The sequence below is a fragment of the Treponema sp. OMZ 840 genome, assembly GCF_050937815.1.
Taxonomy (GTDB): Bacteria; Spirochaetota; Spirochaetia; order Treponematales; family Treponemataceae; genus Treponema_C.
Genome location: NZ_JACDIJ010000005.1, coordinates 1 through 57,671, shown reverse-complemented (window position 1 = coordinate 57,671; position 57,671 = coordinate 1). Strand labels below are relative to the sequence as shown.

Annotated in this window: 51 protein-coding genes and 1 tRNA gene (1 of these 52 running past the window's edge); 34 read left to right on the top strand and 18 right to left on the bottom strand. The window is 43.7% G+C overall.

Annotation, left to right across the window (positions count from 1 at the left end):
• The 8 genes from asnA to H0R92_RS08470 form a co-directional block, all read left to right on the top strand.
• A protein-coding gene (asnA, locus tag H0R92_RS08505) for an aspartate--ammonia ligase (protein ID WP_432963181.1) crosses the window boundary here: on the top strand, positions 1 to 385 show its 3' end. It extends 653 nt beyond the left edge of the window; only the last 385 of its 1,038 coding nucleotides appear in the window; its start codon lies beyond the left edge, outside the window; its stop codon occupies positions 383 to 385.
• A 108-nt stretch (positions 386 to 493) separates the two neighbouring features.
• Complete coding sequence (locus H0R92_RS08500) at positions 494 to 1,240, top strand: nucleotide exchange factor GrpE (protein WP_432963178.1); 747 nt, start codon at positions 494 to 496, stop codon at positions 1,238 to 1,240.
• A gap of 184 nt (positions 1,241 to 1,424) precedes the next feature.
• The gene (gene dnaK / locus H0R92_RS08495) at positions 1,425 to 3,374 is read left to right on the top strand and encodes a molecular chaperone DnaK (RefSeq protein WP_432963175.1); all 1,950 of its coding nucleotides are present in this window, start codon (positions 1,425 to 1,427) and stop codon (positions 3,372 to 3,374) included.
• A complete protein-coding gene (gene dnaJ / locus H0R92_RS08490; RefSeq protein WP_432963172.1) occupies positions 3,374 to 4,495 on the top strand; it encodes a molecular chaperone DnaJ in 1,122 nt (373 codons plus the stop codon). The genes dnaK and dnaJ overlap by 1 nt, the downstream gene beginning before the upstream one ends.
• A gap of 238 nt (positions 4,496 to 4,733) precedes the next feature.
• The gene (locus tag H0R92_RS08485) at positions 4,734 to 6,122 is read left to right on the top strand and encodes a PP2C family protein-serine/threonine phosphatase (RefSeq protein WP_432963169.1); all 1,389 of its coding nucleotides are present in this window, start codon (positions 4,734 to 4,736) and stop codon (positions 6,120 to 6,122) included.
• A complete protein-coding gene (locus H0R92_RS08480; RefSeq protein ID WP_432963166.1) occupies positions 6,119 to 8,260 on the top strand; it encodes a PP2C family protein-serine/threonine phosphatase in 2,142 nt (713 codons plus the stop codon). Before H0R92_RS08485 ends, H0R92_RS08480 begins: the two co-directional genes overlap by 4 nt.
• A gap of 27 nt (positions 8,261 to 8,287) precedes the next feature.
• Positions 8,288 to 8,614, top strand: a complete 327-nt coding sequence (locus H0R92_RS08475) for an STAS domain-containing protein (protein WP_432963163.1) — start codon at positions 8,288 to 8,290, stop codon at positions 8,612 to 8,614.
• Positions 8,614 to 9,579 (top strand): M15 family metallopeptidase, encoded by a 966-nt coding sequence (locus H0R92_RS08470; protein ID WP_432963160.1) that lies wholly within the window; start codon positions 8,614 to 8,616, stop codon positions 9,577 to 9,579. The genes H0R92_RS08475 and H0R92_RS08470 overlap by 1 nt, the downstream gene beginning before the upstream one ends.
• On the opposite strand, the gene ltaE is transcribed toward H0R92_RS08470, so the two are convergent.
• Together ltaE and leuS are read right to left on the bottom strand one after the other, a co-directional pair.
• Complete coding sequence (gene ltaE, locus H0R92_RS08465) at positions 9,576 to 10,631, bottom strand: low-specificity L-threonine aldolase (RefSeq protein WP_432963157.1); 1,056 nt, start codon at positions 10,629 to 10,631, stop codon at positions 9,576 to 9,578. The two genes, H0R92_RS08470 and ltaE, sit on opposite strands and share 4 nt — an antisense overlap.
• A gap of 76 nt (positions 10,632 to 10,707) precedes the next feature.
• Entirely contained in the window at positions 10,708 to 13,407 is a 2,700-nt protein-coding gene (gene leuS / locus H0R92_RS08460) for a leucine--tRNA ligase (protein ID WP_432963154.1), read from the bottom strand.
• A gap of 240 nt (positions 13,408 to 13,647) precedes the next feature.
• On the opposite strand from leuS, the gene H0R92_RS08455 reads away from it, so the two are divergent.
• From H0R92_RS08455 to rpmE, 7 genes are all read left to right on the top strand, one after another.
• Complete coding sequence (locus tag H0R92_RS08455) at positions 13,648 to 14,865, top strand: hypothetical protein (protein WP_432963151.1); 1,218 nt, start codon at positions 13,648 to 13,650, stop codon at positions 14,863 to 14,865.
• Between the two features lie 156 nt (positions 14,866 to 15,021).
• Positions 15,022 to 15,303, top strand: a complete 282-nt coding sequence (rpsT, locus tag H0R92_RS08450) for a 30S ribosomal protein S20 (protein WP_432963148.1) — start codon at positions 15,022 to 15,024, stop codon at positions 15,301 to 15,303.
• A gap of 199 nt (positions 15,304 to 15,502) precedes the next feature.
• Positions 15,503 to 15,820: an HU family DNA-binding protein gene (locus H0R92_RS08445; protein WP_432963145.1), complete on the top strand. Its 318-nt coding sequence runs from the start codon at positions 15,503 to 15,505 to the stop codon at positions 15,818 to 15,820.
• Complete coding sequence (gene lnt / locus H0R92_RS08440) at positions 15,817 to 17,421, top strand: apolipoprotein N-acyltransferase (protein ID WP_432963142.1); 1,605 nt, start codon at positions 15,817 to 15,819, stop codon at positions 17,419 to 17,421. Before H0R92_RS08445 ends, lnt begins: the two co-directional genes overlap by 4 nt.
• Positions 17,422 to 17,429: 8 nt before the next feature.
• Positions 17,430 to 17,867, top strand: coding sequence for a bactofilin family protein (locus H0R92_RS08435; RefSeq protein WP_432963139.1), 438 nt, complete (start codon positions 17,430 to 17,432; stop codon positions 17,865 to 17,867).
• 120 nt (positions 17,868 to 17,987) lie between these two features.
• Positions 17,988 to 19,664 carry a transcription termination factor Rho gene (gene rho, locus H0R92_RS08430; protein ID WP_432963136.1) on the top strand — a complete coding sequence of 559 codons (1,677 nt, stop codon included), beginning with the start codon at positions 17,988 to 17,990 and terminating at the stop codon, positions 19,662 to 19,664.
• A gap of 26 nt (positions 19,665 to 19,690) precedes the next feature.
• A complete protein-coding gene (gene rpmE, locus H0R92_RS08425; RefSeq protein WP_428770826.1) occupies positions 19,691 to 19,906 on the top strand; it encodes a 50S ribosomal protein L31 in 216 nt (71 codons plus the stop codon).
• Positions 19,907 to 20,030: 124 nt separating this feature from the next.
• Here the strand turns inward: rpmE and H0R92_RS08420 are convergent, their stop codons facing one another.
• Entirely contained in the window at positions 20,031 to 21,137 is a 1,107-nt protein-coding gene (locus H0R92_RS08420; protein WP_432963133.1) for an amino acid--tRNA ligase-related protein, read from the bottom strand.
• A 43-nt stretch (positions 21,138 to 21,180) separates the two neighbouring features.
• Here H0R92_RS08420 and H0R92_RS08415 point away from each other — a divergent pair, with 43 nt between their 5' ends.
• Positions 21,181 to 21,888 (top strand): tRNA 2-thiocytidine biosynthesis TtcA family protein, encoded by a 708-nt coding sequence (locus H0R92_RS08415; protein ID WP_432963130.1) that lies wholly within the window; start codon positions 21,181 to 21,183, stop codon positions 21,886 to 21,888.
• Between the two features lie 11 nt (positions 21,889 to 21,899).
• Here the strand turns inward: H0R92_RS08415 and H0R92_RS08410 are convergent, their stop codons facing one another.
• From H0R92_RS08410 to H0R92_RS08400, 3 genes are all read right to left on the bottom strand, one after another.
• Entirely contained in the window at positions 21,900 to 23,369 is a 1,470-nt protein-coding gene (locus H0R92_RS08410; protein ID WP_432963127.1) for a nicotinate phosphoribosyltransferase, read from the bottom strand.
• Positions 23,370 to 23,502: 133 nt separating this feature from the next.
• A complete protein-coding gene (locus tag H0R92_RS08405) occupies positions 23,503 to 25,575 on the bottom strand; it encodes an adenylate/guanylate cyclase domain-containing protein (RefSeq protein WP_432963124.1) in 2,073 nt (690 codons plus the stop codon).
• Entirely contained in the window at positions 25,572 to 27,419 is a 1,848-nt protein-coding gene (locus H0R92_RS08400) for an adenylate/guanylate cyclase domain-containing protein (protein WP_432963121.1), read from the bottom strand. The genes H0R92_RS08405 and H0R92_RS08400 overlap by 4 nt, the downstream gene beginning before the upstream one ends.
• A gap of 218 nt (positions 27,420 to 27,637) precedes the next feature.
• On the opposite strand from H0R92_RS08400, the gene H0R92_RS08395 reads away from it, so the two are divergent.
• The 3 genes from H0R92_RS08395 to H0R92_RS08385 all read left to right on the top strand — a co-directional run bounded on the left by H0R92_RS08395 (position 27,638) and on the right by H0R92_RS08385 (position 31,848).
• A complete protein-coding gene (locus tag H0R92_RS08395; RefSeq protein WP_432963118.1) occupies positions 27,638 to 29,149 on the top strand; it encodes a leucine-rich repeat domain-containing protein in 1,512 nt (503 codons plus the stop codon).
• Between the two features lie 216 nt (positions 29,150 to 29,365).
• Positions 29,366 to 30,346: a hypothetical protein gene (locus H0R92_RS08390; RefSeq protein ID WP_432963115.1), complete on the top strand. Its 981-nt coding sequence runs from the start codon at positions 29,366 to 29,368 to the stop codon at positions 30,344 to 30,346.
• 164 nt (positions 30,347 to 30,510) lie between these two features.
• Positions 30,511 to 31,848, top strand: coding sequence for a hypothetical protein (locus H0R92_RS08385; RefSeq protein ID WP_432963112.1), 1,338 nt, complete (start codon positions 30,511 to 30,513; stop codon positions 31,846 to 31,848).
• A 240-nt stretch (positions 31,849 to 32,088) separates the two neighbouring features.
• On the opposite strand, the gene murD is transcribed toward H0R92_RS08385, so the two are convergent.
• The 4 genes from murD to H0R92_RS08365 all read right to left on the bottom strand — a co-directional run bounded on the left by murD (position 32,089) and on the right by H0R92_RS08365 (position 38,644).
• The gene (gene murD, locus H0R92_RS08380; protein WP_432963109.1) at positions 32,089 to 33,471 is read right to left on the bottom strand and encodes a UDP-N-acetylmuramoyl-L-alanine--D-glutamate ligase; all 1,383 of its coding nucleotides are present in this window, start codon (positions 33,469 to 33,471) and stop codon (positions 32,089 to 32,091) included.
• Positions 33,472 to 33,548: 77 nt separating this feature from the next.
• Positions 33,549 to 34,262 carry a DUF2715 domain-containing protein gene (locus H0R92_RS08375; protein ID WP_432963106.1) on the bottom strand — a complete coding sequence of 238 codons (714 nt, stop codon included), beginning with the start codon at positions 34,260 to 34,262 and terminating at the stop codon, positions 33,549 to 33,551.
• Positions 34,263 to 34,350: 88 nt separating this feature from the next.
• Complete coding sequence (locus H0R92_RS08370; protein ID WP_432963103.1) at positions 34,351 to 37,392, bottom strand: AAA family ATPase; 3,042 nt, start codon at positions 37,390 to 37,392, stop codon at positions 34,351 to 34,353.
• Positions 37,379 to 38,644, bottom strand: coding sequence for an exonuclease SbcCD subunit D (locus H0R92_RS08365; protein ID WP_432963100.1), 1,266 nt, complete (start codon positions 38,642 to 38,644; stop codon positions 37,379 to 37,381). Before H0R92_RS08365 ends, H0R92_RS08370 begins: the two co-directional genes overlap by 14 nt.
• 46 nt (positions 38,645 to 38,690) lie before the next feature.
• Here H0R92_RS08365 and ispH point away from each other — a divergent pair, with 46 nt between their 5' ends.
• Genes ispH through H0R92_RS08320 form a run of 9 tightly spaced genes read left to right on the top strand, consistent with a single transcriptional unit; the run spans position 38,691 to position 47,096 of the window.
• Positions 38,691 to 39,602 carry a 4-hydroxy-3-methylbut-2-enyl diphosphate reductase gene (gene ispH / locus H0R92_RS08360; RefSeq protein ID WP_432963097.1) on the top strand — a complete coding sequence of 304 codons (912 nt, stop codon included), beginning with the start codon at positions 38,691 to 38,693 and terminating at the stop codon, positions 39,600 to 39,602.
• A gap of 1 nt (position 39,603) precedes the next feature.
• Positions 39,604 to 40,713: a hypothetical protein gene (locus H0R92_RS08355; protein WP_432963094.1), complete on the top strand. Its 1,110-nt coding sequence runs from the start codon at positions 39,604 to 39,606 to the stop codon at positions 40,711 to 40,713.
• The gene (locus H0R92_RS08350) at positions 40,710 to 40,985 is read left to right on the top strand and encodes an EscU/YscU/HrcU family type III secretion system export apparatus switch protein (protein ID WP_432963091.1); all 276 of its coding nucleotides are present in this window, start codon (positions 40,710 to 40,712) and stop codon (positions 40,983 to 40,985) included. Before H0R92_RS08355 ends, H0R92_RS08350 begins: the two co-directional genes overlap by 4 nt.
• On the top strand, positions 40,972 to 42,162 hold the full coding sequence (locus H0R92_RS08345) for an HD-GYP domain-containing protein (RefSeq protein ID WP_432963088.1): 1,191 nt from the start codon (positions 40,972 to 40,974) through the stop codon (positions 42,160 to 42,162). The genes H0R92_RS08350 and H0R92_RS08345 overlap by 14 nt, the downstream gene beginning before the upstream one ends.
• Positions 42,155 to 42,532, top strand: a complete 378-nt coding sequence (locus H0R92_RS08340) for a YraN family protein (RefSeq protein ID WP_432963085.1) — start codon at positions 42,155 to 42,157, stop codon at positions 42,530 to 42,532. Before H0R92_RS08345 ends, H0R92_RS08340 begins: the two co-directional genes overlap by 8 nt.
• Positions 42,529 to 42,702: a hypothetical protein gene (locus tag H0R92_RS08335; RefSeq protein ID WP_432963082.1), complete on the top strand. Its 174-nt coding sequence runs from the start codon at positions 42,529 to 42,531 to the stop codon at positions 42,700 to 42,702. The genes H0R92_RS08340 and H0R92_RS08335 overlap by 4 nt, the downstream gene beginning before the upstream one ends.
• Positions 42,699 to 43,151: a hypothetical protein gene (locus tag H0R92_RS08330; protein WP_432963079.1), complete on the top strand. Its 453-nt coding sequence runs from the start codon at positions 42,699 to 42,701 to the stop codon at positions 43,149 to 43,151. The genes H0R92_RS08335 and H0R92_RS08330 overlap by 4 nt, the downstream gene beginning before the upstream one ends.
• A 5-nt stretch (positions 43,152 to 43,156) precedes the next feature.
• Complete coding sequence (locus H0R92_RS08325) at positions 43,157 to 45,124, top strand: adenylate/guanylate cyclase domain-containing protein (protein ID WP_432963076.1); 1,968 nt, start codon at positions 43,157 to 43,159, stop codon at positions 45,122 to 45,124.
• The gene (locus tag H0R92_RS08320) at positions 45,111 to 47,096 is read left to right on the top strand and encodes an adenylate/guanylate cyclase domain-containing protein (RefSeq protein ID WP_432963073.1); all 1,986 of its coding nucleotides are present in this window, start codon (positions 45,111 to 45,113) and stop codon (positions 47,094 to 47,096) included. Before H0R92_RS08325 ends, H0R92_RS08320 begins: the two co-directional genes overlap by 14 nt.
• A gap of 79 nt (positions 47,097 to 47,175) precedes the next feature.
• Here H0R92_RS08320 and H0R92_RS08315 read toward each other — a convergent pair.
• Positions 47,176 to 47,261, bottom strand: a tRNA-Leu gene (locus tag H0R92_RS08315).
• A 114-nt stretch (positions 47,262 to 47,375) separates the two neighbouring features.
• On the opposite strand from H0R92_RS08315, the gene H0R92_RS08310 reads away from it, so the two are divergent.
• From H0R92_RS08310 to H0R92_RS08300, 3 genes are read left to right on the top strand one after another with little or no spacing between them, the layout of a single operon-like run.
• Positions 47,376 to 48,692, top strand: coding sequence for an MnmA/TRMU family protein (locus H0R92_RS08310; protein WP_432963070.1), 1,317 nt, complete (start codon positions 47,376 to 47,378; stop codon positions 48,690 to 48,692).
• Positions 48,693 to 49,853, top strand: a complete 1,161-nt coding sequence (locus tag H0R92_RS08305) for a cysteine desulfurase family protein (RefSeq protein ID WP_432963067.1) — start codon at positions 48,693 to 48,695, stop codon at positions 49,851 to 49,853.
• A gap of 22 nt (positions 49,854 to 49,875) precedes the next feature.
• Entirely contained in the window at positions 49,876 to 50,472 is a 597-nt protein-coding gene (locus tag H0R92_RS08300) for an iron-sulfur cluster assembly scaffold protein (protein ID WP_432963064.1), read from the top strand.
• A 33-nt stretch (positions 50,473 to 50,505) separates the two neighbouring features.
• Here the strand turns inward: H0R92_RS08300 and H0R92_RS08295 are convergent, their stop codons facing one another.
• Together H0R92_RS08295 and H0R92_RS08290 are read right to left on the bottom strand one after the other, a co-directional pair.
• Positions 50,506 to 51,375, bottom strand: coding sequence for a peptidoglycan DD-metalloendopeptidase family protein (locus tag H0R92_RS08295; RefSeq protein ID WP_432963061.1), 870 nt, complete (start codon positions 51,373 to 51,375; stop codon positions 50,506 to 50,508).
• An 18-nt stretch (positions 51,376 to 51,393) separates the two neighbouring features.
• Positions 51,394 to 52,461 (bottom strand): hypothetical protein, encoded by a 1,068-nt coding sequence (locus H0R92_RS08290; protein WP_432963058.1) that lies wholly within the window; start codon positions 52,459 to 52,461, stop codon positions 51,394 to 51,396.
• A 159-nt stretch (positions 52,462 to 52,620) separates the two neighbouring features.
• On the opposite strand from H0R92_RS08290, the gene H0R92_RS08285 reads away from it, so the two are divergent.
• A complete protein-coding gene (locus H0R92_RS08285) occupies positions 52,621 to 53,274 on the top strand; it encodes a PTS sugar transporter subunit IIA (protein WP_432963055.1) in 654 nt (217 codons plus the stop codon).
• A gap of 182 nt (positions 53,275 to 53,456) precedes the next feature.
• On the opposite strand, the gene H0R92_RS08280 is transcribed toward H0R92_RS08285, so the two are convergent.
• The 5 genes from H0R92_RS08280 to H0R92_RS08260 form a co-directional block, all read right to left on the bottom strand.
• Complete coding sequence (locus tag H0R92_RS08280; RefSeq protein ID WP_432963052.1) at positions 53,457 to 53,717, bottom strand: Txe/YoeB family addiction module toxin; 261 nt, start codon at positions 53,715 to 53,717, stop codon at positions 53,457 to 53,459.
• Positions 53,717 to 53,959: a type II toxin-antitoxin system Phd/YefM family antitoxin gene (locus tag H0R92_RS08275; protein WP_432963049.1), complete on the bottom strand. Its 243-nt coding sequence runs from the start codon at positions 53,957 to 53,959 to the stop codon at positions 53,717 to 53,719. The genes H0R92_RS08280 and H0R92_RS08275 overlap by 1 nt, the downstream gene beginning before the upstream one ends.
• A gap of 72 nt (positions 53,960 to 54,031) precedes the next feature.
• Positions 54,032 to 54,307, bottom strand: coding sequence for a hypothetical protein (locus H0R92_RS08270; RefSeq protein ID WP_432963046.1), 276 nt, complete (start codon positions 54,305 to 54,307; stop codon positions 54,032 to 54,034).
• Positions 54,308 to 54,345: 38 nt separating this feature from the next.
• Positions 54,346 to 55,377, bottom strand: coding sequence for a hypothetical protein (locus H0R92_RS08265; RefSeq protein ID WP_432963043.1), 1,032 nt, complete (start codon positions 55,375 to 55,377; stop codon positions 54,346 to 54,348).
• A 41-nt stretch (positions 55,378 to 55,418) separates the two neighbouring features.
• Positions 55,419 to 55,754 carry a hypothetical protein gene (locus tag H0R92_RS08260; protein ID WP_432963040.1) on the bottom strand — a complete coding sequence of 112 codons (336 nt, stop codon included), beginning with the start codon at positions 55,752 to 55,754 and terminating at the stop codon, positions 55,419 to 55,421.
• 332 nt (positions 55,755 to 56,086) lie between these two features.
• Between H0R92_RS08260 and H0R92_RS08255 the strand changes: the two genes are divergently transcribed.
• Together H0R92_RS08255 and H0R92_RS08250 are read left to right on the top strand one after the other, a co-directional pair.
• Positions 56,087 to 56,245, top strand: coding sequence for a hypothetical protein (locus tag H0R92_RS08255; protein ID WP_432963037.1), 159 nt, complete (start codon positions 56,087 to 56,089; stop codon positions 56,243 to 56,245).
• Between the two features lie 482 nt (positions 56,246 to 56,727).
• Positions 56,728 to 57,453 (top strand): SH3 domain-containing protein, encoded by a 726-nt coding sequence (locus tag H0R92_RS08250; RefSeq protein WP_432963034.1) that lies wholly within the window; start codon positions 56,728 to 56,730, stop codon positions 57,451 to 57,453.
• Positions 57,454 to 57,671 lie beyond the last annotated feature (218 nt).

The window sequence follows — 57,671 nt, the reverse complement described above, 5'->3', positions numbered from 1 at the left end:
CGGTAAGCCTCACGACGGACGCGCTCCGGACTATGACGATTGGATTACCGAAACGGGAGAGGGAAGGCACGGTCTTAACGGCGACCTTTTGGTGTGGAACCCCGTTTTACACACCGCTTTGGAGCTTTCTTCGATGGGAATCCGCGTGTCGCCTGAAACCCTACTTTTGCAGCTTCAACAGCGCGGCTGTACGGAGCGCAAAAACCTGTATTTTCATTCGCGGCTTTTGAAAGGCGAGCTTCCCCTGTCCTGCGGCGGCGGTATCGGTCAATCGCGCCTTTGTATGTACTTTTTGCGCAAAGCGCACATCGGCGAAGTGCAGGTAAGCTCATGGCCCGAAGCGGTTATAAGGGACTGTAAAGCGCGCGGCATTACGCTGTTGTAGATACTGCATAATTAAGCGTATAAATTTTCTTTTTTCTGTTGACGATATATGCACGCTCTTAGTATTTTTAGATTATTACCATAGATTAATAAATTTTCAGGGAATGTAATGAGTACAGCACAAAAGACGGAAAACGAAGACATTAAAAAAGAAGCGGGACAAGAGGCTGCTTTTCAAACCGGTTCGAAAACCGGCGACACCGCAGAGTGTACAGCCGGCGAATGCGGAACATGCGGCTGCGCTGATAAAACAGCCGCGGGGAAAGCTTCGGATGCAGACTCGGGTAATTCTGCCGATTCTGCGGAACAATCGGCCGAAAAAAGCGCCGAAGAGCGCATTGCCGAACTTGAAGCCGAAAAAAACGATTTTCAGGACAAATATTTGCGCAAATCGGCGGATTTGGAAAATTACCGCAAACGTATGGTAAAAGAAAAGCAGGAAATCTTCGATTATGCGAATGCAAATCTGCTTACCGATTTAATCGGCGTACTTGACGATTTTGACCGTGCCCTCGATGCCGGTTTCGACGCGCAGGGAAAACCCGTTGCCGACTTAAAGCCGGTTATTGACGGCGTAAAAATGATTAACAAACAAATGCGCAGTATGCTTGAAAATAAATACGACTTAACCGTTTACGGCGAAAAGGGCGATTTATTCGACCACGATAAGCATGAAGCCATCGCTACCGATAAGGGAGCGGTTGCCGAAGCGGTGTGTTCGGAAGTATATTTAAAGGGCTATATGTTAAAAGACAGGGTTATCCGTCATGCAAAGGTGAAGGTAACCACACCCGACGGCTCGGAACAAGCCGCAGGGGAAGCTGCCGAGGATTCAGGCGAATCTTCCGGCAATTAATAGGGCATCTCTAAAAACTCGGTTAGATTTTTAGAGATGCCCGACGAGTTTCAATTTAAGTCTTTATATCATAATGACTTAAATTGAAACATCGCAAATTAAATCTAAGGACAACCTCTAAAAACTGATGTTTTTAGAGGTTCCCAATAATTAAACGGAATACTTTTTACTTGAGGAGAAAAATATGGGAAAAATTATCGGTATTGACTTGGGAACTACAAACTCCTGCGTTTCCGTAATGGAAGGCGGAGAACCTATCGTTATTCAAAACGCCGAAGGCGGACGCACAACTCCGTCCATTGTCGGCTTTACGTCCAAGGGTGAGCGCATTGTCGGTCAGCCTGCGAAAAACCAAATGATTACAAACCCGGAAAACACGGTATATTCAATCAAGCGCTTTATCGGACACCGCTACAATGAATTGTCCGGCGAGGCCAAACTCGTTCCGTATAAGGTTGTCGATCACGGAGAAGACGTGAGAATCGACATAGAAGGCAAAGCGTATTCGCCGCAGGAAATCAGCGCCTTTATTTTGCAAAAAATGAAAAAAACCGCCGAAGATTATTTGGGCGAAACCGTAACCGAAGCGGTTATCACCGTTCCGGCATATTTTAACGACGCCCAGCGCCAGGCAACCAAGGATGCCGGAAAAATCGCAGGCTTGGACGTTAAGCGCATTATCAACGAACCGACCGCCGCTTCTTTGGCTTACGGATTCAGCAAAGAGCAAAAAAGCGAAAAGATGATTGCCGTTTACGACTTGGGAGGCGGTACCTTCGATATTTCCATCCTTGAACTCGGCGACGGCGTTTTTGAAGTTAAGTCCACAAACGGCGACACCCACTTGGGCGGCGACGACTTTGACCGCAAGATAATCAATTGGCTTACCGACGAGTTTAAAGCCGATACGGGTATCGATTTGTCCAAAGACCGCATGGCCTTACAGCGTTTGCGCGAAGCGGCCGAAAAGGCGAAAATCGAACTTTCCGCCCAATCGTCCACGGAAATAAATCTGCCCTTTATTACCGCCGACGCTTCAGGCCCCAAGCACTTGCAAAAGTCGCTTACACGCGCCAAATTCGAGCAGATGACCGAGGACTTACTTGAGCGCACTAAAGAGCCCTGCCGCAAAGCTTTGGCGGATGCGGGAATCGACGCTTCCAAAATCGACGAAGTACTTTTGGTCGGCGGTTCAACCCGTATGCCCAAGGTTATGCAAACCGTAAAAGAAATTTTCGGCAAAGAAGGTTCAAAGGGTGTAAACCCCGACGAAGCCGTTGCCGTAGGTGCTGCCATTCAGGGCGGTATTTTAGGCGGCGACGTTAAAGACATTTTGCTTCTCGACGTTACGCCGCTTTCGCTCGGTATCGAAACGATGGGCGCCGTCTTTACAAAACTGATTCCGCGCAATACCACGATTCCTACGCGCAAAAGTCAAATCTTTTCGACTGCCGCCGACGGACAAACCGCGGTATCGATTCACGTATTGCAGGGTGAGCGCGAAATGGCGGCTCAAAACCGCACGCTCGGACGCTTCGATTTGGTCGGCATTCCCGCCGCCCCGCGCGGTGTTCCGCAAATCGAAGTTACCTTCGACATCGACGCAAACGGTATCGTTCACGTATCCGCTAAGGACTTGGGCACCGGTAAAGAGCAAAGCGTACGCATCGAATCTTCAAGCGGTTTAAGCGAAAGCGAAATAGATCGCATGGTAAAAGAAGCCGAAGCAAACGCCGAAGCCGATAAAAAAGAGCGCGAAAAGGTCGATGTGCGCAACGACGCCGATTCGATGGTATACGCAACCGAAAAATCGCTTAAAGAGTTGGGCGATAAGGTAAGCGGCGCCGACAAACAAAAAATCGAAGATGCGGTTGCGGCCCTTAAACAGGCGTTGAGCACCGATAACGTTGAAGACATAAAGGCTAAAACCGAAGCTTTAAAGCAGGCTTCATATAAGATTGCCGAAGAAGTGTACAAGCAGCAGGCGGCTCAGGGTGCGCAGGGAAGCGACGCTCAGGGAGCTTCCGGCGGCGATGCAAACGCTTCAAGTGCCGGCCCCGATATGAGTAACAGCGGTCCGGCTTCGGGTAAAGCCGATGATGTTGATTATGAAGTGGTAGACGACGACAAATAATGGCAAAGCGCGATTACTATGAAGTTTTGGGCGTCCAAAAGGGCGCCTCAAAAGATGAAATAAAAAAGGGCTACCGAAAATTAGCCGTCAAATACCACCCCGATAAAAATCCCGGCAATAAAGAAGCCGAGGATAAGTTTAAAGAAGCCACCGAAGCTTACGAAGTGCTTTCGGACGAGCAAAAACGCAGTATTTACGACCAATACGGTTTTGCCGGTCTTGAAGGCATGGGCGCAGGCGGCGCACAGGGCTTTTCAAACGCCTTTCACGACTTTGAAGACCTGTTCGGCGGCTTCGGCGATGTATTTGAAAACCTCTTCGGCGGCGGCACAAGCCGCAGAAGGGGAGGCGGCCCCAATCAGGGCGCTTCGTTACGGTACGACCTTGAAATATCTTTTAAAGATGCCGTATACGGTACCAAGGCCGAAATATCCTTTCAGCATAACGAAGCTTGTACCGACTGCCGCGGAACCGGGGGCGCCGACGGTGCTCAGCGCAAAACCTGTCCGACCTGCGGCGGAGCGGGGCAAATACGGCGCAGCGCGGGTTTTTTCAGCGTAGCGCAAACCTGTCCTTCCTGTCAGGGCGAAGGAAGCGTTATCGACAATCCCTGCAAAAGCTGCGGCGGTTCGGGCTTGCAAAAAAAACGCAAAAAAATTGCCGTTACAATTCCGCCCGGAGTGGATAACGGCAAGCGCATAACCGTTCCGAATCAAGGCGATGCGGGACGCAACGGCGGAAGCGCGGGCGATTTGGTTATCATTCTTCACGTTGCGCCGCACAAGTTTTTTGAGCGAAACGGTCAGGATTTATACTGTGCTATCCCCATCTCCATAATGCAGGCGGCATTGGGAGCCGAAATTACCGTCAGCTCTTTAGACGATAAAAAAATAAAGCTAAAAGTGCCCGCGGGAACCCAGCACGGAAAACTGCTTCGTTTACGCGACGAGGGCGTTCCCTACGGAAACAGCGGCCGAAAAGGCGATATGTATATTAAGATTCTCGTTACGGTGCCGACCAAGCTTTCGTCAAAGGCAAAGCAGCTTTTGGAAGAAGTATCGGCAATTGAAGGCGAAGAAAACAATCCCAAACCCGTCGCGCTTTCCGAATTGCGTTCTTGATTTGTTTTGTATAAAAATTGTGCAAAGCGCACGGTTTTTATACAAATCCGCATTAAAGCAATGTAAAATACATCTTAAGCATTCTCACCGTTTTAATATTGTTTTTTACCGACAACCTGTGATATAATATCGGAAACTATGCGGGTTGTTTTAAAAAGACCGTTCTTTTCAGCAGCCCGGTTTTGCTTTTTTAATAAAGTACGGTTTGATTATTATTGTGTTCAAAGCGGGAGATTCTATGCTTAAAACAAAGCAATCTTTTATAAGCGTCGGTTTATTTATAAGCGCATGTATTTTTTTTGCCGTATTAAGTTTTTTTTTAACACGTAATACCGGTTTTCTTTTTTCGTTTATCACCGCTTCTCTTATCGTATGTATAGTATTTACCTTACAAAGTTTTATAAATCGGCTTTTGCGTGATTTTGCCGAAAAAAAAACCTTGTACCGCGGTGAAACGGGACTGTTGTCCGCTTTTATAGAGCGATTGCGTTTTTCATATACCCTTGATGATTTTATACATGCCGTTTGCGATGTTTGTGAAGACAGGGGAGGTATTGCGGTTTTATACGTCGATAAATCGGAAAACCGGATTTTATACAGCAGTCCTTCTCATCTTGCATCCGGAGCGCATACCTTTGAAAAACTTAGTTTGAATTTTAATCCCGAATGGAAAGACGGCTATTATTTTTTTGACGGTAATTTGGGGCTTGTTTCGGACACCGGGCAAGCACGGGGATTTTTTCTTGTTTCCAACCGTCAGCACGTATTTTTCTTTTGCCGATATACCCGATTGTTTGATCCTGTGATTTTTCCCCGATTGTTGGAAGAGTTCCAACGCTTTCAATTGTGCGAAAAAACCATCGTTAAAATGTCTGAAATAAGCTCTTTATCAAAGGAATGGTCGCTTTTGGCCGATACTCAAAAATCTTTTTTGCCGCAAACGATGCCTAAAATAAAAAAACTCGATATCGCCGCTTATTACCGCCCGCTGGTAAACGTATCCGGCGACTATTATACGGTATTACCCATTACCCCTGAAAAAACACTCATTATGCTCGGCGACGTGTCCGGTAAGGGCTTGGCTGCAGCTCTTATTATGGGCTTGGTTATGAATACGGTTAAGATTTTACGCGAAAAAGAAAATTTAAGCGCTCTTATCAGTTCCGTCGATAAAGCAATAAAAAGTATGAACCTGGAAGATAAGTATACGGTTATGTTTATCGGATTGATAGATACTCAAAAAATGACGGTTGAGTATATAAACGCCTCAATGGCGGATCCGGTTATTATTTCACGTTCCCCAGACGGAGGCAGACTGCGTTTCCTTAAATCCAATGCAAGCCTTGTCGGAATTATCGAGATGGACGAAATTGAACCTGCGGTACAAAAATTATATACCGGCGATGTTTTATTGGTTGTTTCGGACGGGGTTTCCGAAGTAATGAATGAAAAGGGAATCGAACTTGGAAATACGGAACAATATGAACGCCTTTTGAAAAAAAGTTTTGTAAAATCGGCGCGAAGTTTTATAACCGATATATCGAATTTGGTTTTTTCATACAGCGGAACGACTCAAATACGCGATGATATTACAATGCTTGCGGTAAAAATAGGGGAGGCCGTATGATTTTTCTTATTTTGAATATACTTTGTGCCGGTGCGGTTTTCGGACTTTCATTTAGAATCGACTTCGGCACTACAGATAATAAAACAAAAAATTTTATAAACATGCTTTTAATGCAAACCCTGTCCGGTCTTATATCCGCTTTATGTATTGTGTTTATATTCTTTAATCAACACGGCCTTGCATCCAGTTTTGCACGCCTTTTTTTATGGCTTTCGGCCGTACAGTCCGCTGCGCTTTGCATGTGGTGCTGGCGTTTTCCGCTGTTTAAAAATTTTACACTGTGGCGTATTTTAATGGTAGCGGCCATTGCGCTTTCTTTTTATCTTGTTTTCTTTTTATTGGATTCGGTTTACTTCGATTCGGAACTTCAATTACATGTTTTAAGTAAATTCATAGGTGAAACATCGATACAGTGGTTTTCCGTTTATAAACTTGCGGTCATTTATATCATTCCGTCGATTACGGTACTGGTGCTGTTTTTTAAATATGAATTGTGTACAGGAAGGCTTTTACGTCAGCAAATGCTTTTTTTTGCCGCAGTTCTGTGTACCGGGCAAATATTGTTTTTTTTAATACGGGTTGCTTCGAACGTTTCCGGTCAATACTTATTTATAATGCTGCTGCCGCTTGTATATGCCGTAATGTTTTTTTTGTTTTATAGGATTCAGCAAAACCTTGTTTTATTTAACATAAGCGGCTTTGTGCGCTCTGCAGGACTTTTCGGTTTAACATATATTTTCCCGTCTTTGTGTACCGGTTTGATATTCGCTTTTTTAGTTCCGCGTGCGCAAGAACATACAATTACGTTTTTTTTGCTTATTATAGTCTGTGCCGCATTCCTGTTTTTTGTTTCGTTTTTTTTACGGAACCGTATATTCCGATCGGCGCGTTATAACGATACCCTGTATGCGGAACAAATGGAAAAAGAATTTTCCGCCTTGGATTTCGGCGATATCGATTTGGAAATCGATATGCGCTTTGCCCATATTTTGCAAAGAAATCTGAATACGGTTAATGTGATGATTTTAACCGAAACAGACGATCACAAATTGACAACCCGCTATTCTCTGAACGCAAACCGCGTCGAGTTTGATATGGACGATCCCGTTTTTTCATCTTTACTGAATATTCGACGCAGAGTGATATTTAAAACCCATTGCGATACCGTACACGAACTATCGCCCATTGCATCAAAGTTAAATGCACTTTTTGAGCAAACCGACAGTGCCGTTATGATTTTATTAAATGAAGGCGCACACTTATTCGGTATTGTTTTGCTCGGCGAGCGGAAAATGGAACAGCCGTATACGGATTACGATTACAAAACGCTTAATGCACTGTATTCGCGCTTTTTTTTAACCGGATATTATCTTAAAAACATTGCGAATGAAGAATTGATCGGTCTTGTCGGACGGGAAATCAGGTTTTCTTCGCAAGTTATTCAATCTTTGCAGAAAAAAACGGACAAACTTTTACATCCGGCTTGTGACGGCGATTCCTTTTCTTTAAGCGCGCGTTCTTTGGGCAGCGGATTTACCGATTTTATAAAGCTCGATACGCATCGGTATATAACCGTAATAGGCGATTTAAGCGGTAAGGGGCTTAACGCCAGTATGCTTATGGCGATTTTAAAGTCGATGATTCCCATATTTTTAGCGGAAACAAAGGACTTTAAAAGTTTAATACAAAAAGTTAACTTGTTTATAAGAGAGAATTTACCGCGGGGAACTTATTTTGCCGGAATGTTTTGCCTTATAGATATGCAGTCGAAAATCGTATATTATGCAAACTGTGCTTTGCCTGCAATGTTTATGTACAGTAAAACGTATAATAACATGATAGAGATTCAGGGTGAAGGTAAGGTTTTGGGTTTTGTAGAAGATGTTTCTTCTTTAATAAAAGTGAAAAAAATTCAATTATCTTCCGGAGATATGCTCGTCGGAGTTACAAGCGGATTGATTGAAATAAAATCGTTGCACGGCGAACACTTCGGTAAATCGCGCATACAGCATATTGTTTTGGATAATATTAAACAGCCTTCCGAAAAAATATGCGCTCTTTTGCGTTCTGCGGTAAAAGAATTTGCCGATAAAAACTTTGAAAATGACGTAAGTGCTATAGTTATAAAAATGCTGTAGCAATATAACAAGGATATAGGTATTATTATGGAACAGCTTCTTATTCAAGAAAAACGGGCACCCAACTATATATTGCTTGAATTAACCGGCCCCGTCAATTCGTACACTTTTGCCGAATTCGAAAAAAGAGCTTACGAAGTTATTCAAAAAACCCATTTGGTTTTGGACATGTCGCAGGTTGATGCGGTGGATTCGTGCGGTTTAAGCGTATTGTTCGGTTGTTTTAACGACGGTAAAGAACAGGGCTTTACCGTTTTTTTGCTGCGTCCTTCAACAGCCGTTATGGATGCATTGACTTCGACCGGTTTTGAATCTATGTTCCGCCGCATTTATTCGGTAACGGAGATTGCCTGATGTCTTTTATTCTTTTTAAAAAATCCCACTATCGCCTTTTATGCCGTAATTTTTTTTCCGTTTGTGCCGGTATGTATGCGCTTTTTTGTACGGGGCTGCTTATGAGTTCCTGTTCGCCTTCCAAAACCGAAATTAAAAACACGGGCGGCGATTTGATGCAGACGCAAACCGTTTCCGTTTCCGCAAAAACGGCCGCTCCCCGCGACGAATCATTGAACCCGTCCGTAAGTGTAAGTCCGCAGGAAGCAAAATTGACAACACTTTTAGAAAGCGGCGCCTTTTCTTTTTCGGATGAAAAGGGAGAAGCTCAGAGTCTTGCACAAAACATACTTGAAAATAAAAAAGCGTTTTTAGCCGATTTGGAAGAAGTGCTTGCTTCCGACACGGAAGACTTGTTAATCCGCGTCGATAAAAACGTCTATTTGGATGAAAACTATGTCCCCGCCTCCCTCGTAGCGCTTACGCCCGAAACTGCACAGGCCGGCTCTTACGTAATACACCGCGCAGACCTTTCACTTCGCGCTCCGGTTGAAAAAGAGCTTTCACGTATGGCAAAGGCCGCGCGGGAAGAAGGCATAACGCTTGTGGTAAGCTCGACCTACCGTTCCTATGCGTATCAAAAAAAAGTGTACGAGCGCAATGTTACCCAAATGGGAAAAGAAGCGGCCGACCGCGAATCGGCACGGCCCGGGGCGAGTCAGCACCAATTGGGAACGGTTATCGACTTCGGTTCGATTACCGACGAATATGCGAAAACGCCTGCCGGTAAGTGGCTGTATGAAAATGCGGGAAAATACGGCTGGTCGCTGTCTTTTCCCGACGGTTACGAGTACATTACCGGCTACCGCTGGGAATGCTGGCATTACCGCTATGTCGGCCCCTTAGCCGTGCGCTTTCAGGAAAAATGGTTTAACAACGTCCAGCAGCATATGATTGAATTTATCCATGCGTGGAAAAACGCTTAGGCAAGGAATTCTTTAACTGCACCGACGATTTTTTCTATATGTTTGCGCTTTATCCAATAGTGCGTAAGCATACGGATAGTGCCGTCGCTTGCCGGGTGTCCGGTTAAAATATGTTTTTCCGCCATAAATTCGGTAAACGCGTCGGGATTTATTTTATTTCCGGCAAACTTAAAAAATACCATATTGATTTCCGTTTTGCCCGGATCTATTTCGATTTCCTCAAGCTTGGCTAATTCTTCGGCTAAAAAACGGGCGTTTTCGTGGTCTTCGGCCAAGCGAAGGCGCATTTCCTTTAATGCAATTAAACCCGCCGCGGCAAGCATCCCCGATTGACGCATTGCGCCGCCCATGATTTTACGGTTATAACGCGCGCGTTCTATAAATTCGGAACTCCCGGCAAGAAGAGAACCGCAGGGCGCACATAAGCCCTTTGAAAGGCAAAACATAAGCGAATCGGTATATGCGCTTATTTGGGCGGCTTCCGTATGCAGGGCTGCCGCCGCATTGAAAATGCGCGCTCCGTCCATATGGACGGGAACGTGGTGGCGGTTTGAAATATATTTTATGCTTTGCATAAACGAAAGCGGCAGCACCCGTCCGCTTGAAGTTGCGTTTTCAAGACAAATAAGGGCTGTCTGCGGTTCGTGAAGGTCCTGTGCGGTTCTGACTTTAGCTTCAAAATCCTTAGGATCGGCGATAAGCGTTTTTTTATTTTTTTCGACGGTACGCAGCTGAACGCCCGCTATAACGGCCGACGCTCCGGCTTCATAACGGACTATGTGGCAGCCGTCGTCCAACACAACTTCGCTCCCGCGCGGACAATGTGTAAACAGTGCCAACTGGTTTGCAAAGGTTCCCGAAGGAACGAACAGCGCCGCTTCTTTTCCGGCAAGGGAAGCGCCGTACTGCTCCAATTCTTTTACTGTCGGGTCTTCACCGTATACGTCGTCGCCGACACGCGCTTCGCTTACGGCTTTACGCATGGCGCTCGTCGGCCATGTTACCGTATCGCTCCTGACGTCTATGCAGGGCATTTCATAAGATGTACTCATACTTTTTTCCTTTGGGTGTGTCGCGGCTGCCGAAAAAACTCCTGTTTTTCGGCAGCCGCGGAGATTTTAACCGCAATCAGCGGACAACGATATTTACCAGTTTATTCGGTACCGTAATTACTTTTACAATTTCTTTGCCGTCCGTAAAGCGTTTGGCGCCTTCGGTTTGCAGGGCCAGTTTTTCCAAAGTTTCTTTCCCTTCGTTTAAGGCGGCTTCGAATTTATCGCGGATTTTGCCGTTTACCTGTACGACAATCGTACAATTGTCGTCTTTGCATAATTGTTCGTCCCAAGAAGGCCAGACGGCGCGGGAAACGGTTTCGGTTTTGCCGAGTTTTTGCCATAACTCTTCGCCCAAGTGGGGCGCATACACGGAAAGCATAATCACAAAGTTTTCCCATACTTCTTTTGCCAATTTTTCGGCCTTTGACGTTTCGTTGATAAAAATCATCATTTGGCTTATCGCCGTATTGAAATTAAGGCTTGCCGTATCGGTGCTTACCTTTTTGATTGTTTTGTGCAAAAGCTTGGTCAATTCGCCCGACGCTTTTTCATCGCTTAAGGGCTTTTCGCTTACCGTCCATACCTTTTCCAAAAAGCGGTGTATGCCGACCAAGCCCTGGGTACTCCACGGCTTCGACACTTCAAGCGGACCCATAAACATTTCGTACATGCGCACCGAATCCGCTCCGTATTCGCGTATTACGTCGTCCGGATTGATAACGTTTTTAAGCGACTTGGACATTTTGGCGATAACGCGCTCAAGCACTTCGCCCGTGGCAATTTCTTCAAATACGCCCGGCTTACCCTGAACTTCGCGTACTTCGTCCGTCGGAACGAGGGTTTTGTTTTTGCGCTGGAATGCAAAAGATGTTATCATACCCTGATTGACGAGGCGCTGAAAGGGTTCTTTTGTGTTAACCAAATTCAAATCGTAGAGTACCTTGTGCCAAAAGCGCGCGTACAGCAAGTGCAGTACCGCGTGTTCCGCACCTCCTACATAGAGGTCTACGGGCATCCAATACTCGATTTTTTCTTTTGAAGCAAACTCTTTATCGTTATGCGGATCCAAATAGCGTAAATAGTACCAGCAGGAACCTGCCCATTGGGGCATGGTGTTCGTTTCGCGCTTAGCTTTTCCGCCGCATTTGGGACAGGTACAGTGTACCCAGCTTTCCACATGGGCGAGGGGGCTTTCTCCCGTTCCCGTCGGCTGGTACGACTGTACCTCAGGCGGCATAAGGGGTAAATCCTTTTCGTCTAAAGGAACGCAGCCGCACTTTTCGCAGTGTACGAGGGGAATCGGCTCTCCCCAGTACCGTTGGCGGCTGAATATCCAGTCGCGCAGTTTATAGTTGACGGCTTTTTTACCGATTCCCTTGTTGTTAAGGTCTTCGGTCATTGCCTTTTTGCTTTTTTCGGTGCTTAAGCCGATGCACAAGCCACTGTTTATACTGTAGCCGTCGGCTGCCGTGCAGTTTTCGGCCTTTGTAAAAATGTCGGGAAAGCGGCGCACGAGTTCATCATAGGCTGAAGAATCGCCTGCTAAGGCTTTTTGTCCGGCTTCGCGTAAAAGCGCCGCGCCTTTTGCTTCGTCCCCGTCTCCTAAAGCTGCAATTTCTTCTTTTGAGGCAACCGTTTTAATAACGGGTAAATCGAAGGCTTTTGCAAAGTCCCAGTCGCGCTCGTCGTGGGCGGGAACGGCCATAATCGCTCCGGTTCCGTAGGAAATCAAAATATAGTCGGAAATCCATACGGGGATTTTCGCTCCGTTTACGGGATTTACGGCATAGGAGCCGGTAAAAACGCCGGTTTTGGTTTTTGCCAAGTCCGTGCGCTCCAAATCGCTTTTTTTTGCGGCCTGTTCAACGTAAGCGTCGACGGCTTCTTTTTGTTCGGCGGTTGTAAGACGGTTCACCAGCTTGTGCTCGGGCGCTATAACCATGTAAGTGGCTCCGAAGAGGGTATCCGGCCGGGTTGTATACACGGTAATCCCTTCTTCGCTTGCGGCTGCCCCGTCAGCGGTGCCTTGAGCGGCGGCGCCTTTGCCGTCCGTATCGGCGATTTTAAAGGTAACTTCGGCGCCCTCGCTTTTTCCTATCCAGTTTTTTTGCATAGCCTTAACCGATTCCGGCCAATCCAGTTCGTCCAAATCCTGCAAAAGCCGCTCGGCATAGGCGGTAATTTTAAGAATCCATTGGCGGATTGTTTTGCGCGTAACGGGGGTACCGCAGCGCTCGCATTTTCCGTCCTTTACTTCTTCGTTGGCAAGACCGGTTAAACAGGCCGGGCACCAGTTTATCGGCGCTTCGGCTTCGTATGCAAGGCCTTGTTTGTACAGCTGTAAAAATATCCACTGCGTCCATTTATAGTAGTCGGGCGTGCAGGTGGTAATACAGCGCTCCCAATCGTAGCAAAAGCCGAAGGACTTTATTTGCCGCGTAAAATGCTCGATATTGGCGTTTGTTGTAATGCTCGGGTGAGTACCCGTTTTTATCGCATAGTTTTCGGCAGGAAGCCCGAAAGCGTCGAAGCCCATCGGGTGAAGCACATTGTAACCGTTCATGCGTAAATAGCGGCAGTAAATATCGGTTGCCGTATAGCCTTCCGGGTGCCCCACATGCAGCCCTTGAGCCGACGGGTAGGGGAACATGTCGAGGACGTAGACCCTTTTATCTGCGGGAAAAGAGGGGTCTTCGGTTATGCGGAATGTTTTATGTTCTTCCCAATAGCGCTGCCATTTGGGTTCAATCGTTTCAAAAGGATAGTTTGCCATATTAACCTCGGATACATCTTTATTGAAGAATTATAACGTATTTTAATCGTATGCGGGAATTATAGCGCAATAACACAATGTGGGCAAGGCGTAAAAAAAGGCGGATAAATAAGTTTTATCTAACTTGATAGTAAAATTAAAGTTTTGTATAATAATCCTGTTCTAAAACGGAAGTTATAGAACAGGTATAATAAAAATCGGAATGTGCCGCTTTTTTTCACTTTTTAATGGAGGTGTAAAATGAAAAAAAACACTGTAACGGTTGTTGTGTTGTTTGCGGTTTTTCTCCTGTTTTCATGTACTGCAACGGAATCGGCAAGCCGGGACGAAAATCCTCTTGTGTATGAAGCTTATACCTATCTTCAAAACAATTATATAAGCCCCGAAGATTATATAATTGAAAAATTCAAAGATTATGATGTCGTTATACTCGGCGAAATGCACAGAATTAAGCACGACCCACTTTTGGTGCAAAACCTTATGCCGCTTTTACATAAAAACGGTATTTACACGGTTGCAATAGAGTTTGCCCTCTACGAAGACCAAGACCGTATCGATACGTTGGTTACAGCCGAAGAATACGATGAAACGTTAGCCCGCTCCGTTCATTTAAACAGTTTTTGTATAGGATTGGGCGGCTATCACGAATACTGCGATATTTTTAAAGCCGCATGGCAAGTGAATAAAAATCTTCCTTCAGGAGTGCAAAAAATGCGCGTACTCGGTGTAAACGACAGGCTGTATTGGTCCGAAGCAAAAAGCCGGGAAGATACCGTTAAACCGGAAATCAGAAAAAAGATTTTTAGAGATTTTTCCGAAAAAAACTGGGCGGACAGGGTAAAAAAAGAGGTATTGGATAAGGGCGAAAAAGTGCTTTGCTACTGCGGAATGCATCACGCTTTCAGCAAGTACCGGCAGCCGGCAGTTTCCGGCGGGCGCTTTATCCGTTTCGGGGATGTCAGGTTCGGCAATTATTTATACGAAGAAAAAAAAGATAAGGTTTTTACGATTTCGCTTCATTATCCCTGGTTTCCCGTCGAAGGCTATGACAAAGATTCCGTATTGCCGGCCGACGGTATGATAGATACCTTATTGGTTTCGCTGCCGAAAAACAAACGCCGTTTCGGTTTTGATACGGCGGGTACTCCTATGGGAGATTTTACCGGCAGTACAAGCTTGTATAAGTTCGGTTATGACAATTTTACTTTAAAAGATTTTTGCGACGGCTATATTTGTCAGGGTACATTCGGCGATTACGAAGGCGTAACGGCTATAAAAGATTTTATAAACGAAACGAATATCGATAGGATAAAAGCCGAAGGATATCCGACCGTCAGAAATTTCAGCCTAAAACAGCACGATGAAACTTTGGAGCGGGAATCGGCGGCTGTCAAAACATATCACTTAAAAAAGGCGATAGCCGAAACGAAAAAATTAAAACCGGTGAAGTCCGAGTGAACACGGAAGTTTTGCCGCCGTTTTTTTCCGACGGAAAGTTGTGCCTCCCGTGCACTAAGATTTTTACGTGATTCAATACGAGTACGGACAGAGTACTTGACTATTCCCCTGCGGTTTGATAACATTAAGTTTAGTTTTTGTTTGGAGGGTTTTCCTTTGGCAGTAAAAAAATCATCTGCGGAAAAAAGATTTAGACAGAGTGAAGAAAGGCGTTTACGCAATAAAGCGGCAAAAAGTGCTGCACGTACTTGTGCAAAGAAATTTACAGCGGCTGTGCAGGCAAAAGATCAAAAGCTTGCCGATGAAACGTTACGTCTTTTATGTAAAGAGCTGGATACCGCCGGCCGTAAGGGGATTTTATCCCGCAATTCCGTTTCACGGAAAAAATCACGCATGATGAAATTGTACAATGTTTCATTTTCAACTAAAAGTGTCTGAAAAAGTCGGCTTTGAAATTAAGTTTGCATAAAACACGGACTTAATTTCGAGCGCGGCGGACCGTTAAAAATGCCCGGCTTTAGACAGTTCCGTTTTTATGCAGGCGTTTGTCCATAGTCTTTTTTATGTTTGGTAAACGGAAAAAAGGTATGCTTATTTTCGTTTATGTAGGATACCGGACAGTACGGAGAAGATTTTGATGAAATCAAAAAAAATAACAAAATTCGATTTAGTTGACTCTGTATATCTTAAAACAAAGTACGAAAAAAAGATTGTGCAGACTGTTCTTGAATCATTACTTGAAAATATCAAATCCTCTTTAAAAGACGGTTCGACTATTGAACTCAGAGGATTCGGTACCTTTGAGCTGCGGCTCCGTAAAGGCCGTTCCCGTGCACGTAATCCTAAAACGGGCGAACAACTTTCGGTTGCGCCTCATTATATAGCCGCTTTCAGATCGGGACAGGAACTTAAAAACGCTTTGTGGGAACTGCCCGTTCCTGCACAAAAATCATGAAAAAAATTATTATCGATACGGCACTTCTTTTTTCAGGCATACTTCTTTTTGCATTGCCCCAGCCCAGTTTTATATATGCGCAAGGTTTGCCGTTTATATCTTATTTTTCTTTTATACCTGTTTTTATACTTACCCGCCGTTTAAGTTGGAAAACCGTACCGCTGTACGGATTAATATACGGTATAGGCTGCTATGTTGTTTTTACAAGCTGGCTTGCAACCTTTCATCCGATGGGGATAACCGTTATTTCCTGTTTATACGGAATTCAATTTGCCCTTGTTTTTCCGGCTTTAAAAGCGGCATGGTCTTTATGGGGGAAAAAAATTTGGCTTGCCCAGTGGATTGTGTGGTGTGCATACGAATATCTTAAAACAAAGGGGTTTGCCGGTTTTAATTACGGAGTTACCGCATATTCTCATTGGCAGCTTATACACCTTATTCAGTGTACCAATCTGGTCGGTGTGTGGGGGCTGAGCGCCGTTATAAGTTTTGTTTCCGCATGGTGGGCGGAAGTTTTATTTCCGCTTTTTAACCGTAAAGAAAGCGGAAAATCCGTATGGAATATCATAAAAGAAAATATGCGCTGTCATCGCGCCGCTGCTTTTGCGTGGTGTGCCGTTTTTATGTTGATAATCGTGTACGGTTTTGTATCCGTTGAAAATTACGACGATTATCCGGTAAAAAAAGCCGTATTGATTCAAACGAATACGGATCCGTGGATAGGGGGAACTCAAGCATACAGACGCGATTTGACGACTCTTAAACGCCTAACCGACAAAGCCTTACAAGAACACCCCGATACCGATATTGTTATATGGCCGGAAACCGCCTTTGTACCGCGCATACGCTGGCATTACCGCTTTAGAACCGACAGAGAGCGCTTCGACCTGGTAGACGAACTTTTACATTATATCGATTCAAAAAACATTCCCTTTGTTATCGGAAATGACGATACCGTCGAAGGTTATACGCGAACCGGCGGTTTAGGCGAAATAAGCTATAACGCCGTTTTATTGTTTCGTCCGGGACAAAATGTTATTCCGCCCGAACCGGAATTGTATCATAAAATGCATTTGGTTCCCTTTACCGAATACTTCCCTTTTGAAAAGATTTTCCCCAAAATCTACACCCTGCTTTTAAACGGCGATACTCACATGTGGACTCCCGGAAACGAGGCTGTGGTATTCAATGTGGACGGTTTGCATTTCGGTACGCCTATTTGCTTTGAAGATACTTTCGGTTATATCGGCCGCCGTTATGTCAATGCCGGTGCGAATGCCTTGGTCAATCTTTCCAATGATGCATGGTCGAAAAGTCTTGCCTGTCAATACCAGCATTTGTCGATGGCCGTTTTTCGGTCCGTTGAAAACAAAGTACCGAGTGTACGGGCTACGGCTTCCGGACAAACCTGCGTTATCGATCCCAACGGCAAAGTTGTTGCAATGAGCGACCCCTTTTGCGAAGCTTATTTGGCGGCGGATATACCGGTTTTGACAAATCGGTCTAAAACCGTATATACTGTTTTAGGCGATTATATCGGAATCTTGTTTTCGATTGCCGCAGTTTTTATTTTAATTGCCGGCCTTGTACGGAAAAAATAGGAGAATATATGCCGATTTCATACAGACAAAAAGAGGGCGATTTAACGATATTGGGAGCTGAAACGGAATTAAACGGAGTGCTGTCCTTTTCCGGGAATTTGGTTATTACCGGAAAATTTATCGGTTCAATCGAATCGACGGGCAGTTTGGTTATTGAAAAAAACGGTGTATGCACGGTAAACGGAATAAAAGCCGATTCTATAAGTATTGCCGGCCAAGTGGAGGGCAATATGTACGCAAAAACAAAGCTTGAAATGTTTTCCGGCAGTAAAATTGTCGGAAACGTCGAAACGTCCCGTTTGCGTATTGCGGATAATGTGAATTTTCACGGTGAAGTAAAAATGCTCGATGAAGTTCCCGATATGGATATTTTTTCGGTATCGGCTGCCGAGTATAAAAAAATGGTTTCCGAACGTACCTTTGCCGAAGAAGAGGAAGATGTGTAATATGCGGCTTGACTTTTTGTATGTTTTTTGGTAATATAAATTGTCTGCTATACAACGTCTTGTATTAAAAATGTTTTATATTCAATCCCGTAATCAATTTCTTATATATGGAGATATTTAATGGCAATGAATCAAAGACGCCGTTTTATTGACGACTCCGATCATGCGGAGGGAGCGGAAAATTCCGAGTCTGAAGCTCAAAGTTCTTTTGCTTTCACGGACGAACCTTCTTACAGCGGTACTAAAAAACCGAGTCAATCCGACGGTGAGCCGCTGAGTGCCGACACCGAAACGCCTTCTTCCCCCGTAAACGGAAAAGAAAAGCGTGTTATTGTACGGTCAAAGCCCAAGCGTGCAGTGCGTTCCAAAACTTCCGCCCGTTCGGCCGCTTCCAAGCAGGAAAACGGTGCAAATGAAAACAAAGCCTTTGATATGCGCAGCGATGAAAACGCTTTGGATGCGGCTTCCTTACAGGGCGCTCATGTAAATGATGCCGAAAGCGATTTGCAAAACCGCGATTCAAAACCCCGGCTTTCAATCAACGATTTAACGAAAATGAGTATGCCGGGTTTACGCGACCTTGCCGCCCAATACGGCGTTCCGCGCGACGATTTGGCTCCGATGAAAAAACAGGAGCTTATCTTCGTTATATTAAAATCGCATACGGAACACGGCGGCATTATTTTTTCTTCCGGTGCTTTGGAGATTTTGCCGGACGGCTACGGCTTTTTGCGCTCCCCGCAAAACAGCTATTTATCCGGGCCGGACGATATTTATATTTCGCCGAGCCAAATACGCTTGTTTAACTTAAAAACGGGCGATACGGTTTACGGTCAAATCCGCTCGCCGAAAGAAGGAGAGCGCTTTTTTGCCCTGTTGCGCATAGAAACCGTTAACGATGACGAAACACGGGCCGCCCAAACGCGCATTCCCTTTGAAAACTTAACGCCCCTTCACCCGGACGAAAAACTCAATCTTGAAACAAGACCGGATGAGCTTTCGACACGTATCATAAATCTTTTTTCTCCGATAGGAAAAGGACAGCGCGCGCTGATTGTTGCGCCTCCGAAGGCCGGTAAAACCATTTTAATGCAAAAAATTGCGAACGCGATTACCGCAAATCATCCTGAAGTATATCTTATTGTATTGCTTATAGACGAGCGTCCCGAAGAAGTTACGGAAATGGAGCGTTCGATACACGCCGAAGTTATTTCTTCAACCTTTGATGAACCTGCGACGCGCCACGTGCAGGTTGCCGAAATGGTATTGGAAAAGGCTAAACGCCTTGTAGAGCACAAGCGCGATGTCGTTATCTTTTTGGATTCGATTACCCGTCTTGCGCGCGCCTATAACCAAACCGTTCCCACTTCGGGAAAGGTGCTTTCAGGCGGTGTGGACTCGAACGCCCTGCACAAGCCCAAGCGCTTTTTCGGTGCGGCGCGCAACGTGGAAGAAGGCGGAAGCCTTACGATTATATCCACAGCCCTCATTGAAACCGGAAGCCGCATGGACGAAGTTATATTCGAAGAGTTTAAAGGTACGGGCAATATGGAAATCAACCTCGACCGTAAACTTGCAGACCGCCGCCTTTTCCCGGCAATCAATATTAAAAAGTCCAGTACGCGCAAAGAGGAATTATTGCTTACCGAAGAAGAACTGCAAAAGATTTGGGTCTTGCGCAAAGTAATAAATCCGATGGACGATGCGGAAATTATGGAATTACTGCTTGACAGAATGCGAAAAACAAAGAATAATGAAGCATTCTTGCGCTCGATGAATACCGGCGAATCTTTTTAATACACAGGAATTACTAGGAGTTATATATGAAAAAAGACCTTCATCCCGATTATCAATTGACGAAAATTACCTGCGCTTGCGGTAATGTTATCGAAACCCGTTCAACCGTTAAAAATATCGATGTTGAAATTTGCTCGGCCTGCCACCCGTTTTTTACCGGAAAGCAAAAGCTTGTAGACACGGCAGGACGTATTGAACGCTTTAACAAGCGCTTTAACATTAAACCTACTGCCGCTCAATAAGCTTACGCTTTTAAAAATCCTGCCGGGATTTTTACGTATAAACGGCTTCGGCTTTTTTTGCTTCCCAAAAGGCGGAAAAGCGGAGCCGTTTTTTTAACGTGTGCCCGCAGGCGGCTGCCCGGCCCTATAGTTCAAGCGGGAAGGGCAGTATCGGTTCTATGCTCGTCCTCCCGCATAAAAGGGCTATAAGGCGGTCGGCACCCAGAGCAACTCCCGAACAGCTTGGAAAATCATTAAAAATCTTCCAATATTCGCCGTCGGATGCATGAGGTACGAGGGCGGTTTTTTCTTTTAAACGCCCTTCCGTTTCAAAATAAGCGTGTACCCTTTCGGGGTTTTGTTCTTCGGTATAACAGTTTGCAAGTTCGATTCCCTGAGCATAAAGTTCCCAGCGTTCTTTCCATAGTGCGCCGTTTTTTACGTCCGGCGCGCCGCTTCCTGTTTCCGGTGCGCCGTTTTCGGATAAACCGTTTTGCGGTGCGCAGTCCTTTGCAAGGCAGGGCACAAAGGCGGGATAATCGGTTAAAAAAACGGGCTTGTCGCAGGGCAGATTCGGCTCAACCGCATGGACGAAAATCAATTCATAGAGGTCATCGATGCCCCATGTATCGAAGGGGTTTTCGGTGCTTTCGCCAAGTTCAAGGCGGCGCGCTTGCTCTGCCAAGCCCTGTACCGAAGCATAACGGCTTAAACGGAAGCCCGCATAGCGCTCAAAGGCATCGTCCATAGTTAAGCGTATAAAGGGCGGCCGTAAAAAATCCCAGGGGTCTGTGCCGGCTGCTTCGGCGCTGCAGTTTTCTCCGCCGGTGCTGCGGTTTTGCCCGTTCGGAGGGGGCGGGAGTAAAAAGTTGAAAAGCCGTTCGGTAATTTCCATCGAGTCCTTATAATCGGCGTTCATTGTATAATATTCGAGCATGGTAAATTCGGGGCTGTGTATGCGCGCCGAAGATTCGCCGTTCCGGTAGCATTTGGATAATTGGAATACGTCAACCTTGTGCTGCGCTATAATGCGTTTGATGTAAACTTCGGGAGAGGGCACCAAATACAAGGCTGTGTTTTTTTGCGGGGTGCCGGGTTTTATATAATCGGTTTTAAAAACTTCAAGGCAGGTTTCGGGAATAAGGGCGGGGCTGAGGGCGGGGGTATCGAGTTCAAGGTAGCCGCGCTCGGTAAAAAAACGCCTGATGTTTTGCAAAATGCGGGCGCGTTCGCGCAAAAGTTCCAAATCCATAGGACACTATACCATTTTTGCCGTTTTTATGGTAGCATGAGCTATGAGCCGCCCAAAATTGTTCCGTATAATAGATAAAGCCGTATTCGATTATAAATTGATAGAACAAGACGACCGCATTCTTGTCGGGCTTTCAGGCGGTAAGGATTCGACCGCCTTGGCCGAATATTTGGCCGACCGCCTGCGTCAAGGCCGCGAGCGCTTTGAAGTGTGCGCCCTCCACGTTGAAAGCGGCATAGGCTCATCGTTACACGCCGAATTGCGCGAAAAGCTTGAAGGCTGGGGAATCCCCGTAAAAACGATTTGTGCCGATGTTTTGGCGCGCTTAAAGCCGGGAAAAGCCATGAATTGCTGGTGGTGTTCCACCCAAAGGCGAAGCGAACTGAATACCTACGCGATTGAAAACGGCTTTAACAAAATAGCCCTCGGCCACCACTTGGACGATGTTTTGGAAACCCTGTTAATGAACGCCCTGCAAAAGGGGGAACTTTCGACAATGCCGCCGCGCTTAAAATACGATAAATATCCGGTAACGATTATACGCCCCCTGTGCCTTGCCGACGAGCGGACGATTATAGACCATGCCGAAAAATGCGGTTATAAAAGTATTACCTGCACTTGTACCTATCAAGACAATTCGGCACGCAAAAAGGCGCGCTCAAAGCTTGAAGCGTTAACCGGCGGCAGTACCGCCATGAAGCGCCGCTTGTTTGAAGCTTTAAAAAACATAAAAAGAGAATATCTGCCCTAAAATCCGCATTTTTAAATCTTTCTTTCTTGAATAAATTTAAGCTTTAAATCTTTAAGTTTTTCGGTAATCGATACCTTGTATATATGCGGATTTAAAATACGCAGATGGGTTATATCGAGTTTTGAAAGCTGATTTTGCATCGTTTCACGGCTTTTTTTCAAACGCTCTTTTTCATCTTTACGTGTTTCCGTAAGGGTACCGTTTTCAATGCGCTTAATTAAAAGCTCTTCCGCCTTATCGGGCGTAAAACTGAAATTGCGGTAATCTATGGCAGGATGATAAAAACGTCTTTCTTTACCCGTTTCGATTATTTCATCTTCAAGGGCGACGATATCCGCCTTCATCATGCCGTCCGCACCGTAAAGGCGCCACACATTTTTAATACCCGGATCCGTTGTTTTTTGCGGATTATCCGAAAATTTCATTGCGGGAATAAAGCCGCCGTCAAGACCGTTTTTTCGGGCCGCGAGTTTGTATACGCCCGTAAAAGACGATTCGTTCCCGCCGGTTACCATATGGGTCCCGACTCCCCAGCCCGTAATGGGGGCGCCGCCTGCAACAAGGGTTTCGATAATTTTTTCGGTTAATTCATTTGATACCGATATAGTCGCCTTCGGAAAACCCGCATTGTCCAAAATTTTGCGTACTTCTTCCGACAAATACTGAATATCGCCGGAATCGAGGCGCACGCCGAAATTGTAACCGCGCGCGGCCAATTTTTTGCCTACTTTAACCGCATTGTGAATGCCGGATTTTAAAGTATCGTAGGTATCCAACAAAAAAATCGATTTTTCCGGATAAAGATCGGCATAGGCTTCAAAGGCTTCAAGTTCGCTCGGAAAGGACATAACCCATGAATGCGCCATAGTTCCCGTAACCGGAATACCGAAGCGTTTTCCTGCAAGGGTATTGCTTGTGCTTGAAGCGCCTCCGATATAGGCCGCCCGCGATGCGCTCATAGCTCCGTCCGAACCTTGGGCGCGCCGCAATCCGAATTCCATAATGGAACCTTTTTTTGAAGCAAGCCAGACACGGGCCGACTTTGTTGCAATAAGGCTTTGAAAATTAAGGGTATTTAAAACCAAGCCTTCGATAATTTGTGCTTGAATAAGATCCGCATGAACGCGCACCAAAGGCTCGTTCGGAAAAACAATCGAACCTTCTTTCATTGCATATACATCGCCGGTAAAACGGAAGGTTTTTAAATAATCCAAAAAGTCCGGCTCGAAAATACCGAGTGAATCCAAAAAGGCAATGTCCGATTCGCTGAATGAAAAAGCGGTTAATTCGTCTATAAGCGTTTCGATTCCGGCAAAAACCGAAAATCCTCCGTCAAAGGGCTGGCGGCGGAAAAACATATCGAAAACGGCAGGATAGTTCATACCGCATTTCCAATAACCTTGCGCCATCGTCAATTCGTAAAAATCCGTAAAAAGGGCGGACAAAGCTTCTTTGTTTTTTTTGTCTTCCGTACCGCTCATGCAGCCTCCTTCCGCTTTGTTTTCCCCAAGCGCTTTTTAATTATACAGCCGTATCGATGTATGTATTCGACATACCGAAAGTGTACCGTCCTCTGTGTAAATGGTCAAGTAAAAAGGGCTGCAGTCGGCTTTTTTACAGGGAATTCCGGCTTTTATAGTTTTCCAACAGCGTTTTATACGACAGCGCAACCCTGTCTTGGGGAAAAACGCTCAAAGCTTTATCGATATATATTTGCGCTGTTTCTGTGCTTTTGTCCGCAATGGCGTGCAATGCAAGTTCGATATAATCCTGGGATCGGCGTTTTAATTCTTTTATCGTTTTATCGTCCGTGTCGTATATTTCAAATAAAAAATTCGGCTGTCCGGATACGGTTTTCATTCTCCGTATGGGCCGTATGCAATATGCCGTCGGGTCTTTAAGCGATAAAAATATTCTGTTTGATATCATTATGGAACTTCCATATATTTTTGTTTGATGTTGAAGCAATTCCGACATATAATATGCATTTGAAATGATAATACAATCCATCCTGTCGGTATCTCCGATTGTTCCTAACAGTATATCGTTATAGTCGATGCCTATGCCGATTTTAAGCGGGGCGAAACCTGCCGGTTTGATTTGTTTTGCCGTTACCGCTTCTTGTATGGTTATCGCACAGCGTACGGCGGCATCCGAGCCTTCGGGAAAAAGTGCAAAAAAACCGTCGCCTAAATATTTGGGAATAATGCCGCCGTGTGCGCGTATAATCGGAGCGACAAGGGCAAAATATTCGTTGAGCAGCGTAAATACGCGGTCGGGCGAAAGTTTTTCGGAAATATGCGTAAACGAACGTATGTCTATAGACAAAATAGGCATTGACAATTCGGTATTGTCGCCTAAACATATGTCGGTAATGGACTTTTTATTCAGCAAACGCATAAGTTTTTCGGGGAAAAACCGTATCAACGACTTATTAACCCGTATGATTTCTTTGTTCAGTTTCTCGACTTCTTTTATCGAGTCCGCATATTTATCTAAAACCATAATCGATATGATTATAATCGAAATGGAAGTTCCCACTTGCATGGAAAGATTTGAAAAGATAACTCCGAATGCAACCAATAAATCGTACATACCGAAAACAGCTAAAACCGTTATGGCAGCGACAATCCAAATACCGAAAGGATGTCTTTTTTTTATACTTACAATAGACATGCTTATGGCATATACGACACAGCAAGCCGAAAAAATTCGGTAGAATATAAGAACGGTGAATAATGCTTGGGATTTGAGGATAACCGTAAAAACAGCGTATAAAAGAGATACGCCGATTATTATTCGGTACGGAATTTTACAACAGGTATTTAAAGCTTCTTTTATAAAGACGGTAAAAAATAAAATTAAAAACGGGAGCGTAATATATCTGCCGATAATATGCAGACGCCAATGTATGTTCGGGAAAATAAAACCTATAATATGGGGGTAAAATAGGCTTTGCCGAATTGCAACAACGATTGCCGCAAATGCAAACCATAAAATAAACATGAGTTTTTTATACGATATGCCCAACACAAAAAAGAAAAATGCAACGCTGAGGGTAACCGCAAACATACCTGAATTTAGAATAAGGTCGGAAGTAAATCTTTTTTGTATATGACCGGCTTCTCCTAAAATAAAGGGGGTTGTGAATCCGGAGCGAGGATGTTCGAAGTTTGACACATTAAAAATAATTTCAGCTGTGCCGTTTAATTTCGGATAAAACGAAATTCGCGACGTTTGTATGCCGGGTATTTCCGATTTTAAGTTTGTACCGGGGGTTCCCTGCCGTGCAACCGTTTTACCGTTAAGGACAACGCTGCAACTGCTTGAAGCCCGGCCGATATGTAAAGAATATACCGTATTCGGATTCAAATTGGATACGATAAGTCCGTAAGAACCGTACCCGAATTCGGAATTCATTCCGGCTGTGTAAAAAGAGCCGGGTATAAATCCGTAAGATTCGGTTTCGTTTTTTAAAGAGCCGAATTGACCGGGGGTAAAATAAAATTCGCCGCTTATTGCAAACAGGTTTTGTTCCGGGTTATCCGGATATACAAGATTGCCTTTTTTTGCTTCCAAGTGCAAGGTTGCATTATTGTAGGTTGCCGAAAATGCATAAACAAAGTAAAAAAATACCGCCATATACACAAAGGGAAGGCAGCCTAAAATCGTTGTTTTTTTAGTCATTTATGCACCTCATATACGGAAATCGGCGTGTCTTTTCCCCGCAATTTGACAAGTCCGGCATATTTGAAGCCGATTCCTCCGGCCGGTTCCAAATCATAATTCTTTTTTACCGCATCGCTTAAAAAAATGGAAGCTTTTTGTTCCAGCGCATAAAAATGCAAACGCGATGCGATGTTTACGACATCGGAAATGGCGGTACTGTCCATACGCTCCGTTTCTCCGATTGTTCCGAGCATAACTTGCCCGTAATGTATGCCGCAGGAAAAGCTTATTTCGCCAAGCGCGTTTTGTTTTCGCGTTATATTTTTGTCTGCAATAAAATTACCGATCTTAAGCAAACAGTTAAGAGCTTCTTGTGCCGACCCGGTAAAAACAATCATCAAGCCTTCGGTTAAATATTTATCGATAAAGCCCCTATGTTCTTTAATAATGGGATTGATAACGGCAAGAATTTTATTATATATATTAAGCAGATTCAAGCGGTCGGCATTTGTTTTGAGATCGGCATGGGCGCTTAAATATACAAAGGCAATGTACATATTTTCCAAATCATGATCACCGAGTTTTACATCGGTATGCCCTTTTTTTAGAAAATTCATAAATTCATTAGGTAAAAACCGCGTTAAGGCCGTATTAACCTGTTCGATTTTTCGGGTAATGAGGGTTACTTTTTCAAACGTGGATTTAAAACTTTGCAGTACAATCATCGCCATGGGGATGAGCAGAGCCAAAATACCGAATTGTGCGACGAATATACCTTTTACAATATCATTTGAAATCAACATATCCCATATGGCCAGCAATAAAAAAAGGAACGAGCCGAATAAAAAAAACAAAGCGTATTTATCCCGCTTAAGGGCCGACCGGGTTAAAATAACCAAATCGTATACCGCAACCGCGAGTATATATATTTGTATATAGGTAAGCAGTTTTGTGTACAGTGAAATAGGGGTAAAAACGACGATTATACCGTATATGAATGCGGGTAATAAAATACAATAAAGAAAAACGGAGCGTTTTTTATTAAGCAATTCGTATATAAAAAACGAAACGAAAATAATTGCCGCAGAAAAAGTTACATATCCCAATTTATGCAGCAATACGCCGCTTACAAAGGGCAGTATCGTTGTAAGCAAAAACTCATCGTAGCAAAACATTCTTAAACTGAAAATAGTGCATAAAATGCTGAAACACAGGGCTTTTCTTTCTTTCGGATAAAAAATAAAAAGCGATAAAAAGAATATGGCTAAAAGAAACAGTATGCCGGCAATAATCGTAAAAGATACGACGGAGCGGTTATGACTTTCCAAAAGCGTGTCGTAAAAAGCTATTTTTACCGGCTTTAAAAATCCGGGATCTTTGTCGTTAAAGTTGGAAATATGAAAAACAAGCGTCGTTTCGGTTTTTTCTCGTAGAGGTAAAATAATTAATTCGGAACCCCAGTGGAACCGCTCGTCTTGTCCGTTTGTGCCGATTTTTCCGGATGTAAAAAAACATTCTCCGTCAAGGTAAGCGGCACAAGCCGAAGACGGACCTGCCAGTTTTAATGCATAGAGGGAATCGGATGCAAAGCCTTTTATTTTTACCGCATAGGTTGCATAGGCAAAGGCAGGCAGGGGCTGCGAATAGGTATTCCACCTTTTGTTTATCGATTCGAAGCGCGTATACTGCGAAAAATCTTGGGCGGGGTTTGAAAATTCATTGGGTATAAAAATCCATTCGCCTTCCAAATTGACGATTTCCGACTTTTGTAAATTTTCAATATTGTATACACCCTTGTGTATACGAGTGTTTTTTTCTGTTGCTTTCTCTTTTTTGCATGAAGGCAGTATAAGCATACACATACAAAAAAACATAAAAAACCGAAACCGCAGCGCACTTACTTTTAACAACATGCTACTTATTATCCTACATTCTCTTTTAATTGTAAAGCTTGGGAAAAGGTATTCGGTAAATTTTCCGTCCGACATTGTGTTTTTATGCTTTTCCGTATATAATATACAGTGTCGGGAACCCCTCGCCTTATGTATTTGTCAGTTCCGCTCCCGATTCGGAGATTTATATGAAAAAAATATTGATTTTTGTTGTTTTAGCTGCTGTTTTTACAACGGTTTCCTGTAAAAATCCCTTTTTGCAAAGTATGCTGGAAGGGGAAAGTTCCGTAGCGGAAGAGCCTTCCTCCGGTTCCGGAACGATAAGCGCTCCCTATGTGGAAGGCGGGGCTTCGCTGATTTTAAGTCCCGACAAAAAAGATATTTGTATTAAAGTCGTAACGGCGGATTCTTTGCCTGTTAATGTTGAAGGCTGTACTCAAACTTCCATTCCGAACAATAGGTGGATAGTCTTAAACGCTTTAGGCACTAAGGTGGTGCTGAAGGGTAAAATTACGCAATTGTACTGCCGTAATAATCAATTGACATCGCTTAATGTGCAGGGCTTAACTGCTTTACAGGAATTGTACTGCCAAAATAATCAATTGGCGGCGCTTAATGTACAGGGCTGTTCGGCTTTGCAGTCTTTGTACTGCAATGATAATCAATTGACATCGCTTAATGTGCAGGGCTGTTCGGCTTTGCAATTCTTGTACTGCCGTAATAATCAATTGGCGGCGCTTAATGTACAGGGCTGTTCGGCTTTGCAGTCTTTGTACTGCAATGATAATCAATTGATATCACTTAATGTACAGGGCTGTTCGGCTTTGCAGAGGTTGAACTGTTGGAAAAATCAATTGACATCGCTTAATGTGCAGGGCTGTTCGGCTTTGCAATTCTTGTACTGCAGGGAAAATCAATTGACATCGCTTAATGTGCAGGGCTGTTCGGCTTTGCAGAGGTTGAGCTGTTGGAAAAATCAATTGACATCGCTTAATGTGCAGGGCTTAACTGCTTTACAGGAATTGAACTGCCAAAATAATCAATTGGCGGCGCTTAATGTACAGGGCTGTTCGGCTTTACAGTCTTTGTACTGCAATGATAATCAATTGATATCACTTAATGTACAGGGCTGTTCGGCTTTGCAGTCTTTGTACTGCAATGATAATCAATTGACATCGCTTAATGTGCAGGGCTGTTCGGCTTTGCAATTCTTGTACTGCAGGAAAAATCAATTGACATCGCTTAATGTGCAGGGCTTAACTGCTTTACAGGAATTGAACTGCCAAAATAATCAATTGGCGGCGCTTAATGTACAGGGCTGTTCGGCTTTGCAGTTGTTGTACTGCGCTAATAATCAATTGATATCGCTTAATGTGCAGGGCTGTTCGGCTTTGCAGTGGTTGTACTGCCAGGAAAATCAATTGACATCACTTAATGTGCAGGGCTGCTCAGCTTTGGATGTGTTGAACTGCTGGAAAAATAGGTTGGATGCAACCACTTTTATAAGTATATTCAACGCGCTTCCGAATCGTCCTGCCTCGGATGGTGGCAGCTGTACGCTGTATTCAACCGGGGCGGGTGAAGAAAATTGTACGGATTTTACTTTTCCGTCTTCTTTACAAGCTGCCTTTAACGGAGCGAAAGCGAAAAACTGGAAGATGTACAAACAACCCGAATCGGGAAACGCGCAGGAAATATAGGGGAACAAGGTTCAAAGTTCAAGGTGCAAATGTCGAATGCCGAATGACAAAGGTCGAAGGTCGAGGTGCGAAGGGCGAATGCTGAGTGTCGAATGTCAAATGGCGAATGACGAATGTCAAATGTCGAAGGTCGAATGGCGAGGTTCGAATGGGAAAATAACAAAAAGCGGCAATGTGTCTATTGACACTTGCAAAAGGCATTCGGTACAATAACATATGAATACAAATATTGTAAAAACGGCAGTGTTTGTTTTCGTCTGTGCCGGTACTGCAAGTGCCGGACTGTGGCTGTATAATAAAACGGTAAAAAACCGCGAATTGCAAGTACAGCCGCCTGCAGCTGTTCAAAATGCGGAAAAAAAAGCCGCCGATGTTTCCCCGCTGCAGCAAGAACCTTTGAAGCCCCTTACGCCTTTTTCCGCCCGTGATATGTCGAAAACTGCCGAATCGAATCCGCCGCCTGCAAAAAAAGTTCCGCAGGCAAAAAATCCTGCAGCGAAAGTTCCGGCTGCAAAAAGTCCGCCGCTCAAAAAAATGTCCGCAGAACAGGTTAAACCTGCGGCCGGTTTCGAAAAAAGCGCCGACAGCGAAAAGGTACAAACAATGCCGGAACCAAAAAAGGTTTCCGAAAGCGCCCCCGCTGCGGAACCCAAAAGCCCGGTTGACGCTTCGGAAAAAAATACCGAAAAAAGGCCCGGCAAAACCGTTCAAGATACACCCGCCTTTTCCTTTGCCGCGGGCGCCCCGAAAAGGTTTGCATGGTCGCTCGCCTTTTTAGCCGAAGCGAATATGAACAGCCCTGTAAATCCCGCCTCCGGAACGGGCATGTACGCCCTTTTTGTCCTGCCGTTCGATGTAAAGCTCGGAAACTTTTCCGCAGGGGTAAAGGCGCTGTATTCGCACGATTTTAACAAACATCACCTGTTCGATACCGCTCTGTTGTTTCGTTGGAACTTTTATGATTTTGCCTCAAAACCGCACAAAGATTCGGGCTTTTTTATTCAAGCCGAAGGCGGCGCAGTTTTAAGTTACAGCGAACATAAAAAGACGGGCAACCCGCTTATATTCGGTTTGGGACAAGCTTCTTTCGGATACCGCCTGACACTACATAACTTTTTTATAGAACCCTATATACGCGGCGGTTATCCGGTAGTATGGGCAATCGGCCTTGCAGGAGGAATACGGTTCGGCGATTGATGAAGGTCAAATGTCGAAGCTCGAAGGTCAAGGTGCGAATATCGAATGACGAGGTTCGAGGTTCAAGTTGTGTAAAACGTTGTTTTTTCCGAAAAAATCGTATATACTGTACGTGTGGGAATGAATCCCCTTTTGGGGTATGCCCTTCCTTAGAGGAGGTTGTTATGAAAAAACTCTGTGTAGGATGTATAAGTTTATGTTCGATACTTTTTTTAGCCTGTAATTTCGGTTTAAAAAAAGATTTTGCAACGGTACAAATCGATTTCGGCGCTTCTTCACCGCTTGAACGTGCCCTTGATTCGGCAACCGCGCTTCCGATACTTTCAAGTACGCGCATAAAAATAGAAACGGAAGGTTCGATCAGCGGTTACTCCGCTGTGGAATTGCCGCCGCAAGCGCCTAAAAACATCAGTTTAAACCTTCCTGTCGGCGATACGGTTGTTATAAAAGTATCCGCCTATAATCCGTCGGGTATATGGTCGGGCTCGGTTACGCACCGGGTAGAAGAAGGCGCAAACGCCGTCAGCGTCAAACTCGGTAAAAAGGTGTCTGGCTTAAATAAGCTTTTGTTTACGCAGAAAAAAACAGTCAATGAAATGGGACACACTAATTACGACTTAACCCTCTACCTTGGCGGAAAAAAAATTGACTTGATAGGATCTGAAGCCTCCTATAGTTTTGCCCGCGACAGTTTGGGAAGAGTTTTAGTCGGATATACTGTCACCAACCTTTGTGTTGACCGCTATACGAGTGAGGGAAATCTTGATGTCAACGGTACAGTAATGGCGGCCGATTCTTTTGCAAACGATTATACAACGGGGAAGATGTATGCTCATATTTCTAACGATAATCAGTTAGTGCAGATAGAGGACAACCTCTCCGGACAGGTGGTTGCAATGGGACTTGACGGACGTGTTTTTGCCGCCGATAACGGCCGCATTGCATGGGTCGACACAGGCAGCCAGCTCCTCAAGGTTGCCCCGATTCCCAATTCCGTTTCTTCGCTTGGAACTCACTTTTTCGGCACACAAATCGATGATGATATTGAAATCGATGATTGTGAGCCTTCCGAAGTAACCGACCTTTTTATGCGCGGTTCTTATGTCTACGTGCTTTTTACGACCGAATATAAACTTCCCGGCTTCAGTAATCCCTTTTATATTTTCGGCGGCGTTGTGCGCTATAATGTAAACGATTTGGGTGAGGAGCCGGTAAAAATCGGCTTTGACGACCCCGATATTGATACCGATGATCATACATTTGATAAGAGTTATTACGCTCAAAACTTTTACGGGGCGGTAAAGGTTATCGGCTTTGACGACGACAATATCTACATAGCCGACGACGGTTTTGATTCGGCTTATGTCGAAGACGGTTACGGTCATCACCATTTGAACATTACGGCGGACCGTAACCGTATAGCCGCTCTTAACATACGCACAAATTCGCTCAGCTTTACGGATGCAGCACCTGCAAAATGGTTTAATGAGTGGACACGCTAGCCGGAATAACGGCGGAAAAGGGCGGGGAAAAACGGACACCCGCCCTTTGTTCGGTCTACCGGTGTATGTTTATATCACAGAGCAAGATTTACAGAGCGCATAAAATCAAAATATACTTCATCGATAATATAAAAAACGCCGATGGCCGGCTCAACTACCTCGGCTTCCGCTTGGCGTGCTACTGCAGCCCCTAACGGGAATTTTATATAAAGAAAAGGTTTTTGCTTCCAATAACTTAGTTTAAAACAGCGACCGTACCCGCTGTTTAAACTCGATTCCGCGATGAAATTCGTTTGTAAACAGTTCGAAGCTGGCCGCCCCCGGCGATAAAACTACCGTATCGCCCGTTTCGAGGTGTTTTTTTAATTCGCATAACAGGGGTTCAAAACCCTCGTAGGGGCCGTAATAGCGAATGTTGCGTTGTTTTAGCAGGGGGATAAGCAGGTTTGTACCGCTTCCGCCGAGCAAGTACAGGCTTTTGGCGCGCGAAGCGTTTTCGGCAAGGGGCGTAAAATCGAGGTTTTTATCCGTACCTCCGCAAATAAGTACGGGCTCTTGTATAAAGGCGTTCAGTGCCGCCGCTGCCGCTTCGGGAATTGTGGCTGCGCTGTCATTGTAAAAGCGTATTCCCTTTGCTTCATAGAAAAATTCCATGCGGTGTTCTATGCCGCCGTATGTGTCCATTACATCCGCAATTTTATCCTGCGGCGCGCCGTATAAAACAAGCGCCAAAGCCGCATTTAGAACGTTTTGCCTCAGTTTTATACCCGGTATAAGCGGCGTGTTGTTCAGCGCGCGTATAAGCTTTGTGTCTATGCGGCAATACCCGTTTCCGTCTTCTGCAAAAAAAGCGCCCTGCACAGGGGCGGGCAGTTTTTTTTCACCGTAACGATAGGTAACAGCGCGGCTTTCGCGTGCAAATTCGTCGCCCCACTTATCGCCGTATGCGCAAATAAGGCGGCCGGTTTCGTCCATATTTTTATATATGATTTTTTTATCGGCGACGTATTTTTCCATTGTGCCGTACCAGTTTAAATGATCGCTCATAATCGGCGTAATAAGGGCGATACCGGGTTTAAAAAACGAAGTTTCTTTAAGGTCGGCAAGTTGCCAGCTTGAAAGCTCCAACACAACGGGGGTATCCGTCCCCGTTTTTTCGACAAAGCTAAGCGGGCTTACCGTGATATTGCCGCCTAAAAAAGCATTATAGCCTAAGGCTTTTAAACCGTAGTGCAGGGCGCTTACGGTTGAAGATTTTCCCTTGCTGCCCGTTACCGCTATGAGGGGAGCTTCCGAGAGGCTAAGAAAAACGGAAATGTCCGTTTCTATGCGTTTGGCATGTTCCAAATACACATTGCCTTCGCGTTTTACGCCGGGGTTTTTTATAACGATGTCGGCGCTTTTAAAATCTTCTATACGGTGTTCGCCGAGTACAAAACGGATATTGGAAAAGCATTTTAATTGTTCCAGCGAAGGACGAAGCGCTTCGGCGCTTTTTAAATCGGTAACGGTTACCCGTGCGCCCCGTTCGGCAAAAAAAGAAGCTGCGGCGCGCCCTCCGCCGTTAAGGCCCAAGCCCATAACGGTGATTCGTAGATTTTTCATCTGTTCCGATAACTGCATAAGGCAAGTATAGCAAAAAAAAAACCGCCTGAATAGTACAGACGGTTTCGCTTTAGCGCAAGTTTGGAATTCGATTGTTAGAATTTAATCGTAAGACCCGCTTTTACGTTTAAGCTGTTTGCCAAGGTATTTTTTACCTGTGTATCGGAACTTTGGCCGTAGTTATACGTACTGCCGTCGGGCAATTTGAATTCTTTTTTAGCGACAAGCGGGGCAAAATATACCGTGTCGGCAATACCGGCATAGATACCGAGGTGCTTTGTAAAGTAAAACTGTGCAAGTACGTTTGCACCCGCTCCGAGCATAAAGTCAAGCTTTGCATAGCTTACTTCATTACCCGTTACCGGAAGTTTCATCGTCTTTTGTGCGTACATTGTGTTCAATCCTACGCCGCCGCCTATAAAGAGGTTAAAGGGGCTTTTTTTAAAGAACGTAAAACCCGCTCCCAATTGGCTGTCGAAGATGATTGCCGAGTTTTTCAAATCGTTAATATTGCTGTTAATAATGTCCGAATGGGTTTTTGCAGGAAAGGCCATTTGAATCATACCGTACAAAAACCTGCCGCGTACGTCGAGGGCAAAGCCTGCAGCATTGTTTTTTTCATCTTTAAGATTGCCGAAAGAATCGCCTACAATGGCTTGAACGTCTGCGGGTAAGGTTCCCCCTTCCATCTTTGTGCGTACAAGATAGTTTGTAAAAGCCGGTCCGATTGAAATTGCAGTATCTGCAAATACAAATACAGCCGATACCAATAAGACAACGGCCGCAATCAATAGTCTTTTTTGTTTCATAAAAACCTCCTTGAAAATTAAAACGATGTAGCATCATTTTAGGGTCATTTATATGATATACTAAAATTATAAAAAAAACAATATAAAGCTACACGATGCACTGAATTTTACTTCCGGTTATGCCTTTTTCTATTTCCAGCCGTGCACCTATGCGTGTTTTTAAAGCAGCGACGTGAGAAACAAGGCCTATACAGCGGCTGCCGCGGATTTCGTCCAGTACCGACAAAGCTTTTTCCAATGCCGTATCGTCAAGAGAACCGAAGCCCTCGTCTATAAAAAGGGAATCGAGCTGAACACCGCCGCTTTTTGCCTGAACGGTATCGCTGACGGCAAGAGCCAAGCTTATTGACGCCATAAAGGTTTCGCCGCCTGAAAGGGTAGAGCAGGGGCGGCGTTTTCCCGTATAATTATCGTATATTTCCAAGTCCAAGCCCTGATAGCCGCGGCCTCCTGCGGCTTCTTTTACGTAAAGCTCATAGCGGCCGTCCGATATGCGTTCGAGCCGTTTGCCCGCGTAAAAGCATATTTCCTGAAGATACATTTGCAGTATCCACGATTCAAGCTGTATTTTTTTCGGATTTTTTCCCGAAACGGCGTTGTGGATTTTTTCATAATCGGCCAAGGCGGCAAACAGTTCTTTGCGCCGCTTTTCCAATTGCATAAATTCGTCGTTTTTTGCCCTTATATCGGAAAGCAAAACTTGAATTTCGTGCACGTGCGCTTCTTTTTCGGCAAGTACTCGTTCCGTTTGGGCTTTTTGTTCCGAAAGTTCGGCATAAAGGCGTTCCATTTGTTCCGGATTTTCAGGCAGCGCGGCTTTTTTTTCTTCTCGTATAATTTCAAGCCGCCGTTTTTCGGTTTTATATGCTTCGATTTGACGTTCCAAATCCTCTGCATTGTTTTTTAATTCTAAAACGGAACGTACGGCTTGTTCCGCCGTATTGCTTGAACCTTGCATAAGACTGAGGGGCGAATCGGCAAGGGCTGCATCCAGTTTTGCGGCGGCTTCGGCACGTTCCGTTTCGCTTATGAGCACGTCTTTATGCAATATTTTCGCTTTGCCGCTTAATTCGGCATGCTCTTTTTCGGCTTGTGCCCTTTGTTCTCTGTATGCTTGTACGTTTTTTTCCGCTTGATTCCGTTCGTTATATAAATCTTCCAATATCTTTCGAATGTATACGGGATTTTCGTCTTCTTTTGCGTGAATATGCGTTTGCAATGGGGATAAAAGTTCTTTAAGATGCTGCTTTGTGTGCAAAAGGCGCGCTTGTGCCGCCGCTTTGTCTTTTTCCAAAGCGATAAGCCGTTTTTCGGGAACTTGGAGTTCGTTTTCGTATTTTTGTATTTGAGCGCATGCCTGTTCCAGCTCCCGTATGTGTGCCGCATGCTGTTCGCGCATATGCTGTGCGTGATTAAGGTTTTGTTCCGCATCGGCGGCGGCAAGCGTTTGTGCTTTTTTTTCGCATTCGCCGATAAAATCGTCCGAAAAAATCGGCAGGTTTTTTTTACTTTGGTTTATACGTCCCTGAAGTTCTTTTTCGCTGTCTTCGGTTTCTCTAAGAGAACGTTCCGCTTGCATGCACAACTGTTCTTGCGTTTTTATTTTTTCTGCCAAGTCAAGCGATTGTTCTTTCGGTACGGCGGGTGAAGGATGTTCCGTAGAACCGCATACCGGGCAGGGGCTGCCGTTTTGCAAATGCTGCGCTAAAAAACAGGCAGCCGAATTTGTATCGATATGTTCTTTTTCCCGTAAAAAATCATTTAAAATCATACGGGCTTTTTCGGCCGTATCCTTTGCCGATGTTTGCAGTGCCTTTAATTCGTTTTCACGGACTTTAAGGAGTATGTATTCGGCTTCCGACACGTTTTGTTCGGCTTTTTTTGCGTTTTCGCGCAATTCATATTCTTTTTGCCTGATTTGCTGCAAAGGATTAAGTTTTTCCGTAATCGCCTGCTTTTCCGCATCGGCGGTTTGTATACTCCGCTCAATATCGGCCGCGTTTTGTTTTGCCTCATCCAAATCGTTTGCGCCTTTTAAAGCGTGTTCCGCGTTTTGAATAAGCAGCGAAAGTTCGCGTGTGCGTTTTTCGTTCAATTCGGCTTCGGCTGCGCGGTTTTCCATATCGGAAAGTTTTTGTGTGCACGTGTCGAGTTTTTGGCGGGTATCGCTCAGTTCTTTTTGTATGCGGTTGTACTGTAATTCGGCCGCTTCTGCGGCATTTAAAAGAGGTTCGATGCTCAGGGCAAAACGAATATGCGCAAGTGTTTTTTCCCGTTCTGCCTGCCGCCCGCTTTGTTCGTCCAAACGCAGCAATTCTTTGTTTATATGCTCGTATTCGCGGTATTGCCGCAGGTTTTCTTCGGTTTGTACAATTTGTGTGTGTATCTTTAAAAGATTTTTACGCAGCCGGTCGCAGTTTTGCATGCTTTGTTTTACGTTTTTTTCATATTCCTCAATACGGTTTTGAGCGTCGGCAGTCGAAAATACCTTTTCAAGGCGGTTCAAAGCGTTCATTACTTCTTCAAGCATATTGTCAAGGCGGTTTTTTTCTTCTTTTACGGCTTCGGCGGTTCGGGTAAAACGTTCGATAGGAAAGAGTTTTGCCAGCATATTTTTCCGCTCGCTGGATTTTTGCCGTAAAAATTCGGCAAAATCGCCTTGCGGCAGCAATATAATCCGCGAAAATTCATCCGCCGACAAGGCAAGAAGGGATTGTATAAGCGCGTCGGTTTCGCTTTTTTGGCAGCTTAACAATTGCGCCCTATTGTCGGCGATAAGGTGCAGTTCAACCGCTTCGGCGCTTTCGGTAAGCGTTCCGTTACGGGTAATTCTGCTTACGGGCAGCGTTCTTCGGATACGGTATTGTTTTCCGTTGAGTAAAAAATCAAGCTCCGCAAAACATTCGTCCTGTTCGCCGCAAAAGCCGGAACGCAGTAAGCGTATGTCGTTTTGTTTCCTTGAACCGGGTAAACTCCCGTATAAGGCGTATGTAAGGGAATCGAGAACGGTGGTTTTACCGGAGCCTGTTTTGCCGCAAATAAGGAACATATCGCCCAAAAGAGAAAAGTCGATACGGTGTTCTCCGGCAAAAGAGGCTATGTTTTTTACGGTCAGCTTAAGCGGTTTCATTTGTACGTATCCTTTGTTCTGTTTGTACGAATAAATCCACCGCTTTTTCCCAATCGGCATTTTGTGCGGCGCAATCCGCATTGCGGGTATTGTCCGCATTGTCGGTATTTAAAAGTCCGGCATCTTTTAAAAACGAATACAAAATATCTTTAAGCGGCAGCCGGTCCTGTGCTTCCAACAGCCGCCTTTTTTTTTCCGCTTGTGCGCCGTTTAAGCTTTGCATTCGAATGTCCGCTTCGCGCTTAACCGAAAGCAAAAACGGAAATTTTTCACGCAATCGCGCCGCTGCATTTTCCGCAACGACGGAATCGGTATACGTACATTCCACATAATCGCCGGCATATTCGGCGTACATATCGGTGCGGAATAATTGTTCAAAGTTTCCGGTTATTTTAACGACGCGGCGTAAACTTTTAACGGGCAGGGCGGTTATTTTAACCGAATTGTTTTTTTGAGCTGTCTGCGGATTAAATTCGACCCGTAATAATTTTTTTTCCGTTCCCGCCTCATCAAAAGAATATGAAAGCGGCGAACCGGCATAATACATGCGGTCGGTCACTTTTTGCATTTTGTGAATATGACCTGCCGCCGTGTATGCAAAAAAATCGAAAAGGGAAGCGTCTATTTGTTCGGCAGTACCGATAAAAATACGCTCGGAACCGCCGCTTTGCGCGCCGGTTGTAAATACATGGCAGGACAATAAAGCCGCCAAATCTTTAAATGCCGAATCGCTTTTTTGCAGTTTTCTATGGGCTTTTTGTATTCTTTTAACCGCTTCCCGGACCAAGTCTTCTTGAGAGCGCAAAACCGTGCCGTCGCAAGCGGTTAGTGCGCCGCTTTGCAAAAAAGGCAGTTGATAAAGGGCGGCTTCGACGCTTCCTTCTTTATTTTTTAGAAAGACGGGTTTTATACAGTTTATAGGATCGCTTGCAATATAAATATGCTCGTTTTCTAAAAGTTCCGCCGCAAAACCCAGCCGTTTTGCCGAATCGTGATTGCCCGGAATAATGCATACGGCAAGGCCGGGAAGCGTATTATGGATGCGGCTTAAAAACCTGTCAAAAAGGCTTACCGCTTCCGGCGGCGGAACCGCCTTGTCGTACACATCTCCGCTGATAATGAGTGCATCGTAATGATATGAAGTCAACTCGGAAAAAAGGGAATCAAGCATAAAGGATTGGTCTTCAAGAAGTGAAAATTCGTAAAAAATTTTACCTAAATGCAAATCCCCCGTTTGCAAAATGCTGAGCATAAGGCATACTGTAGCATAAAGACGGTATTTTTGCTATAGTTTGACTATGAGTAGGATTATACGCGCTTCGGTACTCGGTTATTGTATGGGAGTGCGCCGTGCCGTGAAGCTTGCCGAAGACACTTTAAAAAAATATGCCGATTCGGATGTGTACAGTATCGGCCCTCTTATACATAATGAAGATGCGCTTGCGTACTTAGCCTCCTTGGGGCTTACCGTTCTTGATGAAACCGCATTGGAACATCTTTGTGCGGAATCCGAACATAAAGCAAAAAAATCCGTCGTTATTATCCGCGCTCACGGGGCAGCTCCCGATATACGTGAAAAACTGCACGCTGCCGGCATTGTCATTGTCGATGCGACGTGCCCGCGCGTACTTGCAAATCAAAAAAAAGTTTTTAATTGCGCCGTACAAAAATACAAAATAATTATAGCGGGCGACAAAAGCCACGGCGAAGTTACCGCTCTCTGGGGCGAAGCTGTTCATGCGGGAGCCGAATGCGTTATTGTACATAACGAACATGAAGCGCTCGTTCTCAGCCGCAGCAGCGGTTTTGCGGGTGCAAAAACCGCATTGGTAAGTCAAACAACCGTGAGCACCGACGAATATGAGAAGATACGTGCAATACTGTGCGGCGTACATCCGGATATACGGGTATTCGATACGATATGTCCGGCAACGCATGAGCGGCAAAAAGCTTTGCGGGAACTGTCCGGACAGGTTGACGGAATTCTTGTTGTCGGAGGAAAAAACTCGGCAAATACCAAACGTTTGTTTCAAAGCGCTCTGCGTTTATGCCCTTATGCGGCCCATATCGAAAGCGCCGCCGATATTCCGGCGGATTTTTTTAATTTACAAACCGTCGGCATTACAGCCGGAGCATCCACTCCGGATGCGGTTATTCGGGGCGTCGAAAACCGCTTGTTAAAAAAAACCGAAATGTTAAAAGAAGCCTGATATGAGTTTTTTACAAGGACCGCCTTCGTCAATTCCCGTCGTTTCGTTTTCGCAAGCAGGTTCGAAAACCCTAACGGAAGGGAGCACTGTATTTGTTCGTGTTCTTGCATTCGAAGGAAGCGGGCGTTATACGGTATCCTTTGCGGGGCAGCGCTTTAGCGTTTTTTCACGCAGCGCTTTACCTCCGGGAACTTCTTTCCGCGCCGATGTGCGCATGGAAAACGGCCGTATTTTGCTTGTGCCCCGGCGGGAACCTGCGTTTTCCGATTCGGCCGGCAATTCGGTAAAGCGGTTTTCATCACTGAATGCCGACAGTTCGGGTAAACTTTTTTCCTTTTTGCAGCAGCTCGGTTTGCCCGCCGACAGCCTGTCTTTTCGCTTGGTTCAGTTTTTCCAAGAAAACGGCGTACAGTTTAATAGCCGCTTTGCTTTAAAAGCGCGTTCTCTTGCAAAGCGTTTTAAAGGATATGAAGACGATGCCGCCGAAGCCGCTTTATTTTTGCTGCAAAAAGGAATAGAGCCGGATGAAAAAAGTATTATGTATGTTTTGTCTTTGCTTTACGGAACTTGCGGCGACGATACAAACAATAAGGGCGGCGAGTTTTTGCACGAATTTTCGGCTTTTTCTTTGTCCGATATCGAAAACACTATCGTATCGCATTTGTATGAAAAACCCGAACATATTGTGTCTTTGCCGCCGGGACTGCTATCGTTTTTGAATCACACCAAAACCTCCGAAAAACATTGGATATTTCTTCCCTTTGAATATTGTATTGGAGATAAGGTTTTTAGTGGAGTTATTAGAGTTTTTTTAAACCTTGAACAAAAAAAAGCTGAAAAAGCGGTGATTTCGGCGTTTACACCTATTACGAATTATCTTTTCATGCTATACTTTAAACATCAAACAAATCAAAAAGAGAAATTAGGTATACATATTGACTATTGCATAAGTCCTGCCGTGTCGGAATCAAAAACGGCACGGCTTAACCGTTTATTAAACGAATTGCTGTCGGCAATTGCGGAAACGGAGGTTTGTTATCGACAGGATTTGTTTGATTCGGGAGGCTTTACCGGTATGCCGGATCTTTCATTTGTCGAGGCCCGCGCATGAGTAAACGTAACGATTTTCGGAAAACCGCCGTAGCTTTACGCTACCCGGAAGGGTTTCCGGCGCCCTTTATTGCTTGTAAAGGAAGGGGGCGGCTTGCCGATGCCATAATACGGACGGCAAAAGAATCGGGGGTTCCCTTGGTTGCGGAGCCTGAAACGGCACAAATACTTTCGCTGCAAGAGATAGGCAGCTATATTCCGCAGGAAACATATCAAATTCTCGCGGCGGTATTTTGTTTTTTAAAAGAGAATGAAGCGTATGGAAACGATTAAAAGCGAATCATTAAAAGAAGGTATGCGATTTTCCGCTCCCGTTTTTTTTGATGACGGAAAAAATATGTTTTTGGGTGAAAAAAGGCCTGTTACACCTTTTCATTTAAACGTTCTTACGCGTTGGAAAATACCCTATGTCATAACTTACGGTAAAGAATGTTCGCAAGATCAAAGTGCGGAATCGGATGATGTTGAAGAGTTGGAAATGCTGGAAGAACTTGAACCTGCCGATTCGGGAAATTCTTCCCTTTCCAACATTATACGTAAAAAAATGACCGATGTTTCTTTATGGCAATCGTATTCGAAAGCTTTAAAAAGTATGCAGCGGATTTATATGAATTACAAAGACGAGGACAAGGTCGATAAATCGCTGTTTGACGAAATCGTAAAATCGGTATACAAGCTCGTAAACGAAGACAGGGATTTTGCACTTAATTGTGTTTTTTGTAAAATTGAAAAAAGTTCCTTTTATCCGGGAGCGGCTTTGGATACCGCCATTCTGGTTACGGTTGTGGGGTCCGCTTTATCGCTGCCTCAGCCGACTATCATACACAGTATAACGGCGGCTTTGCTGCACCATCTCGATATGATGCATATTTCCGATCCCGCTTTGGGTAAAAGCGGGCAATTCGGATTGATTGAAGACGTGCAGCTAAAAACACAGTTGCAAAAAACAACGGTTTTTGCTTCGGATGTTTTAATGTATCCGCGCGAAGTTATCGTTATTCTTATGCAGCGCCATGAACATTGGGACGGAACGGGTTTTCCCGACGGCCGCAGGGGAGAAGACATAGACATCGGCGCCCGCCTTTTAATCGTATGCGACGCTTTTTACAATATGATTTCAAAAAAGCCCGAAGGCGGCGGTTTGCTTGCCTACGATGCCGCAAAAAAGCTTTTGGATGCAAAAGAAAAATATTTCGATTCTTCCGTGCTTAAAGCCTTTGTCCGTTCCATAGGCTTATATCCGCCGGGTACCTTTGTTTTGCTCAACGATTCGTCGATTGCACAAGTTGTGTGTAATAACGCCGAAGCCCCCTTTGTTCCCTCCGTACAGATTATTTTATCGAACGGAGCAAAAGAGGATAAGGTGGGACAATTAATAGATTTAAATGTTCAAAAAACGGTTTTTATTGTCCGGGCAATACATCCGGAAAGTGAAATGGCCGGTGGCTGATAAATCGGATAATACAATTCAAAAGGGGAAAAAAGGAGAAAAAAAGGCAGAAGATTACCTTAAGGAACACGGATATACCGTTTTATACCGTAATTGGCGTACCCGCAGAGGTGAAATCGATATTATAGCTGAAAAAGACGGCGTACTTGTTTTTGCCGAAGTTAAAGCACTGTCTTGTTCTCCGATTGATACTCTTGAACGTGTACTCGGCAGTATAAAACAAAAAAAAATAATCGAAACGGCTAAATGTTTTTTGCTGGAGAATCGACAATATAATAACAGCTATATCAGATTTGATGTGCTTATTATTGATGTACCCTATTATCCTCCGGTATATCATATAAAAAACGCTTTTTCGGAGTGTGTATGACGGTTTCTGCAAAAAACGCTGCGGCTGAAAATATTCCGCTTAAAATATTGGAAATCCGCCGCAAAATTAACGACACTGCTTATGTCGATAATGCGGTGCAGCGCATAGCCTTGGTTTTAAGCCGTGAAATTGCCGGAAAACCCTGCCGTTTTAAAGAAGTGATATTATGAATAACGTAAAAGAAGAAAAACAGCATAAAAACGAAAAAAGAAGACGGAATAATAAACGCCGCAAAGATACGGCAAAAAAAGACAATTCCGTTTCCGCATCTTCGGCACGTATACCCGAAGCGGAATATTTACCTCCCTATGCGCCGGAACCGGTGCAGTGTTCTTTGTGCAATAAGCCGGTAAAGGATTTTATGTCGGCGTTGGCGGATAAAACAACAGGGGAACCGGTACACTTCGATTGTGTGCTTAACTATCTTAACGAGCATGAAAATTTGGAAAAAAACCGAAGCATTTCATATATAGGACAGGGACGTTTTGCCGTCATCTCTTTTAAAACTCCTTCGGATCTTTCGCATTTTACAATCGAACGTATTATAGAATGGGAACCTCGTGATAAAAAATATTCGTGGCGCTCCGATATTGCCGATTTATACAGCAGTATAAAATGATGTGTATGGAAAAAATAAAGAAAAGTTTTTTTTATTTGTTTCTTTTGTTTGTTTTCACCTGTTTTGCCCAAACGCCGCCTGCATCTTTTTATGTCGATGCGGAAAAAGCTTCCTCCGTTATTGCTTTAAACACCGATTTTGACATTTACTTCGATTTCCTGTTTACGAGTTTGCAAACGGAGCAAAATCCCTCTTCACCGCTTAAAGCTGCCGTTCCGTCAAACTGGAATAAGCAGTATTCCGAATTTAAAGGCGAAAAAACCGCTTACGGTTATGCCACATACCGGCTTTTATTGCAGGGTATACAGCCCGGAATCCGCTATGCCTTTTATATGAAATATACGCCGTCGGCTTCTTGTGTAATATATGTCGATGGAAAGCAAATTGTTTCGGCAGGGCAGGTGTCCGCTTCCGAGGAAAATTTTAAACCCGCATACAAACCGATGTATGCGGAATTTACCGCATCAAACCGGGGCGAGGCGGAACTTGTTATACAAGTGGCGAATTGGACATACCGCAAGGGAGGACTTTGGACTCCCGTATACTTCGGTAAACAAAATGTTGTATACCGTTATTACAATACAAGCGCGGGCATTACTTTTTTTATCTGCGCAATGCTTTTATTTTTGGTTATCGTTTGTTTTACAATATTTGCTTTAAACGTCAAAAAACATAATTCTCTATATTTGGGACTTTTTTTGTTTTCCCTTGCGATCCGCATGAGTATAACCGGTTTTAACATAGCCAGTTTAATTTTTGAAAATTTTCCGTATGCACTGGCGTTTAAGCTTGAGTATTCCGTTTTATGGCTTGCGCCGACCGCTTTTTTGTATTTTTTATATTCAATGTTTACGTGGGCACCTGCCAAGCGATTAAAGTATGCATACGGCATTTTTCAACTTACGCTCGGCGTTCTTTCGATTGTTTTGCCTATTTCGATAGTCAACAGAATGGTACCGCTTTTTGAAATAGGAACCGTTTTAGGCGCTCTGTATTGCGGAATTTTGCTTATTATTGCGTTTTTAAAAAAAGAAAAACGTGTATTTATGTATTCCGTATCTTTGTTTGTCGTCGCCCTTGCCGTATTGTACGAAATTGCGTATCTTTCCATACACGGAACGCTTGTATACAGTTTTATTCCTTTGGCTTTTTTAATTCTTGCTATCGTACAGTTTTTTACTCTTGCCGCCCAAGAAACCTCTTTGTTTTCGGACAGGGTTGTACTTATACATAAGCTGAAAAAACTGAACGATGCATATGTACGCTTTGTACCGCGCGAATTTTTGGATCTTTTAAATAAAAAAAACATAACCGATGTTGCTTTGGGCGATTATGTTCAGCGGGATATGGGCATTTTGTTTTCGCAAATTTACATCAAATCGGACGGGGAAGAAATATCCTTGGAAGAACAATACGATATTTTCAGCACTTTTTCGATGGTAGTGTCTTTGCTTATGCCGCAATATAAGGGTTTTGTAAGTAAATTTCTCAGCCGCGGAATAATAGCTTTATTTCCTTCCGGTACGCAGGATGCCGTTAATTGCAGCTTTGAAATACAGGAGCGCATAGATAAACTCAACGAAATACGCCGTTCTGCCGGCAGACCGCCCGTTTCCGTTGCAATGGGAATACACTACGGCAGAATGATTTTAGGAACTATAGGCGAAATTTCACGTTTGGACGATACGGTTATATCGGATGCGGTGAACACCGCAGCGCGTATAGAAAGCGTCGCCGAAAAATTAAAATCGCCCGTTTTGGTTTCGCTTGAAGCGGTCGAAAAATCCGATTTGGCAAAAAATCCCGATATTGCTTTAATTCCCTTAGGCAACATTCATATAAAGGGCAGGGTAAAATTGGTTTCGCTTTTCAAGTGCCTTCCTCTGGAACCTTTTCGTGAAAAACTTGCACAAAAAATCAAACGAACTGTTCATATCGGGGCGGACAAGGAGCAAACATATGAAACGATATAAAATCCGTACCGCTTTCGGCTCCGTGTTGTTTTTGTGTATATTATTAACGGCCGTATATACCGTTCCGGTCGGTGCCGCCGCACGCACGGACATTCCCGTTTTATCCGCCGGATACATACATATTGAAAATCCCGACAAACTCGAAAACTCTTTTATCAAATTATCCGGTTTATGGGAATTCTATTGGAATAGGTTTGTAGACCCGCATGATTTTTACTCGCTTGACGCCGCACCGGCACAAAGCCCTGAAGCGGACGCCTTTGTTAAAGTTCCGTCGGTATGGAATACGTTTATAAACGATCCGATTGCAAAACGCGGCAAGGGTTGTGCAAGCTACCATATAAAGCTTACGAATCTAAAACCGAATTTCAGATACGCAATGTTTATGTTTGACAAGGTCGGAACGGCTGCAAAATTGTATTGTAACGGAGATCTTGTGTTTTCCCAAGGTACCGCTTCGGAAAATTACAGCCAAACCCGTGCAATGCGTTCTATGGATATTGCAGTACTCGAATCGGACAGTCAAGGCGTTATCGATTTGGTGTTCCATTGTTCGAACAGTATTTACCGGAAGGGCGGTTTGTGGAGCGAAATAACGTTTGCCGAAGAAACTCACGTGCGGCATTGGTTTTTTTTAACGCTTAACTTTAACTTCTTTTATGCCGGCGCCTTGCTCAGCATTATGCTGTATCACCTTTTTTTGTTTTTATTCAGAAAATACGATTGGCCGAGTTTTTATTTTTCGTTATTTGCGTTTTCGATATTTTTAAGAAGCGTGTCGGCGGATTTTTCGTTATTGCTGTATTATTTGCCCGCATTTCCGTACGGCTTCGATATGAAAATAGAATATAGCGTTGTTTTTATGGCACCGGTATGCTTTATGCTTTATTTGGTATTTTTATATAATATCGATTTAAAAAGCAATTCGAAAAAAAATCTTATAGTTAAACTTGTGATTTATATAGGTATATTTTTAGGTGTCGCCGTATGGTCTTTGCCTTTGCGCTGGGCCAATTATCTTGTCGTTCCCTGTTTGACATATTTATTGATAAGCGCAACAATTGTGTTGGTTGTTTTATTTATGGAATTGCGCCAAAACAGTTTTGAAATATTCCTTTTAACCGTTCTCAGCATTGCGGTAACCGGCTTGGGTACCTTACACGATATATTGGCTCTTCAAATGATGCGTGTTCCCTTTCCCGATTTAAGGCTGGTATCGTATTCGTTTATCGTTTTTGTATTTTTTCAATCGCTTATTACGGCAATCAGGCATGAAAAAGCTTCTGCGGCGATAGAATTATTGTCCGGAAATTTGCAAAAAATAAATATGTCTTATATGCGCTTTGTGCCTCAAGAATTTTTACAGCTTTTAAAAAAAGGAAATATCACCGATGTCGAAATGGGCGATTATACAATGCGGGACGTAACGCTGCTTTGTGCGGATATCCGCAATTTTACCCCCATATCCGAACAACTCGGTTGTAAAGAAGTGTTTGATTTGCTTAATACCTGTTTGACCAATATAGCCCCCCTTATCCGTACGCACGGAGGCTTTATTGAAAAGTATTTGGGCGATTGTATAGTTGCCGTTTTTCCGGACAACAGGTCCAATATTTTTCAGTGTGCCGTTGAAATGCAGCAAAAAATGCAAAGTTTAAAAACCGGCAAACCAATTTCACTGCGTATCGGTATAGGTATTCATTACGGGAAGGTTGTTCTCGGTACTACAGGATCGGCCGAACGCTTATCGCAAATAGCGGTATCGGAGGCCGTCGATACGGTAATGCGTTTGGAATCTTTAACCAAATTATACGGAGAAAAGGTATTGGTTTCAGGTGCGGTTTTAAAAAAAGCCGGAAACGGAAAAGCTTCCCAAGAATTTAAATTCGTAAAAATAAATACGGGGCGCTTACGGCAACCCTTGGAAGAAGAAGTATTTGCTCTCGAGATTCCTGAAATCGCAATTTCTTAAACAGAGATTTTTTTAATCGAAATTCCTTAAATGCAAAAAAAAGGCTGCCGAAAAAGCATTTCTTTTTCAGCAGCCTTTTTGCCGGGAACCGGAATTGAACCGGCACGGCGTTTAAATGCCGAGGGATTTTAAGTCCCTTGTGTCTACCTATTCCACCATCCCGGCAAAAACGGTCTTCGTAACCCGTATATAGTATCAGAAAACTTCGGGGGCTGTCAATCCGTTTTTGTTTTAAAAAAGCTTCTTCCCATGAAAACAAAAAAAAGATATACTTATATCATGGACTTGCATATACCGACAAAAAATTTGCAGTGGCCTGAAAAGGGCAGTATTGTTGCGGTAGGCCTATCGGGCGGTGTCGATTCGGCCGTTACGGCCCTTTTGCTTAAAGAAAGGGGCTGTACGGTTGTCGGTGTTACCATGTCCAGTTGGAACAATGATGTACCCTTGCCGCCGGCAAAAGACGGTATACGGATGTCTTGTTACGGTTCCGACGAGGCTATCGATATAGCTCAGTGTGCCGAATTTTGTGCGGCACAGGGTATACGGCATTATGTGATAGATGTACGCCAAGCGTATAAATCTTTTGTTTTGGACTATTTTAAAAGAGAGTACAGAAGCGGCCGTACGCCGAATCCCTGTGTTCATTGCAATGAACATGTAAAATTCGGTGCTCTCATAGAAGGCTGCCGCATTTTAAATATTGATTTTGATTATTTTTGTACGGGACACTATGCTTCTTTGGTGCGCCCTCTTATTCCTATAGAACGGATGTATTGCTTGGCGGCCGTCGAGCGGCAAATGGATACATCCGGAACGGCAGGACCTGGCGCGGCCGAACTTAAATCTGATAAACCTGCTGCGGCCGAACTTAAATCGGATGCGCTTGAGGCGGATGCACTCGGCGGGTCTAAAACAACGGAAGCCTTTTCGGGCGCGAGTTTTCCCGTTATGGTAGCGGCCGCAAAAGATGCCGGTAAAGATCAAACCTATTTTTTGCACCGGGTTTCTTCAAAGGTTTTTGAAAAGGTGCGCTTTCCTCTCAGCGGCTTTACGAAAAAAGAGATTTTCGAATATGCCCGGGAACACGGTTTGACAGCGGCCGCGCGCAGTGAAAGTCAGGATTTTATACCTCCCGAATATTTTGATATTATATTTTCGGATCAAGCATCCGTTTGCGGCGATATTGTCGATACGGAGGGTAAAAAAATAGGGGAACACCGGGGAATAGAGCATTATACGATAGGACAAAGGCGCGGTCTCGGCGTCAGCGCTAACCGCCCCTTATATGTTCGATCCATCGATGCCGATCGCAACCGTATTGTTTTAGCCGATGAAGACAATCTGGTGTCTTGCGGACTTGAAGCGGATTCTTGGGTGTGGACGGGTGATTATGCTCCTGCTGTCGAATTCAACGCTACGGTAAAAATACGCTTGGCTTCTCCTCCCTGCCGTGCGCGTATTGTCCCTTCGGATGCGGGAAAATATAAAATTTTTTTTGAAAAACCGCAAAGAGCTGTTGCCCCGGGGCAGTCCGCAGTAGTATATTTAAATCAGCTCATATTAGGAGGCGGGATTATAACCCGGGCAATATAGATGTCAAAACGGATATATTTTGATTATAATGCGACGACACCTCTTTCTAAAGAAGTGCTTGCTTTTTATACGGATAAACTTACCGAATACGCAAATGCGTCAAGTTTGCATGAGGACGGGAGACATTCTGCCGAAACCGTTAAAACGGCCCGCAGTCAAATAGCACAATTGATTAATGCCGAAGACGCTTCGGATATTTTATTTACTTCCGGCGGTTCCGAATCGAATAATACGGTTTTTAATACTATGATTTCAGAGTCGATAAAACGTAACAATAAATTTATCGTTACAACTTCCATAGAACATCCCTGTGTATTGGAATCCGCGCGCATACTGCAAAAAAAAGGTTTTGACGTATTATTTTTACCCGTCGATTCGGACGGTATTGTAGATAATGCGGCCTATAAAGCCGCCCTTGAAAAAAAACCGCTTTTTGTTTCCGTTATGACGGCAAATAATGAGATCGGCACAATACAGGATATTCCCGCTTTAGCCGCCCTTGCCCATAAAGCCGGTTCTCTTTTTCATACCGATATGGTTCAAGCTTGCGGGAAGATTCCCGTCGATGTTACCGCATGGGATGTCGATTATGCAACGATTTCCGCTCATAAAATTTACGGGCCGAAGGGGATAGGCGCCTTATATGTAAAAAAAGGCGCGCCTTTGGAACCGCTTATCCGCGGCGGTCATCAAGAACACGGATTACGTGCCGGCACATATAATACGCCGGCTATTGCCGCTTTCGGTTTGGCGGCACAAAAAGCTTTGGAAAATATCGATACCTATGCACGGAAAACCGGAGAACTGCGTCTTTTGCTGCGCGACGGTTTTTTAAAGCGTATCCCCAATATAAAAATAAACGGACATCCCGAACGGGTGCTGCCGAATACGCTTGACGTTTCTTTCCCCGGTGCCGAAGGGGAGGCTATTCTTTTACACTTGGACTTATTGGGAATTGCCGTTTCAACGGGTTCGGCTTGTGCGTCGGGCAGTTTGGAACCTTCTCATGTTCTTGTAGCTACGGGAATGGGGCCCGAACTTGCACACGGATCGATTCGGTTCAGTTTGGGAATGGACAGCACAAAAGAAGAAGTGGAGTATCTTTTGGATAAGATGCCCGCTGTTATAGATACATTACGCAAAATGTCAACGGTGGCATAAAGCGCTGTGAGGTAGAGTAATTATGAATGAATGGTTATATTCGGATACGGTAAAAGATCATTTTATGCATCCTAAAAATGTATTGATGGAAGAAGAATCGAAATGGCCCTGCGACGGCAGAGGAATTGTGGGAAATATACAGTGCGGGGACCAAATGTTGGTATTGCTTCGTATAAAAGACGATGTTATTACCGATGTCAGGTGGAAAACCTACGGTTGTGCCAGTGCTATCGCTTCAACTTCGATTTTGTCCGAATCGATAAAGGGAATGAATATTGCCGATGCATATAAGTTACGGCCGGAAGATATCGTTTCAAAATTGGGCGGTCTTCCCGCAAATAAAATTCACTGTTCGGTTTTAGGCGATAAAGCGTTACGTTCCGCTATCGACGATTATTTGCAAAAACAGGGACGCCCGTCTTTTAAGGGACAAGAGCATACGGTTGTTATCTGCCATTGTTTAAATGTTACCGACCGCGACTTGGAAGAAGCCTATAAAGCCGGAGATAGAACTTGGGAAGATTTGCAGGCCCGCACCAAAATAGGTACCGGATGCGGAAAATGCAAAGAGCGTGCGATGGAAAAAATGCATGAGTTCTCTCATTTATACGGAGAATAATATACGGGGAATAAAAAGCGTTTTGCCGCTTAGCTAAAAAACGTTGATATTGATATGAAACGACGTTTCTTTCATTCCGATGTCTTTTACCGATATGTCTATGGTGTTTTTTCCCTTTGATAAAACGATTTCGGCTAAACGCAACGTTTTTGTATCCGGATACAGGGTCGGAAGATCATAATGTTTGTCGCCCTGTATGCATAATGTACCCAAATACGTTTTTAAAGCCGTATAATCGGTTTTTTCTATAAGATTTCCGTTTACCGACACCCCTGTTGTGTACGGCATAGTTCCCGGAACGATATCGGTAAATACCGTGTAAGTTCCTCCGTTGATATGCATACCGTTTGTTAAAGTAATCGGATTGTCGTTTTTTTTCTTTATTCGTATATTTTTTATACTAAAGGGTTTTGCTGCGGCTGCGGAATTCATAAGGATAAGCGGATTTATTGCCGCCTTTATTTTTGTATCTATAACTTGAAATTGTAAACTTTCTTCGCCTTGTTTCCATCCCGAATTCCCGCTTATACCTATAAGCGCTTCGGCTTCCACGCTGCCGCTTCCGTCATCGGCGGAATTTTTTTCTAAGCCCCCATATACTGTAAGTATATGATTTTTGTGACTTATAATAACCGCATTGCCCAAGGTTGAGGGAAACCATCCGGCAGCCTCAATATCCGATTTTAGTGTTATTAAAATATCGCCCTTATCCGCCGCTTTAACTTCGCCGGGTTTGTTGAATATTAAGCCGCGGTTAAAGGTATCTGCGTGTTTTTGGGTAAAAAAAACGGCAATATTATCCGCAAGCTGGGGCCAATTAAACGCATACAGCGGAATTATATACAATAAAACCGCAGCAAAAACAAAAACCGATTTGTATTTATGTACAGTGTGTTTTTTCATGTAAGCCCCTTTTTCAGCCTAATCGAAACTGAGCGTCATTTTTGATATGCGGTCGTTGCAGCCCACATATATATTGCCGTTTTCCGCATATAAAAAAGCATTTTCGGCTTTAAACGAAAAAGCTCCCTTATTATACTTTCCTTCGCACAAAATCGTAACGGTGTACATATCGGCGTCTTTGCTGAGTACAAAAAAAATATCCTTACTTCCGAATTCGCTTATGGATAGCACTTTACCCGAAAACGGCATAAAAAAAGCTTCTTTTTCTTTTAGAAGTACGCTTATCAAGCCCGATTTACCGTTAAAAAAAGCGTATTTATCGTCACTGCTGAAGCGGACAAGGGTTTGTTCTCTGAGGTTGTCTTTTAGATAATCATGATATATTATTTTTGTTTTACCGCCGGCAAGTTCGGCAATAACAATTCTTTGCGGATTTAAGCCCGAAAGACAAGCGCAATATGTTCCGCTTTGCGAAAGCGCGGCACCGAAAATAACCTGCGTATTGCTGCCTCCCGGATAAAAATCGCCGGTAATTTGTCCTTTTTCATTAAAACATATGATATTACCGTCTGCAAACCCGGCCGCACATCCGGCGCGGCTTGAAGAAAATGCCGTTATCGGCACATAGTTTTCGTATGCCCATTCGGTGCCGCCGCTGCCGTTATGTTTTGAAAACGAACTTCCTCCCGGATGAAATAAAAAAATGCCGGTATTATCAAAAAAAGGAAAGCCGGATTTATCGAAAGAACCGCTTTTGTGTCCGTCCGGAGTAAAAAAGTCGATATAAGCGGCATCTTGATCGTATACCGTCCAAAAATCGGCGGAAACGGAAGAACGCCGATCGACGGGAATAAACGACGTTATTACCCCGTCCTCCGTATAATAGCCGATTTTTGTACCCAATTTGAACGGAAAACGCTTTTTATCGGTGTATGCCGTATTTTCCGCTTCTTTATTAACGGAAATTGTCCAGCAGGGGGTTATATCAAGCTTTTTTTCCAAGGGCTGCACCGCCAAAAAGAGGTAGGCTATAACGAATATCAGCAAAATCGGAAAAAGCGGAAAACTCTTATCGTTTATTTTCATTGTAAAACTATCGTATAGTAGGCTTTGAATCTAGTCAAGAGTCGCTTTGTGCGTTTTTATCTCCATAGTCGGTGTTCTTGGGGCTGTAATACTTGACAAAAAAACGTAAACAATGCAAAATAATGTACATATATCAGTTGAATGTGTAAGGAGTTTCCGGTGGATGATGATATTCTTACAATTGAAGAAGTAGCTAAATACTTACGGGTTTCGGAACGCACGGTATACGATTGGGCACAAAAAGGAGAAATTCCTTCCGGTAAAATCGGTACCGTATGGCGATTTAAAAAATCCGAAATTGAAAAATGGGTAAATGAGCGTTTGTCTTCGGGAACAAAAAACGTTTCGCCGGGAAATCGAATCCAAGTAAAGAATATTTTATCTCCCGACAGAATCGTTTTTCTTAATCATTCAACTAAACACGATGCTTTGCTTGAATTGGCAAAAAATTTAAGTACTGCGCCCCAAATAAAGCACGGCGAAGAACTTGCTTCCGAGATTTTAAAGCGCGAAGAATTGATGTCTACCGCTATCGGGCGCTCGATTGCGATTCCTCACGTGCGCTTAACCTCGGTAACCGACCTTGTTATGTCGGTGGGTATAAGCAAGGTCGATATCATCGATTTTCAAACGATAGACGATGCGCCCGTGCGCCTTTTGTTTATGATTGCCGCAGCCTATAATCAGCACGCCTATTATTTGCAGGCGCTTTCATTTTTCAGCTCAAAACTTAAAAACGCCGATTTACGTGCGGGACTTTTGGCCGTTAAAACGGCACAGGAAGCGTACGAACTGCTTATAAAAGAAGACTGAAGATTCGTGCAATTTGTAAAAATTACACTTTTGTGATATACTTTTTCCAATAAAACCGAGGAGATACTTATATGGTTATTCCGGTCGCAGTGGAATGCTTGCATGATTATAAATTACTTATAACTTTTTCAAACGGTGAAAAAAAGATATACAATGCCCAGCATGATATACATCAAGGTGTTTTAAGGAAATTGCAAAATAAATCGTTGAATACGAACTGTCATTTCTTTTTCAAAAACTTCATACACAAGCCGATGCTGAATATTGATTCTTCTCGAGTATTTTCCCGTCAAATCACCTACTAATTTTTCATAGGGCGGCGAATTCTGAAAAGGATCGTTTTTTAATACCTCAATTAATCTCTTAACCGTGTCTTTTAAATTTGATTGTTCAATTCTTTTACTGTCTTTTACAGCCTGCTTTGAATAAACTACATTCCACATTACCACTCAAGGTTCTTCACACTTTCTTCCAAAGGTTCTTTACTTGCTTCAAGAATAGATTCTCTCATTCCCGGAATTGAACATAAATACAAAGTTTCCTGAATTGAATTCCAATCCTCTTCAGAAATCAATACGGCATTATTTCTTTTTCCGGAAATTATTATAGGTTCGTGGAAATCTTTTGTTTGGTCAATTAAATTATATAAATTCGATCTTGCAGCGGTTGCTGTCATTACTGCCATGTGAATACCTCCATATAAATAAAGCGTACGATATACCGTACGCTTTGACAATACCCTTTTTTTTATTTACTCTTACACAATTTGCCATAATTCATTTTCAGATATATCACCGTAGATGGTGTGAGTTTTTACCTTTTTGCCAAATGCTTTTACATTTTGTAAATTACCTATCATTTTTGCTATTTGACCGTGATATTGATTTACTGAACAATTTTCAGGATATTCTCTCAAATATGCAATGTGATATTCGGATTTTGTTATGAGTTCATTGATTATTGTATGAGAATCAAACAAATCTCCCTCTGAAAATGAATTTACTATTTCTTGAATTGTTTCACTTAATGTCATACAAGCTTGCCTAATTTTGAGGAATACGCTCTTTTCCGCTACAACCGTTCTATAGCCTGTATTTCCCATTCTTCAAGCGGATCTTTGGCAATGGTATAATATACCCGTACCTTTTCTCCTTTTTTCAGTGAAGAAGCCCGTCCGGTAAACGACATTTTTTCGGTGAGAATATTGTCCGTTGTGGAAAGGGTGATTGCCGTATTTGATTGTCCTAAAAATAACACCTCGGAAACATACTTAACTCTGACTGTTGGGAAAGTACGCTGATTTGAAAAATCTTTTTTGTTCATAGCGGCACGAGCATCCATTAAGTCGGTCAGAGGATATTCGGTCGGGTCAAATATATCATTGGGAGCATTTCCTGTCGAGCCGCCGAAAAGATATGCAGCCATAGCATCCGCACCTGTAGGAACATGGGCATCTTCTGCCGTTATATAGCGCATACCGCTTGTAAGAATAAAATGTGCCGGATTAAAAACGGATTTTTCAATGTCGCGTACAAACATAATGAGGCTTGCAATTTCCCGGCTGTTGTCATCAAAGACAGCAACAAGATAAAAGGTTGCAGCGGCATTTGCTTCCGGCGGTAGGTCTGAAACTTCGTCTGAAGCAAGAGCTAGAGGATAACTGTCCGTATCAACTCCAAAAGAAGCTTTAAATGCCGTATCGCTTATAGAAGATTGCTTTCGATTTAGATCACGTACAATCGCTCTTTTCGCTTCCGCATCATAACCTTTATAGAGAGCTTTTACTTTAAAATAATAGGGCTTGCCCGGTTCAGTCAATTTTTCTGTTGTAATTTCTTTGATACTTGTGATCGATTGAGGCTGGAAAGTTATTTCAATAGATTCTTCAATCGTCTTGGTTTCTTTTTCCTTTGTAAAGCGTTGGTAATCGTCTGCAAGCAATCGTAGGAATTTTTCAGACGAATCTTCTTTTTCTTGTTTAATATCTGTTTCGGCTTGAGAAGCACTGGTATCTTGCGCTTCATCAAATAAAAAAGACATACAACCGGTAAAAAAAACGGTGCATACTGTAAAAATGCATACTAAACCGATAAATTTTTTCATAGAACCTCCTCTAAATTATAAATTTTCGAATCGAATACCGGTTATTTTTCAAGATCATCCAATGACTTGGAAAGGTCATCCAAAGATTCGGAAAGGTCGTTCAGTTTTTCAATTGTATTCGGCAGTTTTTTTGCAGCATCGGTCATCATGGAAACTCCTATTATAAGTCTAACCGTACCGATGAGCATAAAAATTCCGCAAATTATTGTTCCGGCAATATTTGCACCGCGTCTTTTATTTTTCACAATACCCGTAATTCCAAATGCCAAACCGATAACCAATAAGGGAAGTCCCAGCCAATTCATAATACCTAACAATGGAATTAATCCTATCAAAACAAAAAATAATCCTATTATTCCTAAAATAATACTTGCCATTTTACGGCCTCCTATACATAAATATTCTTGTGCAGCGGAATAAAATATGTGCCTACCGATTAACCCCTTTTCCTCCGTCAAGAGAATCAACTCGATTTCGGCTTTTCCGATATTCATTCTCTTTTGATCTTACGTAAACAATCTTTTCCGCAGAAATGACATTTAGTAGATGTCATTTCTAAGTCTATTGTAAGCTATATTTTAATTATTGACAATCAGTAAATGTCAAGAAAAAGATGTATAAGAATCGAAACGGTAATACAAATAATATTTCCGGGAAAAATATTTCCGTGCTGAGAAAGGCTTTTAGGCCTGTACTTTCTCAACGTGCATTGGCGGATAAGATGCAGCTTTTCGGTATAGATCTTGATAAAAACGCCATTCAGCGCATAGAATGCGGTAAGCGTTTTGTTACGGATATAGAGCTTGCTGCTTTTGCAAAAGTATTGAATACATCACTCGACATATTGCTGCAAAATGAGGACGGTTAATTTATATCGATAAATGCCGATTTGCGCTCGGGCCTTTTAGCCGCTGAAACGCCGGCCGAAGCCTACGAACTGCTTATTAAAGAGGACTGATTACCTTCCCAATCCTTCTATCCCGAACCACTTGGTACTGTCGCTCATATTCTGAGGAACAAGGCCGAGGTCGACCGGGGCGGTTGTTTCGTCGAGCAGATACTGTGTGCCGTCCTGCTCAAGGCCGGCTGCCTGACCGATCTACAAAAAAGACAGCTTAGTTACGGGCAGGCTGTCTTTAAAAATGTGCGCTTGATAAAAAACAACTATAATTTATAGTCAATTATGTGGAAAGCCTGTTTGACACAGCCTACTGAATTTACAATAAAGACTTCACAGTTTTGAATTCCATTTTGGTGCAGGAGATATTTATGATAATACGATATAACCCCGGTTATGCCGTTACCCCTTTCTTTAATACAGTTCCTGTGGATTTATATGTGAGGTAGAGAGTGAAGCCGCTTTATTACATATTACTTTTTCTTTTGTCGGTAATTCAGCTGTCTGCACTCGATATTAACGGTTTTTGGGTTTCCGAAAGTCAGTACCGTAAGATGGTCAATTCCGATTATTTTTCGGATATTACCGATTGTAATTATATTCACCATGACGTATACGGTTTTACCGTAACGGGATGTTTTGAATCGGACGGTTTGATAATTAAATATGACGAAAAAAAACAAGAGGGATTTTTCAATTATCATAGTGAGCATGATGAAAAGATTTTTAAGAAAGCAGAAAATTCATCAAAAATAATATTTGATACTGTTTATACACGTCCGCTTGATGAATATAGAGGTTCTATGGAAATTGTAAAAGTCGGTACAAACAAAATTATCATAAAATTTGATCCGCCCGGTTATTTTGAAAATGAAAGCCCCTTCATACGGATTTCGTCGGAATCAACTATGGAAAAAATAAATGCAATTGTCAATGATTCAAGAGTAAGGATCCGAACAGAGCCAAACCTTAATGCCGATGTATGGGGATATATGAATAAAAATTACAAAGTGGTAATTAAAGATAAATCTGCGGAAGCCTTTACAATTGATAATGAAACGTGGTATTGGTACAAAGTAGAATCAAAAAATTATCCCGACGGCTGGGTATACGGCAAGTATCTAGACATAGAAGAGGGTAACGAAGGGGAAGCGGACAAGGGCGCGCAAGCTTTCTAAAATGATGCAAATTCTTCCTGTATTTTATTCGTTTTTCCCCGGCGTAACGGATTTTTTCATAGTGTTTATGTAAAGTATGTGGTATAATAGGGGAAAGGAGTTCTCGGCGACTTTAATACCGAAGATAAGTTAAAGACGGCAGGAAACGTTATGAAGGGGAAAAAAATAATTGCTATAATTTCTGTATTGCTTATTTTTACGATATGCGCCGTTTCCGG

Coding starts and splice junctions, on each gene's coding strand:
- H0R92_RS08500 (WP_432963178.1), top strand. CDS start 494: ATGAGTACAGCACAAAAGACGGAAAACGAAGACATTAAAAAAGAAGCG.
- dnaK (WP_432963175.1), top strand. CDS start 1,425: ATGGGAAAAATTATCGGTATTGACTTGGGAACTACAAACTCCTGCGTT.
- dnaJ (WP_432963172.1), top strand. CDS start 3,374: ATGGCAAAGCGCGATTACTATGAAGTTTTGGGCGTCCAAAAGGGCGCC.
- H0R92_RS08485 (WP_432963169.1), top strand. CDS start 4,734: ATGCTTAAAACAAAGCAATCTTTTATAAGCGTCGGTTTATTTATAAGC.
- H0R92_RS08480 (WP_432963166.1), top strand. CDS start 6,119: ATGATTTTTCTTATTTTGAATATACTTTGTGCCGGTGCGGTTTTCGGA.
- H0R92_RS08475 (WP_432963163.1), top strand. CDS start 8,288: ATGGAACAGCTTCTTATTCAAGAAAAACGGGCACCCAACTATATATTG.
- H0R92_RS08470 (WP_432963160.1), top strand. CDS start 8,614: ATGTCTTTTATTCTTTTTAAAAAATCCCACTATCGCCTTTTATGCCGT.
- ltaE (WP_432963157.1), bottom strand. CDS start 10,631: ATGAGTACATCTTATGAAATGCCCTGCATAGACGTCAGGAGCGATACG.
- leuS (WP_432963154.1), bottom strand. CDS start 13,407: ATGGCAAACTATCCTTTTGAAACGATTGAACCCAAATGGCAGCGCTAT.
- H0R92_RS08455 (WP_432963151.1), top strand. CDS start 13,648: ATGAAAAAAAACACTGTAACGGTTGTTGTGTTGTTTGCGGTTTTTCTC.
- H0R92_RS08445 (WP_432963145.1), top strand. CDS start 15,503: ATGAAATCAAAAAAAATAACAAAATTCGATTTAGTTGACTCTGTATAT.
- lnt (WP_432963142.1), top strand. CDS start 15,817: ATGAAAAAAATTATTATCGATACGGCACTTCTTTTTTCAGGCATACTT.
- H0R92_RS08435 (WP_432963139.1), top strand. CDS start 17,430: ATGCCGATTTCATACAGACAAAAAGAGGGCGATTTAACGATATTGGGA.
- rho (WP_432963136.1), top strand. CDS start 17,988: ATGGCAATGAATCAAAGACGCCGTTTTATTGACGACTCCGATCATGCG.
- rpmE (WP_428770826.1), top strand. CDS start 19,691: ATGAAAAAAGACCTTCATCCCGATTATCAATTGACGAAAATTACCTGC.
- H0R92_RS08420 (WP_432963133.1), bottom strand. CDS start 21,137: ATGGATTTGGAACTTTTGCGCGAACGCGCCCGCATTTTGCAAAACATC.
- H0R92_RS08415 (WP_432963130.1), top strand. CDS start 21,181: ATGAGCCGCCCAAAATTGTTCCGTATAATAGATAAAGCCGTATTCGAT.
- H0R92_RS08410 (WP_432963127.1), bottom strand. CDS start 23,369: ATGAGCGGTACGGAAGACAAAAAAAACAAAGAAGCTTTGTCCGCCCTT.
- H0R92_RS08405 (WP_432963124.1), bottom strand. CDS start 25,575: ATGACTAAAAAAACAACGATTTTAGGCTGCCTTCCCTTTGTGTATATG.
- H0R92_RS08400 (WP_432963121.1), bottom strand. CDS start 27,419: ATGTGTATGCTTATACTGCCTTCATGCAAAAAAGAGAAAGCAACAGAA.
- H0R92_RS08395 (WP_432963118.1), top strand. CDS start 27,638: ATGAAAAAAATATTGATTTTTGTTGTTTTAGCTGCTGTTTTTACAACG.
- H0R92_RS08390 (WP_432963115.1), top strand. CDS start 29,366: ATGAATACAAATATTGTAAAAACGGCAGTGTTTGTTTTCGTCTGTGCC.
- H0R92_RS08385 (WP_432963112.1), top strand. CDS start 30,511: ATGAAAAAACTCTGTGTAGGATGTATAAGTTTATGTTCGATACTTTTT.
- murD (WP_432963109.1), bottom strand. CDS start 33,471: ATGCAGTTATCGGAACAGATGAAAAATCTACGAATCACCGTTATGGGC.
- H0R92_RS08375 (WP_432963106.1), bottom strand. CDS start 34,262: ATGAAACAAAAAAGACTATTGATTGCGGCCGTTGTCTTATTGGTATCG.
- H0R92_RS08370 (WP_432963103.1), bottom strand. CDS start 37,392: ATGAAACCGCTTAAGCTGACCGTAAAAAACATAGCCTCTTTTGCCGGA.
- H0R92_RS08365 (WP_432963100.1), bottom strand. CDS start 38,644: ATGCTCAGCATTTTGCAAACGGGGGATTTGCATTTAGGTAAAATTTTT.
- ispH (WP_432963097.1), top strand. CDS start 38,691: ATGAGTAGGATTATACGCGCTTCGGTACTCGGTTATTGTATGGGAGTG.
- H0R92_RS08355 (WP_432963094.1), top strand. CDS start 39,604: ATGAGTTTTTTACAAGGACCGCCTTCGTCAATTCCCGTCGTTTCGTTT.
- H0R92_RS08350 (WP_432963091.1), top strand. CDS start 40,710: ATGAGTAAACGTAACGATTTTCGGAAAACCGCCGTAGCTTTACGCTAC.
- H0R92_RS08345 (WP_432963088.1), top strand. CDS start 40,972: ATGGAAACGATTAAAAGCGAATCATTAAAAGAAGGTATGCGATTTTCC.
- H0R92_RS08335 (WP_432963082.1), top strand. CDS start 42,529: ATGACGGTTTCTGCAAAAAACGCTGCGGCTGAAAATATTCCGCTTAAA.
- H0R92_RS08330 (WP_432963079.1), top strand. CDS start 42,699: ATGAATAACGTAAAAGAAGAAAAACAGCATAAAAACGAAAAAAGAAGA.
- H0R92_RS08325 (WP_432963076.1), top strand. CDS start 43,157: ATGGAAAAAATAAAGAAAAGTTTTTTTTATTTGTTTCTTTTGTTTGTT.
- H0R92_RS08320 (WP_432963073.1), top strand. CDS start 45,111: ATGAAACGATATAAAATCCGTACCGCTTTCGGCTCCGTGTTGTTTTTG.
- H0R92_RS08310 (WP_432963070.1), top strand. CDS start 47,376: ATGGACTTGCATATACCGACAAAAAATTTGCAGTGGCCTGAAAAGGGC.
- H0R92_RS08305 (WP_432963067.1), top strand. CDS start 48,693: ATGTCAAAACGGATATATTTTGATTATAATGCGACGACACCTCTTTCT.
- H0R92_RS08300 (WP_432963064.1), top strand. CDS start 49,876: ATGAATGAATGGTTATATTCGGATACGGTAAAAGATCATTTTATGCAT.
- H0R92_RS08295 (WP_432963061.1), bottom strand. CDS start 51,375: ATGAAAAAACACACTGTACATAAATACAAATCGGTTTTTGTTTTTGCT.
- H0R92_RS08290 (WP_432963058.1), bottom strand. CDS start 52,461: ATGAAAATAAACGATAAGAGTTTTCCGCTTTTTCCGATTTTGCTGATA.
- H0R92_RS08280 (WP_432963052.1), bottom strand. CDS start 53,717: ATGTGGAATGTAGTTTATTCAAAGCAGGCTGTAAAAGACAGTAAAAGA.
- H0R92_RS08275 (WP_432963049.1), bottom strand. CDS start 53,959: ATGGCAGTAATGACAGCAACCGCTGCAAGATCGAATTTATATAATTTA.
- H0R92_RS08270 (WP_432963046.1), bottom strand. CDS start 54,307: ATGACATTAAGTGAAACAATTCAAGAAATAGTAAATTCATTTTCAGAG.
- H0R92_RS08265 (WP_432963043.1), bottom strand. CDS start 55,377: ATGAAAAAATTTATCGGTTTAGTATGCATTTTTACAGTATGCACCGTT.
- H0R92_RS08260 (WP_432963040.1), bottom strand. CDS start 55,754: ATGGCAAGTATTATTTTAGGAATAATAGGATTATTTTTTGTTTTGATA.